General features: G+C 66.5%; 52 protein-coding genes and 2 pseudogenes (2 of these 54 cut by a window edge). 34 read left to right on the top strand and 20 right to left on the bottom strand.

The genetic code is table 11. The features are described from left to right. From AC3A56_RS05545 to AC3A56_RS05525, 5 genes are all read left to right on the top strand, one after another. Positions 1–529, top strand: the 3' end of a protein-coding gene (locus AC3A56_RS05545) for a D-alanyl-D-alanine carboxypeptidase family protein (protein ID WP_487769608.1). It extends 725 nt beyond the left edge of the window; the window shows 529 of its 1254 coding nt (coding positions 726–1254); its start codon lies beyond the left edge, outside the window; its stop codon occupies positions 527–529. Beyond that, positions 529–819: a YbeD family protein gene (locus AC3A56_RS05540; protein ID WP_056715468.1), complete on the top strand. Its 291-nt coding sequence runs from the start codon at positions 529–531 to the stop codon at positions 817–819. The genes AC3A56_RS05545 and AC3A56_RS05540 overlap by 1 nt, the downstream gene beginning before the upstream one ends. A 164-nt stretch (positions 820–983) precedes the next feature. Next, positions 984–1652 (top strand): lipoyl(octanoyl) transferase LipB, encoded by a 669-nt coding sequence (lipB, locus tag AC3A56_RS05535; protein ID WP_487769607.1) that lies wholly within the window; start codon positions 984–986, stop codon positions 1650–1652. Between the two features lie 9 nt (positions 1653–1661). Further along, on the top strand, positions 1662–2672 hold the full coding sequence (gene lipA / locus AC3A56_RS05530; RefSeq protein WP_056715475.1) for a lipoyl synthase: 1011 nt from the start codon (positions 1662–1664) through the stop codon (positions 2670–2672). 8 nt (positions 2673–2680) lie between these two features. After that, the gene (locus tag AC3A56_RS05525) at positions 2681–4921 is read left to right on the top strand and encodes a carboxy terminal-processing peptidase (protein WP_487769606.1); all 2241 of its coding nucleotides are present in this window, start codon (positions 2681–2683) and stop codon (positions 4919–4921) included. A 63-nt stretch (positions 4922–4984) separates the two neighbouring features. Here the strand turns inward: AC3A56_RS05525 and AC3A56_RS05520 are convergent, their stop codons facing one another. The 8 genes from AC3A56_RS05520 to AC3A56_RS05485 all read right to left on the bottom strand — a co-directional run bounded on the left by AC3A56_RS05520 (position 4985) and on the right by AC3A56_RS05485 (position 18502). Beyond that, the gene (locus AC3A56_RS05520; RefSeq protein WP_487769605.1) at positions 4985–6844 is read right to left on the bottom strand and encodes a sulfotransferase family protein; all 1860 of its coding nucleotides are present in this window, start codon (positions 6842–6844) and stop codon (positions 4985–4987) included. Positions 6845–6955: 111 nt separating this feature from the next. Further along, positions 6956–9826 carry a TonB-dependent receptor domain-containing protein gene (locus tag AC3A56_RS05515; RefSeq protein ID WP_082585227.1) on the bottom strand — a complete coding sequence of 957 codons (2871 nt, stop codon included), beginning with the start codon at positions 9824–9826 and terminating at the stop codon, positions 6956–6958. A gap of 200 nt (positions 9827–10026) precedes the next feature. Continuing rightward, on the bottom strand, positions 10027–11364 hold the full coding sequence (locus AC3A56_RS05510) for an aspartyl/asparaginyl beta-hydroxylase domain-containing protein (RefSeq protein ID WP_487769604.1): 1338 nt from the start codon (positions 11362–11364) through the stop codon (positions 10027–10029). A gap of 72 nt (positions 11365–11436) precedes the next feature. Next, on the bottom strand, positions 11437–13173 hold the full coding sequence (locus AC3A56_RS05505; protein ID WP_487769603.1) for a M1 family metallopeptidase: 1737 nt from the start codon (positions 13171–13173) through the stop codon (positions 11437–11439). Positions 13174–13277: 104 nt separating this feature from the next. Beyond that, complete coding sequence (locus AC3A56_RS05500) at positions 13278–14657, bottom strand: leucyl aminopeptidase family protein (protein ID WP_487769602.1); 1380 nt, start codon at positions 14655–14657, stop codon at positions 13278–13280. A 155-nt stretch (positions 14658–14812) separates the two neighbouring features. Then, the gene (locus AC3A56_RS05495) at positions 14813–15517 is read right to left on the bottom strand and encodes an HAD family hydrolase (RefSeq protein WP_487769601.1); all 705 of its coding nucleotides are present in this window, start codon (positions 15515–15517) and stop codon (positions 14813–14815) included. 8 nt (positions 15518–15525) lie between these two features. Further along, on the bottom strand, positions 15526–16863 hold the full coding sequence (locus AC3A56_RS05490; protein ID WP_056715495.1) for a LysM peptidoglycan-binding domain-containing protein: 1338 nt from the start codon (positions 16861–16863) through the stop codon (positions 15526–15528). A gap of 223 nt (positions 16864–17086) precedes the next feature. Beyond that, positions 17087–18502: a Do family serine endopeptidase gene (locus AC3A56_RS05485; protein WP_487769600.1), complete on the bottom strand. Its 1416-nt coding sequence runs from the start codon at positions 18500–18502 to the stop codon at positions 17087–17089. Between the two features lie 351 nt (positions 18503–18853). Between AC3A56_RS05485 and AC3A56_RS05480 the strand changes: the two genes are divergently transcribed. The 17 genes from AC3A56_RS05480 to AC3A56_RS05400 all read left to right on the top strand — a co-directional run bounded on the left by AC3A56_RS05480 (position 18854) and on the right by AC3A56_RS05400 (position 33588). After that, a complete protein-coding gene (locus AC3A56_RS05480; RefSeq protein ID WP_056715498.1) occupies positions 18854–21016 on the top strand; it encodes an adenosylcobalamin-dependent ribonucleoside-diphosphate reductase in 2163 nt (720 codons plus the stop codon). A 105-nt stretch (positions 21017–21121) separates the two neighbouring features. Next, positions 21122–21808 carry a hypothetical protein gene (locus tag AC3A56_RS05475; protein WP_487769599.1) on the top strand — a complete coding sequence of 229 codons (687 nt, stop codon included), beginning with the start codon at positions 21122–21124 and terminating at the stop codon, positions 21806–21808. A gap of 105 nt (positions 21809–21913) precedes the next feature. Continuing rightward, complete coding sequence (locus AC3A56_RS05470) at positions 21914–22660, top strand: vitamin B12-dependent ribonucleotide reductase (protein ID WP_487769598.1); 747 nt, start codon at positions 21914–21916, stop codon at positions 22658–22660. Positions 22661–22726: 66 nt separating this feature from the next. After that, the gene (locus tag AC3A56_RS05465) at positions 22727–23182 is read left to right on the top strand and encodes a hypothetical protein (RefSeq protein WP_157599263.1); all 456 of its coding nucleotides are present in this window, start codon (positions 22727–22729) and stop codon (positions 23180–23182) included. Positions 23183–23200: 18 nt separating this feature from the next. Then, positions 23201–23698 (top strand): hypothetical protein, encoded by a 498-nt coding sequence (locus tag AC3A56_RS05460; RefSeq protein WP_082585332.1) that lies wholly within the window; start codon positions 23201–23203, stop codon positions 23696–23698. A gap of 267 nt (positions 23699–23965) precedes the next feature. Next, entirely contained in the window at positions 23966–24418 is a 453-nt protein-coding gene (locus AC3A56_RS05455) for a hypothetical protein (protein ID WP_056718171.1), read from the top strand. A gap of 405 nt (positions 24419–24823) precedes the next feature. Further along, positions 24824–25204, top strand: coding sequence for a hypothetical protein (locus AC3A56_RS05450; RefSeq protein WP_056718169.1), 381 nt, complete (start codon positions 24824–24826; stop codon positions 25202–25204). A gap of 465 nt (positions 25205–25669) precedes the next feature. Further along, entirely contained in the window at positions 25670–26845 is a 1176-nt protein-coding gene (locus AC3A56_RS05445; protein ID WP_487769597.1) for a hypothetical protein, read from the top strand. An 88-nt stretch (positions 26846–26933) separates the two neighbouring features. Beyond that, the gene (locus tag AC3A56_RS05440; RefSeq protein ID WP_487769596.1) at positions 26934–27422 is read left to right on the top strand and encodes a GNAT family N-acetyltransferase; all 489 of its coding nucleotides are present in this window, start codon (positions 26934–26936) and stop codon (positions 27420–27422) included. 67 nt (positions 27423–27489) lie between these two features. Then, positions 27490–28647 (top strand): threonine aldolase family protein, encoded by a 1158-nt coding sequence (locus AC3A56_RS05435; RefSeq protein ID WP_487769595.1) that lies wholly within the window; start codon positions 27490–27492, stop codon positions 28645–28647. A 328-nt stretch (positions 28648–28975) separates the two neighbouring features. Continuing rightward, positions 28976–29419 (top strand): hypothetical protein, encoded by a 444-nt coding sequence (locus tag AC3A56_RS05430; protein ID WP_487769594.1) that lies wholly within the window; start codon positions 28976–28978, stop codon positions 29417–29419. A gap of 247 nt (positions 29420–29666) precedes the next feature. Next, complete coding sequence (locus AC3A56_RS05425; protein ID WP_157598982.1) at positions 29667–30038, top strand: hypothetical protein; 372 nt, start codon at positions 29667–29669, stop codon at positions 30036–30038. A 61-nt stretch (positions 30039–30099) separates the two neighbouring features. Further along, positions 30100–30483 carry a hypothetical protein gene (locus AC3A56_RS05420; RefSeq protein ID WP_487769593.1) on the top strand — a complete coding sequence of 128 codons (384 nt, stop codon included), beginning with the start codon at positions 30100–30102 and terminating at the stop codon, positions 30481–30483. Positions 30484–30627: 144 nt separating this feature from the next. After that, positions 30628–30834, top strand: a complete 207-nt coding sequence (locus AC3A56_RS05415; RefSeq protein ID WP_487769592.1) for a DUF2695 domain-containing protein — start codon at positions 30628–30630, stop codon at positions 30832–30834. A 147-nt stretch (positions 30835–30981) separates the two neighbouring features. Next, the gene (locus AC3A56_RS05410; protein ID WP_487769636.1) at positions 30982–31407 is read left to right on the top strand and encodes a GFA family protein; all 426 of its coding nucleotides are present in this window, start codon (positions 30982–30984) and stop codon (positions 31405–31407) included. 90 nt (positions 31408–31497) lie between these two features. Continuing rightward, positions 31498–31860: a UBP-type zinc finger domain-containing protein gene (locus AC3A56_RS05405; RefSeq protein WP_487769591.1), complete on the top strand. Its 363-nt coding sequence runs from the start codon at positions 31498–31500 to the stop codon at positions 31858–31860. Between the two features lie 105 nt (positions 31861–31965). Then, positions 31966–33588, top strand: coding sequence for an FAD-dependent oxidoreductase (locus tag AC3A56_RS05400; RefSeq protein ID WP_487769590.1), 1623 nt, complete (start codon positions 31966–31968; stop codon positions 33586–33588). A 19-nt stretch (positions 33589–33607) separates the two neighbouring features. Here the strand turns inward: AC3A56_RS05400 and AC3A56_RS05395 are convergent, their stop codons facing one another. From AC3A56_RS05395 to AC3A56_RS05380, 4 genes and pseudogenes are all read right to left on the bottom strand, one after another. Beyond that, entirely contained in the window at positions 33608–34915 is a 1308-nt protein-coding gene (locus AC3A56_RS05395; RefSeq protein ID WP_487769589.1) for a glycoside hydrolase family 2, read from the bottom strand. A 10-nt stretch (positions 34916–34925) separates the two neighbouring features. Beyond that, positions 34926–35342: a VOC family protein gene (locus tag AC3A56_RS05390; RefSeq protein ID WP_056766541.1), complete on the bottom strand. Its 417-nt coding sequence runs from the start codon at positions 35340–35342 to the stop codon at positions 34926–34928. A gap of 125 nt (positions 35343–35467) precedes the next feature. Continuing rightward, a pseudogene (locus AC3A56_RS05385) lies at positions 35468–35623 on the bottom strand (HupB); the annotation flags it as partial. 102 nt (positions 35624–35725) lie between these two features. Further along, on the bottom strand, positions 35726–36949 hold the full coding sequence (locus AC3A56_RS05380; RefSeq protein ID WP_487769588.1) for a serine hydrolase domain-containing protein: 1224 nt from the start codon (positions 36947–36949) through the stop codon (positions 35726–35728). A 98-nt stretch (positions 36950–37047) separates the two neighbouring features. Here AC3A56_RS05380 and ggt point away from each other — a divergent pair, with 98 nt between their 5' ends. From ggt to AC3A56_RS05365, 3 genes are all read left to right on the top strand, one after another. Beyond that, positions 37048–38862: a gamma-glutamyltransferase gene (ggt, locus tag AC3A56_RS05375; protein ID WP_487769587.1), complete on the top strand. Its 1815-nt coding sequence runs from the start codon at positions 37048–37050 to the stop codon at positions 38860–38862. 126 nt (positions 38863–38988) lie between these two features. Then, entirely contained in the window at positions 38989–40281 is a 1293-nt protein-coding gene (locus tag AC3A56_RS05370) for a phospholipase D-like domain-containing protein (RefSeq protein WP_487769586.1), read from the top strand. Positions 40282–40329: 48 nt separating this feature from the next. Next, positions 40330–40530, top strand: coding sequence for a hypothetical protein (locus tag AC3A56_RS05365; protein ID WP_487769585.1), 201 nt, complete (start codon positions 40330–40332; stop codon positions 40528–40530). 137 nt (positions 40531–40667) lie between these two features. On the opposite strand, the gene AC3A56_RS05360 is transcribed toward AC3A56_RS05365, so the two are convergent. Beyond that, positions 40668–41216 (bottom strand): YggN family protein, encoded by a 549-nt coding sequence (locus AC3A56_RS05360; protein ID WP_056766546.1) that lies wholly within the window; start codon positions 41214–41216, stop codon positions 40668–40670. 344 nt (positions 41217–41560) lie between these two features. Here AC3A56_RS05360 and AC3A56_RS05355 point away from each other — a divergent pair, with 344 nt between their 5' ends. Further along, positions 41561–42280 (top strand): SGNH/GDSL hydrolase family protein, encoded by a 720-nt coding sequence (locus tag AC3A56_RS05355; protein ID WP_487769584.1) that lies wholly within the window; start codon positions 41561–41563, stop codon positions 42278–42280. 72 nt (positions 42281–42352) lie between these two features. Further along, positions 42353–42892, top strand: coding sequence for a DinB family protein (locus AC3A56_RS05350; RefSeq protein ID WP_487769583.1), 540 nt, complete (start codon positions 42353–42355; stop codon positions 42890–42892). A gap of 39 nt (positions 42893–42931) precedes the next feature. On the opposite strand, the pseudogene AC3A56_RS05345 reads toward AC3A56_RS05350, so the two are convergent. Beyond that, a pseudogene (locus AC3A56_RS05345) lies at positions 42932–43272 on the bottom strand (cupin domain-containing protein). A gap of 77 nt (positions 43273–43349) precedes the next feature. Then, entirely contained in the window at positions 43350–45335 is a 1986-nt protein-coding gene (locus AC3A56_RS05340) for a catalase (RefSeq protein WP_487769635.1), read from the bottom strand. Positions 45336–45627: 292 nt separating this feature from the next. Here AC3A56_RS05340 and AC3A56_RS05335 point away from each other — a divergent pair, with 292 nt between their 5' ends. Beyond that, positions 45628–46617, top strand: a complete 990-nt coding sequence (locus tag AC3A56_RS05335) for a mechanosensitive ion channel family protein (protein WP_487769582.1) — start codon at positions 45628–45630, stop codon at positions 46615–46617. A gap of 9 nt (positions 46618–46626) precedes the next feature. Here the strand turns inward: AC3A56_RS05335 and AC3A56_RS05330 are convergent, their stop codons facing one another. From AC3A56_RS05330 to AC3A56_RS05320, 3 genes are all read right to left on the bottom strand, one after another. Further along, positions 46627–46971 (bottom strand): ArsR/SmtB family transcription factor, encoded by a 345-nt coding sequence (locus tag AC3A56_RS05330; protein WP_235577802.1) that lies wholly within the window; start codon positions 46969–46971, stop codon positions 46627–46629. Continuing rightward, a complete protein-coding gene (locus tag AC3A56_RS05325; RefSeq protein ID WP_487769581.1) occupies positions 46961–47452 on the bottom strand; it encodes an SRPBCC family protein in 492 nt (163 codons plus the stop codon). The genes AC3A56_RS05330 and AC3A56_RS05325 overlap by 11 nt, the downstream gene beginning before the upstream one ends. 102 nt (positions 47453–47554) lie before the next feature. Then, complete coding sequence (locus tag AC3A56_RS05320; RefSeq protein WP_487769580.1) at positions 47555–48949, bottom strand: Hsp70 family protein; 1395 nt, start codon at positions 48947–48949, stop codon at positions 47555–47557. A 170-nt stretch (positions 48950–49119) separates the two neighbouring features. Here AC3A56_RS05320 and AC3A56_RS05315 point away from each other — a divergent pair, with 170 nt between their 5' ends. Next, positions 49120–50139, top strand: a complete 1020-nt coding sequence (locus AC3A56_RS05315; RefSeq protein WP_487769579.1) for a hypothetical protein — start codon at positions 49120–49122, stop codon at positions 50137–50139. Positions 50140–50191: 52 nt separating this feature from the next. On the opposite strand, the gene AC3A56_RS05310 is transcribed toward AC3A56_RS05315, so the two are convergent. Next, entirely contained in the window at positions 50192–50632 is a 441-nt protein-coding gene (locus AC3A56_RS05310; protein WP_487769578.1) for a CHRD domain-containing protein, read from the bottom strand. 246 nt (positions 50633–50878) lie between these two features. Here AC3A56_RS05310 and AC3A56_RS05305 point away from each other — a divergent pair, with 246 nt between their 5' ends. From AC3A56_RS05305 to AC3A56_RS05295, 3 genes are all read left to right on the top strand, one after another. After that, positions 50879–52642 carry a sensor domain-containing diguanylate cyclase gene (locus AC3A56_RS05305; protein WP_487769577.1) on the top strand — a complete coding sequence of 588 codons (1764 nt, stop codon included), beginning with the start codon at positions 50879–50881 and terminating at the stop codon, positions 52640–52642. Between the two features lie 157 nt (positions 52643–52799). Continuing rightward, positions 52800–53315, top strand: a complete 516-nt coding sequence (locus AC3A56_RS05300; protein WP_487769576.1) for a DUF3016 domain-containing protein — start codon at positions 52800–52802, stop codon at positions 53313–53315. Between the two features lie 57 nt (positions 53316–53372). Continuing rightward, positions 53373–54296 carry a M14 family metallopeptidase gene (locus AC3A56_RS05295; protein WP_487769575.1) on the top strand — a complete coding sequence of 308 codons (924 nt, stop codon included), beginning with the start codon at positions 53373–53375 and terminating at the stop codon, positions 54294–54296. A gap of 38 nt (positions 54297–54334) precedes the next feature. Here AC3A56_RS05295 and AC3A56_RS05290 read toward each other — a convergent pair whose 3' ends face one another. After that, the gene (locus tag AC3A56_RS05290) at positions 54335–54739 is read right to left on the bottom strand and encodes a DUF4087 domain-containing protein (protein ID WP_487769574.1); all 405 of its coding nucleotides are present in this window, start codon (positions 54737–54739) and stop codon (positions 54335–54337) included. A gap of 250 nt (positions 54740–54989) precedes the next feature. Between AC3A56_RS05290 and AC3A56_RS05285 the strand changes: the two genes are divergently transcribed. Further along, entirely contained in the window at positions 54990–55184 is a 195-nt protein-coding gene (locus AC3A56_RS05285; protein ID WP_204109706.1) for a hypothetical protein, read from the top strand. A gap of 142 nt (positions 55185–55326) precedes the next feature. Continuing rightward, positions 55327–56627: the 5' portion of a M3 family metallopeptidase gene (locus tag AC3A56_RS05280; protein WP_487769573.1), read on the top strand. Its footprint extends 892 nt past the window's final position; 1301 of the gene's 2193 nt are visible here — the first part of the coding sequence; the start codon lies at positions 55327–55329; its stop codon lies off the right edge, out of view.

The raw sequence follows: 56627 nt of genomic DNA, 5'->3' as shown, positions 1-56627 counted from the left end.
CATCAAGACCGGCCACACCGCCGCCGCCGGCTACTGCCTGGCCGCCTCGGCCAAGCAGGGCGAGTCGCGGATGATCGCGATCGTGATGGGTGCAAGCAGCGAGAAGGCGCGCGCCGATTCGGCGATGGCCCTGCTCAACTACGGCTTCCGTTTCTACGAGACCCACAAGCTGTATGAAGCCGGCAAGCCGCTGGCTACGCCGAAGCTGTGGAAGGGTGCGTCCAACCAGTTGCCGCTGGGCGTCAACGAGAGCGTGCAGGTCACCGTCAAGCGCGGCCAGTACGACCAGCTGAAGGCCACCATGGACATCCCCGCCACCCTGATCGCCCCGTTCACCAAGGGTCAGCAGGTGGGCACGCTGCACATCACGCTGGACGGCAAGCCGGTGCAGAACGTGCCGCTGGTGGCGTTGGCCGATGCACCGCAGGGCGGCTTCTTCTCGCGCCTGTGGGACAGCATCATGTTGTGGTTCCACAGCGACAAGAAGGCCGACGCCGAGGTGCCGGCCAAGAGCACGGACGCGAAGTAATGCAGCCGATCGACTTCACCAAGGCGAAAGAGGAAGGCAAGGGTTTCGAATTCCCCGGCGAGTTCGAGATCACCGCGGTGGGCAATTCCAGCGCCAACCTGCCCAGCCACGTGCCGCAGCTGCTGGAGCGCGCCGGCCTGCGCGTGCTGCATGAAACCGTGCGGCACCGGCACTCCGGCGCCGGCAACTATGTCTCGGTCACGGTCAGCTTCCATTGCGAAAACCGCGAGCAGTACGAAGCAGCGCATCACGCGCTGCGCGCCGATCCGGACATCCGCTACACGCATTGAAGGGCGGGATCGGGGAACGGAGTGGGGCGCACAATTTTCGTGCCGCCCCGCGTTGATCGGCTCGGTTTTGCCATGCGTCCTTGACTCTCTGTGCAACGCCTCCAACTTTCCCGTTTCCCGTTTCCCGTTTCCCGTTTCCCGTTTCCCGTTTCCCAAGGTTCCCCATGTCGTTGCCGCTGAAAATCCGTCGCCTCGGTCGCCAGCCCTACGCGGCGACCTGGCGGGCGATGAGTGCGTTCACCGACAACCGCACCGCGGACACGCCCGACGAACTGTGGCTGCTGGAGCATGACCCGGTGTTCACCCTGGGCCAGGCCGGCAAGATGGAGCACGTGCTGGCACCGGGCGACATCCCGGTGATTCCGGTCGATCGCGGCGGCCAGGTGACCTATCACGGCCCGGGTCAGATTGTCGGCTATCCGCTGATCGACCTGCGCCGGGTCGGGGTGGGCGTGCGCGAGCTGGTCCACCGGATCGAGCAGTCGCTGATCGATACGCTGGCGCACTGGAACGTCAGCGCCGCGCGCCGCGAAGGCGCGCCGGGTGTCTACGTGGGCGAGGCCAAGGTTGCTGCACTGGGTCTGCGCGTGCGCCGCGGCTGCAGCTTCCACGGGCTGGCCTTCAACGTGGCCATGGACCTGGAGCCGTTTCACCGCATCAACCCTTGCGGTTACAAGGATCTGGCGGTCACGCAACTGCTAGACTTGGGCGGCCCTTCAAGCCTGGCCACGGTCGAGGACGTGCTGGTGGCGCAGTTCTGTCGCCAGTTCGGTTTCGTCGCCGAGCCTGCAGCTTCCCTATTACCCGAACTCCCCGCGCGCGCGGCGGTCTGAGCTTTCTACATGAGCGAATCACCCACATCGTCGACCCGGGTCATCCCGATCACCGTGGTCGGCAACGCCCCGGCCGGTGAAAAGCAGCTGGGCAACGACAAGATCGCGCTGAACCGCGCCGGCTTCGACACTGCCGTGCCAACCCTGCGCAAACCGTCGTGGATCCGGGTGCGCCTGCCCCAGGGCAACGCGGTGCAGCAGCTGAAGGCGCGCCTGCGCGAGAACTCGCTGGTCACCGTGTGCGAGGAAGCGTCCTGCCCGAACATCCACGAATGCTTCAGCAAGGGCACCGCCACGTTCATGATCCTGGGCGAGGTGTGCACCCGGCGCTGCTCGTTCTGCGACGTGGCGCATGGCCGCCCGCTGCCGCCAGACACGCTGGAACCGGCGCGACTGGCCGAGACCATCCGCGACATGCGCCTGAAGTACGTGGTGATCACCTCGGTCGATCGTGACGACCTGCGCGACGGTGGCGCCGAACATTTCGCCGCCTGCATCCGCGCCACGCGCCACGCCAGCCCGAACATCCGGATCGAGATCCTCACCCCCGACTTCCGCGGCAAGGGCCGCATGGAACGGGCGCTGGAAGTGCTCAAGGATTTCCCGCCGGATGTGTTCAACCACAACCTGGAAACCGTGCCGCACCTGTACCGCGAGGTGCGCCCGGGCGCCGACTACCAGTGGTCGCTGGACCTGCTCAAGCGCTTCAAGGCGCAGCATCCCGACGTGCCGACCAAGTCCGGCATCATGCTCGGCCTGGGCGAGACGTATGACCAGGTGATCGAGACGCTGCGCGATTTACGCGCCCATGACGTCGAGATGATCACCATCGGCCAGTACCTGCAGCCCACGCCCCACCATCATCCGGTGGTGCGCTACTGGACCCCCGAAGAATTCGACATGCTGCGCGAAGCCGGTGAGGCGATGGGCTTCCATCACGTCGCCTCCGGCCCGCTGGTACGTTCGTCCTACCACGCCGACCTGCAGGCCCATGCAGCCGGTGTCACCGAGACAGCCTGAGAGCCTCCATGAAATTTCGTCCCGCGCTGTTCCTGCTGCTAGCCCTTGCCGCCACCGGCGCCCAGGCACAGTCCGCCGCCGACATGGGCGCGGGCAAGCCGCGCAAGGCAGCCACCTGGCCGCTGACTTCGACGCCGGAGGAAGCGCAGGCCGCGCAGCTGTCGGCGCGCTTCCTGACCCGCTTCCACTACGACGCGCAGCCGCTCGATGACGCGATGTCGGCGCGCATCTACAACGCCTACTTCAAGTTGCTGGACAGCGAGAAGGTGTTCTTCACCCAGGCCGACATGGCCAAGTTCGCACCCAGCAAGACCAAGCTGGACGACGCGATCTGGAACCAGGACCTGTCCGCGCCGTTCGCCATCTTCAACGCCTACGTGCAGCGCGCCGTGGAGCGGATGACCTACGCCCGCGGCCTGCTCAAGCAGGGCTTCGACTTCTCCGCCGAGCAGAGCTACACCTTCGACCGCGAACACGCCGACTGGCCGAAGGACCAGGCCGAGCTGGACGAGCTGTGGCGCAAGCGCACCATGAACGACTGGTTGCGCCTGAAGCTGGCCGGCCAGGACGACGCGGACATCCGCAAGACGCTGGACAAGCGTTACGCCGCCTACATCGAACGGATCAAGCAGCTCGACGGTCAGGACGCGTTCCAGACCTTCATGACCGCGTACGCCGAAACCACCGACCCGCACACCGATTACCTCGGCCCGCGCGCGGCCGAGAACTTCGACATCTCGATGAAGCTGTCGCTGGAAGGCATCGGCGCGGTGCTGCAGGCGCGTGACGACTACACCCAGATCCGCGAGCTGGTGCCCGCCGGTCCGGCCGGCAAGTCCGGCAAGGTCCAGGTCGGCGATCGCATCGTCGGCGTCGGCCAAGGCGACAACGGCCCGATCGTCGACGTGATCGGCTGGCGCCTCGACGACGTGGTCAACCGCATCCGCGGCAAGAAGGACACCGTGGTGCGGCTGGAAATCCTGCCCGCCGACGCGGGCGTGGACGGCAAGCACGAGATCGTCACCCTGGTGCGCAAGAAGGTCAGCATCGAGGAGCAGGCAGCGAAGAAGAAGGTCGTCGAGATCAAGGACGGCGGCGTCACCCGCAAGATCGGCGTGATCGACCTGCCCACCTTCTATTCCGACTTCGGTGCACGCAGCGCCGGCGACAAGAACTTCAAGAGCGCCACCCGCGACGTGGCCCGCCTGCTCGGCGAGCTGAAGCAGGAAGGCGTGCAGGGCGTGGTGGTCGACCTGCGCAACAACGGCGGCGGCTCGCTGGCCGAGGCCAATTCGCTGACCGGCCTGTTCATCGACAAGGGCCCGGTGGTGCAGGTGCGCGACTCCAAGGGCCAGGTCGAGCAGCAGGGCGACGACGACCCGGGCATGGTGTGGAGCGGCCCGCTGGCGGTGCTGGTCAACCGCGGCACCGCGTCCGCCTCGGAAATCTTCTCCGCGGCGATCCAGGACTACCACCGTGGCCTGATCATCGGCGAGCCCACCTTCGGCAAGGGCACCGTGCAGAACCTGGTCGACCTGGACCGCTTCGCCCAGAGCGACGACGAGAAGCCGCAGCTGGGCGAGCTGAAGATGACCATCCAGGAATTCTTCCGCATCAACGGCGGTTCCACCCAGCTGAAGGGCGTCACCCCCGACATCGCGTTCCCGAAGAACGGCGACGAGAAGGACTTCGGCGAGTCGACCTACGAGAACGCGCTGAAGTGGACCCAGATCGCGCCGGCCGACTACCAGGTGGTGGCGAATTTCGCCGACTACCTGCCGCGGCTGGAGAAGCTGCACGCCGACCGTGTGGCGCAGTCGCCCGCGTGGAAGCTGATGCTGGACGAACTGGCCCAGTACCGCACGATGCGGGCGAAGACCTCGATCTCGCTGAACCTGGCCACCCGCGAAGCCGAGCGCAAGAAGCTGGAGGCGATCCAGGCCGACTTCCGCGCGCGGCACAAGGCCATCGACGGCACCGACGCCTCGCTCGCCGACGAGGCCAGCAGCCTGGACGATGGCCTGAACGCGAACGAGCGCAGCCTGAAGAGCGAGCTGAAGCAGGAGAAGGACGCCAAGAAGGCCAAGGACGTGCAGCTCAACGAAACGGCGCACATCCTGTTCGACGCGATCGGCATGATCAAGGCCGATCCGAAACTGGCCAGCGAAGTGCTGCCTTACGGCGGCAAGTCGGGCGTCAGCGTGGTGAATGCCCAGCCGGACACGTCCGGCGTGCTGCAGCAGCACTGAGTCGATCCGCGCGGCAACAGCGGCAAGCCTGAAAGGAGGCGGTGCATGGCACCGCCTCCTTTTTCATGGGCGATAGCCCAGCCGCTCAATCCATGGCTGCAGCACGGGCAGCACCGGCTCGAACTGCTGGCGATAGTTCTGCCAGCGCCCCACCGCCCGCCGATGGACGCCCTCGGTCACCTGCGCATAACTGGGCGTGCTGATGAAGCGCTTGCTCCGTGCATGTTCGGCGAAGCGGACCATCGCCGCGGTGTCCGTTGTTTCGAGGAAGTCCCCCAGCCGGGCGAGTTGCTCGTCCAGCCCGCTGACCACCGATTCGTAGCGCCACTCCAGCACGGCGGGCGCGAATACCTCGGCGTCGGCAAACCATTGCTCGAACGCGTGGGCGTAACCCTGCGCCAGTCGCGGCAGTGACGAGCACAGCATCATGAAGGCCGGCGAACGGAACGACTGCATGTAGCAGCTGAGCAGCACGTCGCAGGGATGGCGCAGGCACAGGATGATGCGCGCGTGCGGAAACAGCCGCATGATCATCGGCAGGCACAGCATGTTGAGCGGATTCTTGTCGACCAGGCGCCGCTCGCCCAGATCGGGTGCGACCCGTCGCGCCTGCCGCCAGTACACGCCGCGCAGTTGATCCGCATCCTGCTGGCTCAGTTCCGCCAGGTCCGCCGGATAGCGCTGGCCGACCAGCTGCATCGCCTCGATCAGGTCATGCACGTGGGCGCGCTCGTCCATCGAGCGGAAGTCCGGATGGGCGTCGAGCATCTGTTCCAGCAAGGTGGTGCCCGAGCGGGGGAAGCCGACCACGAAGACCGGGCTGTGCCGGCTGTCGGGGGCGGCCAGCGGGCGCCAGCGTGCGTTCTCTTCGCGGCCGACCCGCTCGGCGCTGACCTGCAGCGGCCGGCTGTCCGCCGGCAGCAGTTCCGGCACCACGTGGCGGGCAATCTCGCGCTGGGCGCTGTGCGCCTGCTGCAAGGCTTGCCACGCTTCGGCGTAGCGACCTTGTCGATCAAGCGCGGAGGCCAGCCCGAAGGCGGCGCCGGCCCGGCTCTCGTCGTCGCTCGCGCTGGCCAGCGCGCGGGTCTGCAGCGTCGCCGCCACGGCCGCCTCGCCTGCGCGCATCGCCATCGCGGCGTGCGCACGCCAGCCTTCGGCGCGCGCCTGTTCCGCCTGCGCGGGCAGGGCGTCGAGCGCATCGATGGGCAACTGCTGCAATGCTTCCCGCGCTGCGTCGAGCAGGTTGTTCCGTTCATGCAGCAGCACCCGCTGCGCCGCGATGCGCAGGCGCATGATCGTGGCCGCCGGTTCGGTCGGCAGTTGCGCCTGGGCCAGCGTGCGCAGCGCAGTGTCCAGTTCGCCCTGGACGGAAAGCATCGCCGACAGCAGCAGGGCATGCTCGGCCGTTTGCGGCGGCCAGTCGCCGGCGCCGTCCAGCAGCGCTTCCTGTTGGGTGTTGTCGCCGCAGACGTGGCAGGCGTGGGCTGCCTGCAGGCGGGCCTCGATGAAATGCGGCGACAGCTGCACGGCGTCCAGCAGGCTCTGCCGGGCGGCCAGCCACTGCCGCTGCTGGATGCGCAGCAGGCCGAGGTTGTAGTGCACTTCGGCATCGTCGGGTGCCAGCGGCAGCGCCGTCAGCAAGGCCTGTTCGGCCTCGGCCAGCTCGCCTGCTTCGCGGCAGACCACGGCGAGGTTGTTCCAGTGTGCGGAAACCTCCGGTTGCAGCTGCGCCAGCCGGCGGAAGCTTGTCGCGGCCTGCTGCACGTGGCCGCAGGCCTGTTGCGCCAGGCCGAGCAGCGACAGCACGGCTTCGTCATCCCGCCATGACGGCGCGGTCTGCCCGGCGAGGGCGATGACCCGCTCCGGTTCGCCGGCGTTCCAGGCCGCGGCCATCGCCCTGGCCAGATCCGTCGCAGTGGACATGCGTGCTCCGTCGGTCATCCCAGTACGCATTATGCAAGAGGGCCGCGACGGATCGCGGCCCTCCTGGGTAGGCGCTGCGGAACTTCCGCAGCGCCCGGTTGCAGCGGGACCTCAGAACTTGATCGTGGCGCGCACCCAGTAGTAGCGGCCGAGCACATCGTAGGTGGCGGTGTCGACGTTGTAGTTTCCGCCGTTCTGGTAGATCAGCGGCGGCAGCTTGTTGCTGAGGTTGTCCACGCCCACGTCGAAGCGGGTGTGGATCGACGGCACCGCATAGCCCAGCTGGATCGAGTGGTACAGCACTGAAGCCATCGGGATGTTCACCCCGGCGACCGCCGCGTCACCGTTGAGCGCGGTCAGCCGGTGCACGTAGCGCGACTGCCACTGGGCATTCCAGTTGCCCTTGTCCCAGTTGAGCGTGAGCGTGCCGCGCCAGCGCGAGATGTTGCCGAACTGCGGGGTGAACGTGCCGGCGTAGTTGACCGTTTTCGCGCCGGGCTCGCCGGGCGTGGCGTTGACGTTGTAGGTCGAGGTATAGCTGGTGTTGAGGCCGGCGCGGAAGTTGCCGGGATCCATCCCGCCCAGGTCGAAGTGCGGGATCTTGTAGCGCAGGGTGTAGTCGATGCCGCTGGTGCTGGTGTTGCCCAGGTTGACCACCGGCGTGTTGATCAGGAACACCTGGCCCGGTTGCCGGCTGGTGTTGTCCTCGCGCTGGATGAACGAGCAATACGGGCTGCTGGCGTTGTTGTAGCAGGAGCTGACCACGGTGTCGGCCTGGATCGCGGTCAGCGTGTCGGACAGGTAGATGTGCCAGAAATCGAGGCTGGTCGACAGGCCGGGGATCCAGTCCGGGTCGTAGACCAGGCCGATATTGACCGACTTGCCCTTTTCGGGCTTCAGCTTCGCTCCCACCGTGTTGGCGCCGGAGTAGAACGTGTTGACCTGCGCCGGCGAGTTGCCGGCCCAGTTCACCGGCACGTACTGGCAGGCGGCCGCGTGTGCCGCCAGCTCGTCCGCGGTGCGACCCACGCAGGGGTCGTTGAGGTTCGGCTGGACCAGGGTGCGGCCGTCGTAGAGCTCGTTGAGGTTCGGCGCGCGGAACACCTGCGAGATCGTGCCGCGCAACAGCAACTGGGCGGTGGGGCGCCACTCGATCGCGACCTTGCCGTTGGTGGTCGTGCCGGTGGTGCTGTAGTTCGAGCTGCGGATGCCCAGGTCGAGGTTCAGCGAGTGCGCCCAGGGCTGGTCGGCCAGCAGCGGGATCAGCGTTTCCGCGTAGACCTCCTTGACGTCGAAGTCGCCGCGCCCGGGCGAGCCGCAGGCTTCCTGCAGGATCTGGCAGGTGGTGGTCACCGGGTCCAGCACGGCAAAGTCGCTGACCGTGTAGTTCATCATCTGCTTGCGGTACAGCGCGCCGGCGGAGAGCTGCATCGCGCCGGCCGGCAGGTCCCACAGCTCGCCGCTGGCGTTGAACTGGGCCTGCTTGGTGGACTGGGTGAATACGTAGATGGGCGTCTTGACGCCCTTGCTCAGCTGGTCGCCGACGCTGGCCTGGTCGAAGATGTTCGCACCGGCGTCGACGGCGGCCTGCAGCGACGGGATGTCCACCTCGTTGGTGTCGCGCTGGTCGCGCTTGGTGTGGCTGTAGTTGATCGAGGCGTCCCAGATCCAGCTGCTGTCCTGGCCGAAGTTGCCACGCAGGCCCGTGTTGATCTGGGCGGTGTTGGTCTTGTAGCTGTGCACGCGGGTGCCGGCGCCGGTCAGGCGGGTCTGGAAGCTGTAGCCGCTGTCCGGGTCGCCGGGCACGGCGCCGTGGCTGAAGGTCACGCCGAACGGATTGATCGGATTGTCCGACGAGATGATCAGGCCGTCACCGGTGCCCACCGGCGAGGGCGCGTCCTGTCCGCTGGATTCCGTGCGGTTGTAGAACGCGTCGACGAAACCGGTGAGGCTGTCGGTGAAGTTGTAGCTGCCCAGCACGAAGCCGTTGGTGCGCTTCTGCGCGGTCTGGATGTAGTTGAGCGCGGCGTAGTTGTAGGTGTCCGAGCCGAGCCGGCAACGGTAGTCGGCCTGGCTGGAGCCGTCGCCCTGGGCCAGCGTCACCATGGCGGTGTCGGTCGCCGGATCGATGTCGCAGCCGTACTGCGCGGCGATGGCGGAGGGCACCTGGATGCGGCCGGTCGGGATCGAGCTGGAACCGGCGGCCACCACGGAGCCACCGGACAGGTACAACTGCTGCCTGGAGAACTTGCGCCGGGAGGCGAGCGTCTCGTCGTACTTGTTGTAGTCGAGGCCGGCGGCGATGCTGAACTTGTCACCGGTGGCGCCGGCGGTCAGGTTGAAGCCCCGGCGCTGGGAGTCGCCGTGGCTGGAGATGCCGTCGTTCAGGCTGATCTGGGCGCCCTGGAAATCCTTGCGCAGGATGAAATTGACCACGCCGCCGATGGCGTCCGAGCCGTACACGGTGGAGGCGCCCTCGGCCAGCACGTCGACCCGATCGATCATCTCCGGCGGGATCAGGTTGATGTCCGGGTTGGACATGCGCTGGCCGTTGACCAGCACCAGGGTGCGGTTGATGCCCAGGCCGCGCAGCGAGACGCGCGAGGCGCCATCGCCGGCTTCCAGCAGGGGGCTGGCCACGCCGCCGCCGTTGCTGTTGTTCGCCGGGTTGGTGGCATTGCCGGAGATGCTCGGCATCTGCTGCAGCACGTCGCCCAGAACCGGCTTGCCGGAGTTGGTCAGCGTGGCGCGATCCAGCGTCACCACCGGGCTGGCCGTCTCGACTTCCACGCGGCGGATCAGCGAGCCGGTCACCACGACCGACTGCAGGGTCTTGGCCTTGTTCTTGGACGGTGGCGTGTTCTGGTCCGTCGAGGACGGTGTATCGGCCGGTGGTGTCTGCGTTTGCGCCTGGGCCAGGCCGGCGATCGTCAGCGCGCCGGCGGTCAGGGCCAGGCGCACCGCCAGTGACAGGTGGTTCATGCCGTATTTCATTTGGTCTCCCCAGTGGTTGTTGGTAGTCCGTTCCCAGCCTTCGATCTTTGTCGAGTCCCCCCCCGGGCACACGTCGCGCGATGTGGCGTTGTTCGTCAACGTCGCGCAACCGTCCGAAGATTACTCCGAGATCCGCTTCCGCGCGCAACCGGCGAGACGGGTTTGGCCGCCTTTTCGCCAGCAGCCGATCAGGCCTGCGTCGAAGGCGCCGCCGCCGGCTGGCCGGCGCGGTTGAAATCGCCGATGGCAGCGACCAGGTCGGCCACCGCCGCCTGCTCCGCCTCGCTGAGGTCGGGGTTCCAGCTGTCCAGGATCAACACCACGCGGTCGCGGTCGCTGTGGTTCCACGCCTCGTGTTCGAAGGTGTCGTCGAAGGTGACGCAGCGGCCTTCCTGCCAGACGTGCGTCTCGCCGCCCACGCGCAAGGCGCAGTCCGCCGGCACGATCAGCGGCAGATGGGTGACCAGGCGGGTGTTGGTGACCCCGCGGTGGGGCAGGATATGCGTGCCGGGGCGCAGCACCGAGTACAGCGTTTCCGGCGCGTGCTCGCGAATCCGCACCAGCGGCAGCGAGTCCAGCAGCGCACTGGTCTGTGGGCAGCGCAGGCAGTGCGCGTCGTGGCGCACGCCATGCCGCTGGAAGAAGAACGCGTCCCACGCCGCGTCCTGCGGACCGGAGGCGGCCAGCAGCTCGGCCGCCACGGCCGCGCTCGAAGGCGCGCCGAGGAACGGCACCAGGGTGTCCGCCGCATGCGCCAGCACCGCGCGCAATTCCTCGCGGATCGTGTCGCAGGCCGCCTCCAGCCGCGCATGTGCCGGAAAGCGTTCGGGCGGATAGAAGGTCTGGCCGGGGATGCCCGGGAAGTACAGGAATTTCGGCCGCTGCCGCGGGTCCGGCAGGTTGGCCGCCTGCTCGCCGAGATAGATCGCCAGGCACTGGTCGACGCGGGCCAGCTCGGAGCGTCCGTAGCGCTGCCGCAGCGGTTCGATGATCGCGTCGAACAGTTCGCGCCGAGCGGCCGCCACGAAGCGCGTGGCGTGCTTCACCGCGTCGCGCAGGCCGGGCGCCGTGGTGTCGTCGCTGAGCCAGCGCCCCTGCGCCTGCGCGGTGTCGATCGCGCCGAGATAGGCCAGCATCGCGGCATGCCGGCTGCCTTGGCGCTCGAGCGCCACGCCCAGGCGCAGCCCCGCCACGAACAGGCCGGGCGCGAGCTGCAGGGCCTTGCCCAGGCTGTCGACAGCGTCGGGCCATGCGCCGGCCAGCATCTGCAGCTCGCCCAGCCGATGCAGCACGCCGGCGTCCTGCGGCTCGGCGCGATGCGCCGCCTGCAGCAGCTCGAGGGCACCCGCCGCGTTGCCCGCCGCCCACTGGCGGTCGGCCAGGAACTGCAAGGCCTCGGCATCGTGGGGCTGGCGTTCGAGCAAACGCCGGAAAGCAACCTCGGCTGCGGCCAGGTCGCCGCGCTGCCACGCGGCGAGCGCCTGCTCGCGGCAGCTCGCGGAGGTGGCATCGGGTGGCTGGTTCATCGGCAGGCTCGCTGTGGCGGCTCGCCGATGATCACGGGAACGCGGGCCGAGCGCCAGCGCCCCGCGCAGCCGCTATTTCTTCGCCGCCTGCTGCTTCGCCCGCTGCTGCTTCATCCATTGCTGGTACTCCCCGACGTAAGGCGCCTCGCGCAGCACCTTCGAACGCGGGTCGATCACCAGCAGGCTGCCCGCCGGCACCTGCAGCTGGCCGCTGCCGTCGCTCATCGGCACGGCGTGCACGGTGTCGCCCACCTGCACCTCGATCGGCATCGGGAACGGCTTGCCGTGCTCGGTGACCCAGCGCAGCTTCAAGGTGTCGCCCACGCGCTGCTCGTCCAGGCGCGGCAACGCGGCGTCACGCAGGTAGACGTCGAAGAACCAGTCGAGCTTGCGCCCGGTGATCCTGTCGACGATCGCCACGTAGTCCCGGGTGCTCGAATAGCGCGGCCGGAAGTTGCCCGGCTTCGGGTCGGGGCGGCCGTAGACCAGGCTGCGGATGCTCGCGAAGAAGTCCTTGTCGCCGATCAGCTGCCGCAACGTGTGCAGCATCAGCGAACCCTTGTAGTAGATGTCGTTGCCCGGGCCGTGCTCGGCGTCGTACACCTCGTGTTCGTCCTGGCTGTGGCCGGAAACGACCGGGTACTTGTTGCGCAACGACATGCGCTCGGTGTGCAGCATCGCGAAATACGCCATGTCGCCGTGCAGGTACTGTCCGTACAGCGGCTGCATGTAGGTGCCGAAACCCTCGTGCAGCCACATGTCGTCCCAGTCGGCATTGGTCACCTGGTTGCCGAACCATTCGTGCGAGAACTCGTGCTGCAGCAGCCAGTCGAAGCCGTACTCGCTGCGCGGATAGCCGTTGCCGTAGGCGTTGATGGTCTGGTGCTCCATGCCCAGGTGCGGGGTTTCCACCACGCCCATCTTCTCGTCGCCGAACGGGTAGGGGCCGATCTGCTGCTCGAAGAAATCCAGCATGCGCGGGAACTCGCCGAACAGCCGCTGCGCGCCTTCCGCATGCTCGGGCAAGTACCACAGCTCCAGCGGGATGGTGTTGCCGTAGCGGCTGGCGTAATCGCCCTTGAGCAGCTTGAACGGGCCCACGTTGATCGAGATCGCGTAGGTGTCCGGGTGCTTGGCGCGCCAGTGATAGGTGTGCTGGTCGCCGTGGTCGGTGATGCCGATCAGCACGCCGTTGCCGGGCGCGGCCAGCGTCTTCGGCACGGTGATCCAGGTGTCGACCAGGTCGGGTTCGCCCTGTGGCTGGTCGATGCACGGCCAGAACAGGTCGCAGCCTTCGCCTTCGACCGCGCTGGCCACCCACGGCTGGCCGTCGGCGGTGTGGCTCCACACGAAGCCACCGTCCCACGGCGCGTGTTTGGCCACGTGCGGCTTGCCGCCGTAGCGCACGGTGACGCTGACCTTGCCGCCGGCCGCGAGCGCGGCCGGCAGCTGCACGCGCAGGCGGCCGTCGGGGTTGCTCCAGCGGCTGGCGGCCAGCGGCTTGCCGTCGAGCTCGATGCCGCTGATCGGCAGGTTGCGATCGAGGTCCAGCAGCAGCACGTCGGTGGCCGACTTCGCGGTGAAGCTCAGCGTGGCGCTGGCGTCGATGCGCTGTTTTGCGGCGTCGACGGTGAAGTGCAGGTCGGCATGATCGAAATGCACGCGCGCCTGTTCGGCCGGCATCACGCCGCCGGAATTCATGGTCAGCGCGGTCAGCGCCGGCTGGGTGGCGGTGTCGGCCGCGGCGCTGCCGAAACTGGCAAGGCCGAGTGCGACGCCGAGAGCAAGCAGATGCAGGCGAGCGGACATGGGATGGCTTCCGGGGAGGGTATCTCCCGCAGCATGCAATCTTTCAGCGGCGGGCGACAACGCCAGAAGTCATGGCCGGACGTGATGCCTCCGCGCCGGTTCGCTCAGCCGGCGTAGCGCTGCTGCAGGTAGGCGAACATCGCGCGCACGCCCATCGCCTCGCCGCCGCGGGGACGGCCGGGTCGGTCCGCGTCGTTCCAGGCGTAGGTGTCCAGGTGCAGCCACGGCGTGCCGTCCGGCACGAAACGCTCCAGGTACAGCGCCGCGGTGATCGCGCCGGCATGACGCGACGGGCCGGCATTGGCGAAGTCGGCCAGGTACGAGTCGAGCATCTTGCGGTACGGCCGCCACAACGGCATCTGCCACAGCGGATCGTCGACCGCGCGACCGGCGGCCAGCAGCGCGGCGGCCGCGGCATCGTCGTTGGCGAACAGCGCGGGCAGGTCCGGGCCCAGCGCCACGCGGGCGGCACCGGTCAGCGTGGCGAAGTCGAGCAGCAGGTCGGGCTGCTGCTCGGCGCCGTAGGCCAGCGCATCGCACAGCACCAGGCGGCCCTCGGCGTCGGTGTTGTCGACTTCCACCGTGTGGCCGGCGCGGGTGGTGATCACCTCGCCCGGGCGCATCGCGTTGCCGGCCACCGCGTTCTCCACCGCGGGCACCAGCAGGGTCAGCCGCACCGGCAGGTTGGCCTGCATCACCAGCCCGGCCAGCGCGATCGCATGGGCGGCGCCGCCCATGTCCTTCTTCATCCAGCGCATGCCGTCGGACGATTTCAGGTCGAGCCCGCCGGTGTCGAAGCACACGCCCTTGCCGACCACGACCAGTCGCGGGTGCTCCTTGCGACCCCAGCCCAGTTCGACCAGCCGCGGTTCGCGATGGCTGGCGCGGCCCACCGCGTGGATGGTCGGGAAGTTTGCCTTGAGCAGCTCGTCGCCGACCCAGTCGCGCACCTTGGCCTTGTGCGTCTTGCCGAGCCGGCGGATGGCGTCGCTCAACTGCTCCGGACCCATGTCCTCGGTCGGCGTGTTGACCAGGTCGCGGACCAGCGCGGTGGCCTCGACCAGCGGCGCCAGCGCCTGCCGCTCGGCGGTGCTCACCGCGAGTTGCGCCGGCGCCCGCTTCGGCTGGCGATAGCGATCGAACTGGTACGCGCCCAGGGCCCAGCCCAGCGCCGCCTGGCTGCGATCGTCCAGCACGCCTTCGTCGGCGAGGTGGTAGGTGGCCTCGGGCAGGCCGAACGGCAGCGCGGCCAGCGCCGCCAGCGGCTGCCGCGGCTCCACCCCGACCAGCACGCGCACCAGCTTGCCGGCCGCATCGGACAACAGCGCGAACGTGCCCGGCGCCGCCGCGAAACCGCTGTCGCCCAGCCAGCGCTTCTGCGCGGCGGTGAGCCGCCGCTTGCTCGCGGCGTAGTGCGCGGCGTCGGTGGTTTCGATGGCGATGCTGTGACGGTTGCCGGACTGGCGTTCGATCAGGGCGGACATGCGGGTTCCTTCGGACTTGCGCCGGCAATGCTGCCGGACTCGACGAATGGCTTTCGGCGACGGGGCCAAAACGCCAATGATGCGCGCAATCGCCGCCGCTTGCCTACACGCCGCTGCCGGGAGATCTACGGGCGGGAGATTTACGGGCGGGAGATCTACGGGATGGGGTGCTGCGCTTCGAGCCAGTCGGCCAGCGCGGTCATGTCGCGCAGGTCCAGTTCGGGCGGCTCGCCCATGTCGTCGGGCCAGCGGACGCCTTCGCGATTGAGCCAAGCGGTGCGCAGCCCGGCGTCGCGGGCGCCGGCCACGTCCATCGACGGATCGTCGCCCACGTGCAGGATCTGCTGCACCGGCACGCCCAGCCGTTCGGCGGCGGCCAGGAAGATCCGCGCATCCGGTTTGGCCATGCCGCTGTCGCGGGCGCAGATGTGATGGGCGAAATGCGCGTGGATGCCGATGCGCTGCAGGTCGGCGTTACCGTTGGTCAGGCTGGCCAGCGGCCAGCGCGCGGTGATCCGCTGCAGCGCGGGCAGGCTGTCCGGATACAGCTCGACGCTGTTGCGGGCGGCGAAATAGATTTCCCACAGCGCGTCGATCGGCGCGTCGGCCACCCCGCAGCTGGCGAACGCATGCTGCAGGGTGAGCTGGCGCTGGGTGGTGAAGTCGTGCGCCAGGTCGAGCCGTTCGGCGGCGACCCGGGCGCGCAGCTCGCGCATCGCGGCGATCGGCCACGCCTGCGCCACCTCGGGATGGTGCTGCCGCAGCCAGGCGTCCACCGCCTGGTCGGCGCGTTCCAGGGCCGGCAGCACCGGCCACAAGGTGTCGTCCAGGTCCAGCGTCAGCGCGAGTATCGGCGCCACGCCGGCGCTCAGAGCTTGCTGATGCGCAGCACCTGGCCCAGCTTGATCTGGTCGCCCTTCAGGTGGTTCCACTCGCGCAGCTGGGCCACGTCGACCGAGTGGCGCTTGGCGATCGTCGACAGCGTGTCGCCCTTGACCACCTTGTACGTCGTCGTGGTCTGGCTGGTGCTGGCGCTGACCTTGCCGAAATTCGCGCTGTCGTTGCGGCTGACCGTGGTGGCGCTGCCGCTGGCGTGTGCCGTGCTGGTCACGCTGACGTCGCTGACGCTGCCCTGGATCTTGCTCAGGCGCGCGTTCTGCTTCTTGTCGTCCTCGCGCTTTTCCACCGCCATGCGCGCGGCCAGCGTATCGGCCGAGGTCGGCGCGATGGCGGCGCGTGCCGCGTAAGTGGCGCCCGGCGCCGACACCGGCGTGCCATGGGGAACGCGGGCGCCGACCTCGGCCAGGATCCTGCTGCGGCGCGAGCTGTCCAGCGCGACGAGTGCGCCGCCGTCCTGGTACGGCAGCACCGCGTGCTTGCGCAGCGCGGCCTTGCCCGGCTCGCTCTGCACGAAGTCGACGAAGGCCTGCGCCTGGCTCGCCTTCGGGCTGCTCGGGTTGGTCACCAGGTACAGCGGGATGAACAGCGGATAGCTGCCGTCGGCGATGTTGGCCACGGTGGCCCGCTTGCCGTTGACCGGAATCGCCTTCAGCTTCGCGTTGCCGCTGATGCCGGACAGCGTGGCCACGCCAAAGCCGTTCGGGTTCAGCGCGATGCCTTCTTCCAGCTTGCGCGTGTTGACGTACAGCCGCGGCGCGGCCACCGGCTGGTTGCCGCGACCGAACAGCAGGGTGCGCAGGCTGTATTCCACGCCGTCGCCGGGGCTGGCCACCGCGTACACGTCGATCGGCGCGTTGCGGCCGCCGACTTCGCTCCAGTTGTGGATCTTGCCGTAGTAGATGTCGTGCACCTGCTTCAGCGTGAGTCCGCTGATCGGGTTCGACGATTGGGTGACGATCACCAGGCCGTCCCACGCCACCGGGGTGAAGGTGAGGCGGGCGTTCTGCGCGCTGTTGTCGGACGGGCGTGCGCTGCCGGCCAGGTCGGCGGTGCCGCTGGCCACCGCGTCGATGCCCGAGGCGGTGTTGAACGGCTGCAGTTCGATGCGGCCATGGCCGCTCTTCTCCCACGCCTTGGCCACTTCGCCGACCACGCCGTTGGCCGTCGCCACGTCACCACGCCAGACCAGGCTGCTCTTGGCCGGTGCACTCGCCTTTGCCTTGGGATGGCTCTTGGCGACGGCGGGAGTGGTGAGGCAGGCCCCGATCAGGGCGACGGACAGCAGGCGGACAAGACGAACGGACATGGTGGCGGAGAACCCCGGCGTGATGATGGTTGGATGTTTTTGACGCGAGTATGGCGCCTCGCGGGCGCACGCAGGCTGAAGCGATGCGGGTATTTCATCGGCCCGGGTGCGGAACATCAAGCACTTTCATGCATTTGCGCTCCCTCGGCGGTCCGGCCTGTGCGCCGGAACACGCGCAGGGAGCGATCCCCGCCACGCTTTTGGCTGAACGGGCCGGCCCCGTTCAGTTGATCACCACGTAGCGGGTGCCGTCGTCGCCGGCCACCACCAGCACCAGCTGGCGCGGCTTCACCCCGGCCAGCCCGCGCAACACGTGCAGGCTGGTGATGCGCTGGCTGCCCACGCCGATCACCACGTCGTCGGTGCTCAGGCCCGCGCGCGCGGCGCGACTGCCCGGCTGCACCGCGCTGACCGCCACGCCGTACCAGCCCTGGTTGCGCTGCTCCTGGCTCAGCTCGCTGAAGCGCACGCCGGCCAGCCGCGGATCGAGATCGCCGCCCTCGGCGGTGGCCAGCTTCTCTGCGGTGAGCGTGGCGCTGACCTCGCTGAGCTTGCCCCCGCGCAACACGCCCAGCCGCAGCGTGCTGCCCAGCGGCAGCAGGCCCTCGGCATTGTTCAGTTCCTGCACGGTGTGCAGCGGCTTGCCGTTCAGCGTGGTCAGCACGTCGCCCGCCTGCAGGCCGGCGCGCTCGGCAGCCGAGCCATCGCGCACGCCGGTGACCAGCACGCCATCACGGTCCTTCAGCTGCAGCGCGCTGGCGATGCGCGGCGTGATCAGCTGGGTCTGCACGCCCAGGCTGCCGCGCTGCACCTTGCCGTGCGCCAGCAGCTGCGCCATCACCTCGCTGGTGAGGTTGCTGGGGATCGCGAAACCGATGCCGACGTTGCCGCCCGAGGGCGAGAAGATCATCGTGTTGATGCCGACCAGCTCGCCGCGCAGGTTGACCAGGGCGCCGCCGGAATTGCCCGGGTTGATCGAGGCATCGGTCTGGATGAAGTTCTGGTAGCCGCCCATGCCCGAAAAATTCCGGCCCGACGCATTGCTGCCCAGCCCGGAGCGGCCCAGCGCCGAGACGATGCCGGCGGTGACCGTCTGGCCCAGCCCGAACGGGTCGCCCACCGCCACCACGTAGTCGCCCACCTGCAGGCGCGAGGAATCGGCCAGCGGCAGCGCCTGCAGCTTCTGGGCCGGGATCTGCACCACCGCCACGTCAGTGGCGGCGTCGGTGCCGATCAGCTTGCCCTTGAACGTGCGCCCGTCCTGCAGCGTCACGCTGATGTCGTCGGCGCCGCCGACCACGTGGTTGTTGGTCAGCACGTAGCCTTTGGCCGCGTCCACGATCACGCCCGAGCCCAGGCTCTGCTCGACCCGCTCGCGCGGCGTGCTGGGCAGGCCGAAGAAGCGCCGCATCATCGGGTCGTCGAAATATGCGTCACGCACCGGCACCCGCGTGGTGGTGGAGATGTTCACCACGGCCGGGGTCACCCGGGTCAGCATCGGCGCCAGCGAGGGCATCGGCTGGCCGTCGACCGCGGCGGGCAGGCTGGCGGCGTGGCCGGGCAGCGGGGCCAGCGCCACGAACAGCGCGGCCAGCGCAGCGCCAAGCCAGCGCGCCGGGTGTGCGGATGAGTGCGACATGGGTCCTCCTTGGGCATCGATGACGGCGCTGCTTCGACCGGAACACCGCGCCACGGTTCCGCAACGCCGATGGCTGTCGTGGGACTTTACATCGGTCGACGTCGGGGTTAACTTGCCTACCCGGTAGCAACCACAACATCTTGTGTTGAGAACTTGGTGCTTTAACTAGCGCTGGTGTCGAACATCGCACTCTTGAGGGGGAGTCGTTGTTGTCGGAAAAGCGCTGGCAGCGCGGGCCGGAGGGCAATCCTCACGGGCTTGCGCCGCCATCGAAACAGTCACGCGCGGCCGTGCCGCCACACATAAAAACAACGCCGGCCGGAAGGCCGCAGCGAGAGGTCCCAGAAGCCGATGAGCACAGTGAGTGCCCCAGCCGCCAGTTCCGCCACCGGTCGTGATGCCGTCGTGGAAATCCCCCTGCAACCCGCGTCCTGGGACATCTGGGACAAGAAGTACCGGCTGAAGGCGAAATCCGGCGAGCCGGTCGACGCCACCATCGACGAGACCTACCAGCGCGTGGCGCGCGCCCTGTCCGACGTGGAAGCCACCGACGAGCTGCGCGCCCACTGGTACGAAAAGTTCCTGTGGGCGCTGCGCCGCGGCGCGATCCCGGCCGGCCGCATCACCTCCAACGCGGGCGCGCTGGCGCACAAACCGGCCACCAGCACGATCAACTGCACCGTGTCGGGCACCATCCACGATTCGATGGACGACATCCTGGAGAAAGTCCACGAAGCGGGCCTCACCCTGAAGGCCGGCTGCGGCATCGGCTACGAGTTCAGCACCCTGCGTCCGCGCAACGCCTACGTCTCCGGCGCCGGCGCGTACACCAGCGGCCCGCTGTCGTTCATGGATATCTACGACAAGATGTGCTTCACCGTGTCGTCCGCCGGCGGTCGCCGTGGCGCGCAGATGGGCACGTTCGACATCAGCCATCCCGACGCCAAGGAATTCATCCGCGCCAAGCGCGAGGACGGCCGCCTGCGCCAGTTCAACCTGAGCCTGCTGATCACCGACGGCTTCATGCAGGCGGTCGAGCACGACCAGGACTGGCCGCTGGTGTTCCCGGTGCACGTCAAGGAAAAGGGCGAGGTCGACGTCAATGACCCGGCCCAGGTGGTGTGGCGCGAGTGGCCCACCCACGAGAACTACGTGGACCGCGAGGACGGCCTGGTCGCCTGCAAGATCTACGGCCACATCCGGGCGCGGCACCTGTGGGACATGATCATGGTGTCCACCTACGACTATGCCGAGCCGGGCTTCATCCTGATCGACAAGGTCAACGAGATGAACAACAACTGGTGGTGCGAGCACATCCGCGCCACCAACCCCTGCGGCGAACAGCCGCTGCCGCCCTACGGCTCCTGCCTGCTCGGCTCGGTCAACCTGACCAAGTTCGTGCGCGACCCGTTCGGTCCCAAGGCCAGCTTCGACTGGAACGAATACCGCGAAGTGGTGAAGGTGTTCACCCGCATGCTCGACAACGTGGTCGAGATCAACGGCCTGCCGCTGGAACAGCAGCGCAACGAGATCATGGGCAAGCGCCGCCACGGCATGGGCTTCCTGGGCCTGGGCAGCACCGTGACCATGCTCAAGCACAGCTACGGCAGCGCCGAGGCAGTCGCCTTCACCGAGGAAGTCTCGCGCGAGATGGCGGTGGCCGGCTGGGAAGTGGCGCTGGAACTGGCCAGGGAAAAGGGCGCCGCCCCGGTGCTGCTGCGTGACTTCACCGTCACCGGCGACATGCTGCGCAAGCGTCCGGAAATGGTCGCCGACGGCTACAAGGTCGGCGACGCCATCCCCGGCCGCGTGCTCCACGCGAAATACAGCCGCTACATGCAGCGCATCGCCACCGTGGCGCCGAACCTGGTCGAGCAGCTGGCCGAAACCGGCGCGCGCTTCACCCACCACACCTCGATCGCGCCCACCGGCACGATCAGCCTGAGCCTGGCCAACAACGCCAGCAACGGCATCGAGCCCAGCTTCGCGCACAGCTACTCGCGCAACGTGATCCGCGAAGGCAAGAAGTCCAAGGAAAAGGTCGAGGTGCTCAGCTTCGAGCTGCTGGCCTACCGCGCGCTGATCAATGCCGACGCCAAGCCGTATACCGAAGAGGCCGGCAACAAGCTGCCGGACTACTTCGTGGCGGCCGACGACATCAGCCCGAAGCAGCACGTCGACATCCAGGCCGCCTCGCAGAAGTGGATCGACTCGTCGATCTCCAAGACCGCGAACGTGCCCACCGACTACCCCTACGAAGACTTCAAGGACATCTACTTCTACGCCTACAAGCAGGGCCTGAAGGGATGCACCACGTTCCGCTTCAACCCGGCGGCATTCCAGGGCGTGCTGGTCAAGGATTCCGATCTTGAAAACACCCTCTACCGCTTCGAGCTGGACGACGGTAGTGTTGTCGAACTGAAAGGCAATGAGCAGGTGGAATACGACGGCGAGATGCATTCGGCCGCCAACCTCTTCGATGCCTTGAAGGAAGGGTATTACGGCAAGTTCTAGGCAGCACACGCACCTCGCACCGAGGTGTGCGGTGTTCCCCCAGGAGGCGTCGATTCCCGAAAGGCCGCGTCACGTACTGACATCAATTCGGAGGGGAACACCAGCATGTCCATCGATAACGAAGTTGAAGCAAGCAGCACACCCGTTGCCGTCGAAGCACCGGCCGTCGCCCTCCCGGTCCTGCCGGACGTGCCCGCGGCCGCTCCGGTCGCCGCACCGGTGGCGGTGAAGAAGACCGCCGCCAGGAAGAAGGCCGCGCCGAAGAAGGCGGCTGCAAAGAAGGCGGCTCCGAAGAAGGCTGCGGCGAAGAAGGCCGCTCCCAAGAAGGCGGCCGCAAAGAAGGCGGCTCCGAAAAAGGCCGCCAAGAAGGCAGCTGCCAAGAAAGCGGTGAAGAAGACCGCGAAGAAAGCCGTGAAGAAGGCGGCGCCGAAGAATGCGGCAGCGAAAAAGGCTGCAACGAAGAAAGCCGTGAAAAAGGCCGCCGCGAAAAAGGCGGCTCCCAGGAAGGCCGTGAAGAAGGCTGCCGCGAAGAAGGCGGCGCCGAAAAAGGCCGCAAGGAAAGTCGCCAAGGTGGTGAAGAAGAAAGCCGCCAAGGTCGCAAGGAAGGTCAGCAGCAAGAAGTCGGCCAGCAAGAAGGCCGCACCGAAAAAGGCGGCAGTCAAGAAGTCCGCCAGCAAGAAAGCCGTCGCCAAGACGGCAAAGAGGTCCACTGCCAGCAAGAAGGCGAGCGTCAAGTCGGCACGCCCGGTGAAAAAGGCTGCCGGCAAGAAGGCCGCTGCAAAACGCAAGTAAGCAACACCCCATCCGGCCCGGCCCCAGCGCCGGGCCGGATGATCTCCCGTTACACGCCGTGAGCAGCCCGGCACCCACCACTCAAGAAGCAACGAAGCGAACATCATGGCAATCAAGATCGACAAGAAGATCACCGGCTACAACGTGGTCAAGCCCGAAGACAAGGTTGCCGCCCCGGCCGCCGCGAAAGACGCGCGAGTCAGTGACAAAGTCGGCGAGCCCAAGCAGGCCGAAGTGATCCAGATGCACGAAAGTGTCGAGCGGCCGGAAACCCTGGTCGGCTCCACCTTCAAGATCAAGTCGCCGCTGTTCGAACATGCCCTGTACGTCACCATCAACGACATCGTGCTCAACGCCGGCACCAAACACGAACAGCGCCGCCCGTTCGAGATCTTCATCAACTCGAAGAACATGGACCACTTCCAGTGGATCGTGGCGCTCACCCGGCTGATGTCCGCCGTGTTCCGCAAGGGCGGCGACGTCACCTTCGTGGTCGAGGAACTGAAAGCCGTGTTCGACCCGCGCGGCGGCTACTTCAAGGCCGGCGGCGTCTACATGTCCAGCATCGTCGCCGAGATCGGTTCGGTGGTGGAGCAGCACATGAAGAACATCGGGCTGATCCACGATCCGGAGATGGACGCGGCCACCCGCCAGCTGATCGCCGACAAGCGGAAAGCCTACGAGGCCGCCAGCGCAAAGACCGACGCCAGCGCCACCACCGGTACGGCCGCCACCGACGCGCTGACGTTTCCGCCGGGCTCGATGATGTGCGACAAGTGCAACACCAAGGCCTTGGTGCTGATGGACAACTGCCAGACTTGCTTGAATTGTGGGTATTCGAAGTGCGGGTAATGTGGTGGAGAGAATGAAAAGGGCGGCCTGTGCCGCCCTTTTTTGCTTCTTGGCATATATATCACCATGATCTACAGTGATCGCCTGCAAGAAATTGCAGCGACTACAGGGGGCGATATGAATTGGATTAATGGGGTTGGATTCGCACTATTCGTGGTGCTCGGTTCGGGCTGTGTTCAAACCAACACAAAACCTGTAACTACTCGTAACGGTGAGCTGACGCACGGCAACGTACAGCTGAACGTGAAGGTTGGTCAGACGTCAAAAGCTGATGTGTTGGAGCATTTTGGTGCGCCAAACATCACGACCATAGATGGGTCTGGCCAAGAGGTTTGGTCTTATCAGCGTCAAGCAACGGTGACCCAATCTAGCTCCAGTAGCAATTACTGGACCGTGATCCTTGCTGGGGGCGGAAATTCTGCTTCGGGATTTGAGCAGACTCAGCGAACCATGACATTGATCATCAAGTTCGGGAAGGATAATCTGGTTTCAGATTTCAGAAGTCGCTCGAGCGAATTTTAAACGCAGGGGGAACAGGGGATGAAAAAGTTTATCGTTGCGGGTTGCCTTGTGGTGGCCGCTCTAGCTGGTTGCGCAACTTCGCCAAATCCGGCGCCAACGTCGTTGCAGATTCAGTCCTTTCAGACAAAGGAATTTGAAACGACCAAGACGATCGCATTTGGATCGGTTTTGAGCGTCTTTCAAGACTTAGGGTACATCGTTCAGAGTGCTGACAAGGACACGGGCTTTATAACTGCAGCAAGCCCAACAACCAATAAGACAGGCTTTTGGCAGGCGATGGGCGGCGTGGCATCAAGCGGCCAGACTAAAGCAACGGCTTTTGTCGAGGAAATGAGACCTGGTTATGTGCGTGTGCGCTTGAATTTTGTAAATACTCGCAGCAATTCAAGCGCGTATGGGCAGAGTCGAAACGAGGACACCCCCATTTTGGATCCAAAAGCATACCAAGTGGCGTTCGAAAAAATCGACGACGCCGTTTTTGTCAGGAAGGGCGCTGCGACTACTGGCCAGAATTAAATAGAAGTATAAAATAATGCAGAAGAAGGGCCAAGTTCATTAACCCTCGTGGGTAAATGAACTTGGCTTTTTCTATTTTCATAAACAAGGGTTCGAGTAAAGTTTAATACGCGGCAATAACGGGGTCACGAATAAATGGGTGGAGTTAATTAAGCTAACGTAATTAACTTCGTTTCCGTTGATTCGGATGAGGAAAGCGGTTTCCACATTTGAATCAACGAAGCAGCATGCGATGCCAACGGCGCAAGAAGGACAAGGGGGCGGTCCATGACACTGAACGAAACAGCGCGGGAATGGCGTTTGAACAGCGCCAGCGCTTCAGCGCTGCTGCCCGTCGTCATCCCGTTGTTGATGCTGGCGTTCGGCTTGGTGGTGCTGATTGCTTCAGCCCTCCGAAGAGTCCAGGTTACCGATTTCAATTTCGGTTTTCTGGTCGTGTGGATCTGCGTGGTGCTGTGGGTGACATACAGCACCCTTTCCATGCCTCGCCGCATCGCCATCGAACCCGGTGGGTGGCTCAGCTTCCGCAGCCCGCTCGGCGAAACGCGCATGCGCGTGCAGGATGTCGTCTCCATCAGCCCCGGACGCGGCCAGCTTGGCTATTTGCAGCTGGAGTACCGAGGCGGAACGCTGCGCTTCATCGCCCAGTTCGATGACTTCCATACCTTCCTCAATCGCCTGACCGAATTGAATCCTGCGGTCGTCCTTGAAGGTTGTTAACCGGTGGCCTGGCCACCGGCGGCCAGTTTCGCTGGGTTCAGATGAAGATCCAGGACCTATCCTTGTTTGTGCTGCCGGGCAGTTGCTTGCCGAGTGCGATGATCGTGTTGTACCTGCGCTGGTGCGGCGACAGCGCGTCTTCGTATGGGTGGTATGGCCTTCCGCTGGCAGCGACGGCGCTGTACCTGGCTTATCTGAATTTCCTGGTCCGTCAGTCGAGGCGAGGTCAGTAACGCGATGCAGCCAAAGAGATCAGTGACATTGCCTGACTGGTGACAAAGGTTTTCACTGATGGTCGGGCGTGACTCCGGTGGCGACGATGGGGTTCTGTGAGGGTTCTGGAGGTGGTGAACAACATCTCCGGCGCCTGGTTCTTTCTCTCGCCTGCCTTGTCGGATGACTCCCATGCTGCGCTTTCTGTTGGTCTTTTTCGCGCTGGAAGTGCTTGGCTCTGGCGCCGCAGTATGGCTGTTCAAGGCCGGCAGATTGCCTGTGGCGATGGGGGAATTCTTAAGCCTGCACAAGCTTCTCACGCCCGTCATCGTGGCTCTGGTCGCTCCCTTCGTTGCCTTGGCTTTCGCCGCGTTCTGGCCGGCACTCGGGGCTGCGATCGTCCTGAGTTGGCTCTACCTGTATTTCGCGGTGGCCACTGGATGCGCGCTCATCCCCAAGGGAAGCGATGGTGCGGTGGTCTATTTGGCCACTGCTCTGTGGGGAGCCTTGGCTCCAGTCGTGTCCGCTGCTTCAGTCGTGCTTGTCCACTTGTTGATCTTGATATTCCGCTGAATCCAGTGCCATTCGGAACGGACGCATTTGAACGGGTTCGTTGATCTTGGTCGCTCACATGAGTGGCGGGCAGCATTGTTCATGGCCCTTGTCACGATCAGCGGAACCTCAGGGGAAGGAGGTCAAGTCTCGAGGTGGGGGCCCGATCCTCGGCGAATGCAGGTGCGGGATGGCGAAGGTCAGGTGAGTGGCTGGTATGTGTGCGCTTCTGTACCGCCTGGCTTGGCGCGACCCTGGAACTCCCCTGGCCGTCGGTCGAGTCGCAGAGAGTTGCACAAGAGATGCGGGTTGCCGGCGGCATGCCGTCTCGGCGCCCCGGGGATCGACACGCTCCCGCGGCGTGACTGCGATACCGCCGGGCGAGTAATGTTCTCTGTCTCTGAAAGCTTTGGTCACGGCAGATTGCGCCATCGCGGGCATCGCGCCGCTCGTCTCCACCGGTGATTCCTGTCCTGGAGCAAGTCGATGTCCGAGTTCCTCATCCGCAGCTTTGGCGACCCGCGCAGTTTCACGCCGCAGAATTTTCCGCAGGGGGTGCTGCCGCGCACGTCGGTGGAGAGTTACGTGCCCTGGGCGCTCACGGCCGACCGGCGGGTGGTGTACGCCAAGACCGGCGAGCACACCAGTTGGCGCGGCGGGTCGGCGGGTCTGCGGCCTTACGACAGCCTGGTCAGTCAGGATCGCCGTCGCCTCGCCGAGTCGGCGCTCGGCTTGATGGCGCTGGATCATCCGCAGTTCACGGCCGAAGGGGTCGGGCAGGTCAATCTGGCCATCCAGAAATACCTGGACCACCAGCTGGTGACCAATCGGGCCGCGCTGACGAGGGAGCTGTTCGCCATCGGCCAGTATTTCTACACCGGCGGCGGCAGCGGCTTCGGCCGCATCGATACGGTGGCCAAGACGGCGCTCGGGCCCGATGGCGTGCGCAAGGGCATCTTCAATGCGCTGGCGCGGGGACGGCTGGACCAGAAGATGTCGATCCATGACGCCGTCGGCCGCAAGGTGCTCCCCGCCCTGGGTGGCGAGCAGCTGGCGGCGTACAACCATTGGGGTCCGATCCTGCGTCAGGACTGGTTCGACGATGCCGCCAAGCGTGGCCGCAAGCCGGCCGCGCAGCGCGCGGGCGCCACCAGCGTCGGGGGAATCGTGAGGCCGGAGCAGGCCGGGGCGGTGGGCACCACGGCGATCGCGCGGGGTCGCGGCGTCGACATGTTCCAGCGCGACACCGCGCGCACGCGCCAGCCGGAAGCGGACGCCCATTACGATGACGTCGACGCGCGCAATCTGCTGTTCGGCGCCGGCATCTCGGGCACCACCGGCTCGCTGCTGCAATCGGCCTTCGCCTTCGCCGGCGTGTTTCGCGGGGAACCGCTCAAGCAGTACGTGCTCGCCATCGTGGGCTATCTCGTCGGCGGCGGCATGCACAGCTACCACGAGTCCATGGCGGTGGCGAGCAAGGCGGGCCTGCCCTACAACCCGGGCGCCTACGCATCCAGCCTGCCGCAGGCGTTCCTGGGCTCCATGCAATACGCGGCCTGGCGCACTGACTACTACGACATCGTGGAGCTGGGCGCGACGCACTGGCGCCACAATGCCGGCGCCTTGCCGTCACACTTGAACCGGCAGCTGACGCCGTCCTGAGTGGACGAACCCGCCAAACCGGATGGAGGAACGCGTTTGCCCGATGCAGGCGCGTCGCTTCCCGCGTGAATCCATGTAAGGTCGCCCGATGCTTCGAAACGCCCACCCTGCCGACTTCCCCGCGATCCTCGCCCTCAACGAGGCCTTCGTCGCCGTGCTCAGTCCGCTGGACGCAGGGCGCCTGGCGCAGTTGCATGCGCAGGCGGCCGTGCATCGGGTGGTCGAGCGGGATGGGCGGATCGAGGCTTTCCTGCTCGCCTTCCGCGAGGGCGCGGATTACGACGGCGCCAACTACCGCTGGTTCGCACAGCGCCATGTGCGCTTCCTGTACGTGGACCGCATCGTGGTCGCCGGTGGCGGGCAGGCCGGGGGTATCGGCAGTCGGCTCTATGCCGATGTCCGTGCGCTGGCTTCGGCGGACGCGGTGCCGCTGATAGCCTGCGAATTCGATATCGATCCGCCCAACCCGGCGTCCGCACGTTTTCATGCCAGGCAAGGCTTCCACGAAGTCGGGCAGCGACGGGTCGACGGCGGCAAGGTGGTGTCCATGCAGGTGCTCGACGTAGCTGCCCCGTGAGGTCGTGGATTGCGAGGAGCTGCTTCGTCCGAAACCCGTCGAATCATCGAAACCAGGGGATACGCACATGACGCTGAGCCGACGCACATTTCTTGCCGGGCTACCCGCGGCTGTCGGTGGCTTGGGCTTGATGCAGGCGGCACCCGCGCTGGTTGCCGCAAGTGTTGCGAAGAAGACGCCTGAACCGGTCAGCGCGCGGACGGTGGCGCTGCTGCGTGATGCGGCGCCGCTGAGTCCGCTGGAGGAGGCGCGGCGATTGGCCCATCTGGTCGAACGCTACCCGCTGGCGGAAGACAGATATCTGGAAGGCGGCGCCGTCGGCGAGCTGGAGAAATCCATGGCGGCCCTGCTGGGCAAGCCGGACGCGGCGTTCATGCCCACCGGCACGCTCGCCAACCAGCTGGCGCTGCGCCTGCTGTGCGGCGACAACCGCCACGCGCTCGCCCAGCATGACAGCCATGTCTACCTGGACGAGAGCGATGCCAGTCAGACGCTGAGCGGGATCAATCTGGTGCCGTTGTCAGCGGGCAAGGCGATACCGGATATGGATGAGCTCAAGGCGGCGATCGATGAAGCGGAGAGCAGCCACGCACCATTGAAGGTTGGCGCGATCTCGATCGAGAGTCCGGTGCGACGGCATCACGGGGCCAGCGTTCCGTTCGACCAGCTTGAGGGGATTGCTGCTCTGGCCAGGCAACATCGCATCGGCATGCACTGGGATGGGGCGCGCGCGATGCTGCTCTACGGCACACCTGGCTTTGACCTCAAGCGCACCAGCGCGCTGTTCGACACGGTATACGTGTCGCTCTACAAATACCTGGGTGCGCCGTACGGCGCGATCCTCGCCGGCAGCGGTGAAATGGTGGCCCGGGCGCGTGCACTGCGCCACCTGTTCGGCGGCCAGATCATGTCCGGCTGGCAGGCAGCACTGCCCGTCCTCGATACGCTGCCCGGCTTCGCCGAACGTTTCATCAAGGCACGCGAGCGCGGCGAGCAACTGCTGACGGCGTTGCAGGCCGCCGGTGGTTTCAGGCTGCAGCGGATACCCCACGCCAGCAACATCTGTCAGGTGTATATCGCGCCGGAGCGGCTGGTGGGCTTGGAGCAACGCCTCGCGGCGGCGGATATTCGTGTCCACCTCGAAGACGGCTACATGCCGTTCTTCATCAACGAGAGCATCCTGCGTCGCCCAGTCGACGAGTTGCTGAGGGCGTTCATCGGTTAGGGCGACGAAGTCGCCACAAGCAAATCCGAGGGGGCGGGGCAATCAAATGCGTGATCACGGGCCACATGCCAGGGCGAAGTGCGCGCGAACAGGAAGCGGCGTCGCCGCGATTGAACCGGTGTGGTCACCACCGCCGCTGTGACTGGGCAGGTTGTCGGCTTGTCGACAGGCAGATGGTCGCAGTGTCGTCGTGTGTACGGTCGCCGGTGCCGCCTCTACCATTGCTCATGGCCCAGGCGGTAGTTTCGCCGTGTCAACGGCGGCTGAGGCGGGTTGCTACGCCGCTGTCTGCGCTATGCAGTTCCATTTGGCTCGGGTGTCGGTTGTCATGTTGGTTGTCAACAAAAGAATCCACGTGGCATCCATCGCCAATGCACTATTCGTCATCTCGCTGGTCTTGCCGGCGTCCGTCTGGGATGACTACCCAACAGATCGATTCCTGTTCGGGTTTGAGATCCTGCTGAAAGGTTGGGCTGGCCCGCTGACCGGCGATTTCGCCTGGTATGCCAACCCCATTTTCCTTTATGTTTCCTGCAGCCTCTGGCGACACAAGAATATTCGCGCCCGCCGGTTTTGGGCGGCACTCCTTGTGGTGGCCGCTACTTCAGTGCTTGTTCCTGGACTGCATGCGTACTCCTGGCTCCTGTCTCAGTCACAAGTGGTACTTGTCGGCGCGTACGTGTGGGGCTGCAGCATGCTGCTTGCGGCAATTGCAGCTATTGCCTTGCCCCGGATTCCATCCAGGCCGACGCCGCGTCATGGCGAGGCATGATTTCAGTCGTCAAGCCACATCCATTCCGATGAGGTCGCGGAGCATGATGGTCGCTGTCGTGTGGGGATAGAGGTGACGAAGATAATTGAATCGACGCATTTAACTCCGCCCCGATGTCACCGCGCAGGGCGGGAGTGTATAAAGGTGAATTGGAATGTGTCACGCCTCGGCGTTCTCTGCATTTCAATGCCAAGCCTTTGCCAAGCGGATGTCGAAGAGAATCGCGTGAGCCAACAAGGAGATGGAAATGGCAGTGATCTGGGGCGAGAAGATAGGCGGAAAGCACGGTTCGATGACGGCGGAAGACATTGCCGCGTTCATCACTTCCAAGGTCGGTGGCGGATCGCCCGCCTGGAAGGCAAGTCTTCTGACGGCGGCAGGCAACGTGCTCGGCCACGACGGGCGCGGTAATGGCTCGGTCGTTCGGCACAACGGCAAAAGCATTCGGCATATCACCACGGGCAAGGGCGCCGGCCACGTCACCCTGTTCTTCACGCTCGAGCCTGGCGAGGTCGGCAGCGTGATCGGAGTGGGCTCGCACCACGACGAAAAGGGCGCCTCGTACGATATCGACTGGCATACGCCCGGATGGGTTGTCGGCAAGCGGGTGAATTTGTAGGCCGCGAGATCAGGGTCGCTTTTCCAGATAGTGGGCAGGTTCATCAGGCCGCATGCGGTCAATGAACCTGCCGTTTTTGCGCCGCCTGACGCCGGCTCCAGAATCGAGGTGCGACATGGATGTGATTTACGACCACGAGAGATTCTCGAGATACCAGGATCGTCTGGCCGACCTTCTTGTCGAGACCATACACGGCAGCCTTGTGGAGGCCGGATTGGTTGATCCGCGCCTCTTGAGTCGCGCGACACACATAACGGCGTTCAACGTTGCCGCGCTGATCGACGGTTGCACGAATACGTCCGAAGGGGCCGAGCCATTCACGCCATTTCTTGCATTCAAGGTGCCGGGTACGGAAGCAGCGCTTCACGGCGAAGGTTCCTGGATGCATGAGCGCCTCGATGAGGACGCGATCGATGCAATGTGCGGTTTGCCCGCAACGTCCTGATTCTTGCTCAAGGCGGACGGATACACCGCCGCTCAATTCCAGCCCGGGAAAGCGATAGCAATGCCGTCAAAATCTGAAGTCGAGCGACGCAAGGCACTCCTCCGCGACGTGGCGGGGCGTGAGCAGGCAAGTGCGGAAGCGCGCATGCCCATTTCGAAGGCGCAGCTGGCCCAGCTCTTCGATCACCTGGATGCGGCACTGGTGGATGGCTGCGATCATTCCTTGCGTTTCACCCTGGCCTTCCTGCACACCCGGGAGCTCGCTCCCACCTCGATCATTCCCTGGCTTGGCGAATATGGCGGGTTCTGCGATTGCGAGGTTCTCGCCAACGTGGAAGAGCGTTGGGGCTAGCCACGAGCCTGCCGCCCAGGATGTTCTGATGCGTCTCCCATCATAGGCATCATCGCGACGGCGACATCAAACGTTTCACTCGTGGCCTGATGGCGATTGCCCGTGACATCATTCGCCATCCACAACCCATGTGTTCAAGAGGCTCCCATGAAGGTTCCGTTCTCGGGCGGCTGCGCCTGCGGCAGCATCCGCTACGCGTGTTCCAGCGAGCCGCTGGCCATGCTGAACTGCCATTGCCGCGATTGTCAGCAATCGAGCGGCGCACCGTTTGCCTCGGGCGTGGTGGTGCCGAGGGCGTCCGTCGACATCACGGGCTCGCCGCAGGAATATTCGGTGAGCGTATCCAGTGGTCTCCTGGTCACGCGGAGCTTTTGTGCCCACTGCGGCAGCCCCTTGTTCACCATGGGTGAGGCGAGGCCGGATTTCATGTCCATCCGCTTCAGCAGCCTGGACGACACCAGTGGCTTCCAGCCGGCACTGGACATCTGGACGTCCAGCGCGCCATCTTGGGTTTGCCTGGATGAAGCGCTGCCGCATTTTGCGCAGTCGCCGTCCACGCAGAAGCAGGCGTAGCACGACCGCATTCACCGAACCGTTCTTCCGGACACGACCGCGTCGACTCTGCGACGTTTTCGGGGGGCGACCCGAGCCGAGGAATCCACCATGACGCATGATCCGCACGGCAGTGACGATATCGATCCCGCGGTGGCGCCTTCGGGCACCGGTTGCGTGGAATGTCTGCAGGCTGGCCAGTGGTGGTTTCATCTTCGTCGATGCGCCACGTGCGGACATGTCGGCTGTTGCGACACGTCGCCTAATCAGCATGCGACCGCGCATTTCCGCGAGACGGGCCACCCGATCATCACCAGCTTCGAGCCCGGCGAGGACTGGTTCTACGACTACCGCAGCGGTGCCACCTTCAACGGCCCGACGTTGCGCGCACCGCACATGCACCCGCTGGATCAGCCGGTGCCCGGTCCCGCAGGACAGGTGCCGCGGAACTGGATGGATCTGCTCAACGACTGACGCGAGCCATCGCCGGAGTTCGCCCGGATGGCATGATCCGCCGGACGTGACTTCCCGGAGCCACCCGCGCAGGGTGGCCGACCCGACCACCGCAAGGACAGAACCATGGAATCGATCGGCGCCAACCTGAGCGAGATGCAGCGCACGCCGCTGGCGCCCGCGCACGTGGCCGCATTGCGCGAGGCGGGCAGGCAGGTGAGCTACACGGCCGGCACGTACCTGGCGCGGCCCGGTCAGCTGGCCGATCGCTTCGTCTATGTGCTCGACGGCGAGATCGAGGTGGTCAACGCCTATACCGACGAGCGCCACCTGCCCTCGACGCTGGGGCCGACCCAGTTCATGGGCGAGATATCGTTCCTCAACGGCGGCAACGCCTCGATGGCGATGCGCGCCGTGCGCGATACCTCGGTGATCGAGGTGCCGCGCGCCACGATGCTGACCCTGATGTCGCGGATTCCCGAGATGTCGGATATCATCATCACGGTCTTTGCCGCGCGTCGCCGCCGGCAGATCGAGCAGCGGGACAGCACGCTGGTGCTGATCGGCGAGGAGCGCGACCGCGAGGTCCGCTGCATCGCCGAATTCGCCGACCGCAACCGCATTCCCTACACCTCGCATGCACTGGGCAGCGCCGAGGCGGATGCGCTGGCCGCCACCTGTTCGCTGGCGCCTGGCCGACCCGCGGTGATCTTCGGCCGCGACACGGTCATCGACGATCCCACGCCGGACAAGATCGCGCGCCTGCTCGGCCTCAACCTCGACCTGGTCGACGACGAGGATTTCGACGTGCTGATCGTGGGCGGCGGGCCGGCGGGCGTGGCCGCCGGTGTCTATGCCGGTGCCGAGGGCCTGTGCGCACTGGTGACCGAGGACGTCGCCATCGGCGGCCAGGCCGGCACGTCCAGCCGGATCGAGAACTACATGGGTTTTCCCACCGGCATCTCCGGTGCCGACCTGGTCTGGCGCGGCCAGATCCAGGCGATGAAGTTCGGCACGCGTTTCGCCATGCCCCGCCGCGTGGCCCGGCTCGAAGCGCTGCCCGAGGGCGGCTTCTGCGCCACCTTCGACAACGGCAAGCGGGTCCGGGGCAAGGCGGTGGTGGTGGCGACCGGCGTGCAGTATCGCCGCCTGCCGATTCCGCGGCTGACCGAACTCGAAGGCGCCGGCGTCTATTACGCCGCGACCGATATCGAGGCCCGCTACAGCAAGGGCACCGAGGCGATCATCATCGGCGGTGGCAATTCGGCCGGCCAGGCCGCGATGTTCCTCAGCCGCACGGCGAGCCGGGTGCGCCTGCTGGTGCGCGGCCAGTCACTGGCCGCGTCGATGTCGAGCTACCTGTCGAGCCGGCTCGAGGCCGAGCCCACGATCACCATCGAGTACGGCGCCGAAGTCGGCGCGCTGCATGGCGACGAGCAGCTCGAGGCAGTGACGATCCGCCATGCTGCCAGCGGCGACGAAGAGACGGTGCCGAGCCGGGCGCTGTTCGTGATGGTCGGCGCCGCTCCCAATACCGGCTGGCTGGCAGACCTGGTCAGGCTCGACCAGCATGGCTTCGTGCTCACCGGCGCGGCGGTCGGCGCCAGCTCGCTGTTCGAGACTTCGCGGCCCGGCATCTTTGCCGTGGGCGACGTGCGCAGCGGATCGGTGAAGCGCGTGGCCTCGGCCGTCGGCGAGGGCTCGGTGGTGATCTCCCGGGTCTGGGCCTTCGTCGACGCTGGCGGCTGAACCGACCAGTCGAAACAGGTCACCCGACCGAATCGCTCAGTCCCGGATCCCTGTCCGGGGCGAGAGTGCGCACGATCAGGATGGCCAGGAGCGGGATGGCGATCGCGTAGACGTATTGCGTGCGTGACACACCGATGCCGAACGGAAACCAGATGCCCGGCACGCCGATCGGATCGAGCAGCTCGCCGCCGAACAGCCCGGCCATGATCGAAGCCAGCGTGACCAGCGCCAGGATTCGCATCGGGCCGTGGCGCACCATGCGCGCCGCGATGACGACGAACAGCGCGATCGCCCCGAGCCGAGTGCCGCTGGTCCAGCTCGCCGATTGCGTCATGGCGCCGACCGTCCCGGCCATCGTCAGCACGATGGCCAGCATATCGATGCTTCGCCACGGGCGCAGGCACCAGCGGTTCCAGGCCAGCAACCAGGCGGCGATCGTCGGCACCCACATCACCGATGCCAGCCACGCATAGGTGGTCAGGTCCTGCAGGTCGGTCCATGAAACGATTGCATTGTTGAGGCGCCTGGCTGCGGCAAGCGCCAGCGCAATGCTGGCGAAGATCAGGAAGCCCCTGCGCCGGCTGCGCGACCCGCAGGCCAGCGCCAGGCCGATGAGCGCCAGCATGGCGATCGGTTCGATCACGTCGACGATATAGCCGGCAATGGTTCGCTGCCATTGCACGCGGTGGAGTGCGGCGGCGATCGGCCGCGGTGCAAGGATGGGCGCGCTGTGCATGCCGCCGCCGGTGGCGCTGATCGCGGAAGCGGGAAGCATGTAGGTGCGGACCGCGAGCACGCCGCGAGTGCCCGCCGCATCGGCGGGAAGGGCAAACCGCAGCGGCCGCGTGCCGACGACGCGCGGGTCGGCGCCGAGCTTTCCCGAGCCGCCCAGCCGCTGGCCGTTCCAATACAGTTCGTAGCCGTCCTCGACGAGGGTGGGACCGAGGATGTCCCACGCCGCGCTGCCTGCCGGCACCGTCACCGCGCGTCGATACCAGGCGTAGCCGCGATAGCCGGGATGGCCGTGCGCCATCCAGCCGTCGACGTAATCGGGCAGGCCCACGTCGCCGTCGTGGCTGCCGGGCGGGGCGGTCATGTCGATGACTTCCCACGCCGCATCGTCCGTATCGGGGTCGGCCCAGCGCGGATCGTCGCCGGTATGGAATCGCCAGCCGCCATCGAGCAGGGTCGCCGCTGCGCGCAGCGCCGGCGGATCAGGACGGCCACCGCTGGCCAGATCGGCGATCACCACGATGAGTGCCATCAGCGTCGTCACGATGATGGCGACGATCGGTCTGCGTTGGGTCGCGTCCAACCATGGCGCCATGGAGCGGGACTCAGCCCTGTTCGGCAGCACGCATTGCCGCCGGGTCCATCCACAGCGCCGCCCACATGTGGCCGTCGGGATCGGCGAGATCGCGCGTGTACATGAAGCCCATGTCCTCGGCCGGGTTCACGTCGGCCTTGCCGCCGTGGGCTGCTGCAGCTTCGTTCATCGCGTCCACCGCCTCGCGGCTGTCCAGCGCCAGCGAGAGCATCGAGTTGCAGCTTCCCGCCGGCGGGAACGGCCGATCGGTGAACGTGCGCCACTTGGCGTGGGTGATCACCATCACCTGGATCGCCTCGCTCCACACCATGCAGGCGCCGCTGTCGTCACTGAACTGCAGGTTCTGTTCGAACCCCAGCGCACGGTAGAAGTCGACCGAGGCCTTGAGGTCGGCGATCGGCAGGCTGATGAAGAGCTTCTTTGTCATGGCGGCATTCCCCGGGTGGCACGAAGTGTGGAGACTCTACGCTCGTGGAGCGTCGACTGTACGACGAACGACCCGCGGCCGAATCGACAAGCTCCGCGATGCGGCCAGGCATGCCCGGCGGCTCAGGACTTCTTGCCGCCGCCGTCCTGCTTGTTGACCGTGGCCCACGCGATGCGCTCGGCGGTCTTTTCCGACTTGCCCTCCTTCTTCTCGCTCTGCTTGATGTGCGCGGCTTCGCGTTTCTGCTTGTCGGTGTACGACGACTTGTCGCCCTTGGACATGACGCTGCTCCTTCACGGGATGGAGCAAAGCACGCTAGGCGGCGCCGGGTTAACGCGAGGTGGTCGATCGACGACGATGGCGTCAAGGCGTCGACGGAGGGTTCAGTGCGCGAGCGCCTCCTCCACCGCGCTGAACGCCGACTTCCCGCCGGTGCGCTCGTCCGGCATGCCGGTGGCGAACCACACCACGCCGGTGCCGCTCTTGCGATCGACCCACAGCCCGGCCTGCAGTCCGTAGGCGGAACCGGAGTGGCCGATGCGCGCCACGCCGTCGCCGAACGGGTCGTCACGGCAGCCCTGCACGGGCGTGGCCAGGGTCTGCACGGCCAGGCCGTAGCGACAGAAGAAGCCGGCGTCGGCATCGCCGGTATCTTCTTCGTAGGTCAGGCCGTTGCCGGCACGGTAGCGCCATTGCGGGGTGATCATCGCCTGCACGGAGGCGGGCTTGAGCAGGCGCCGGCCGTCGATGCTGCCGTTGCCCAGCAGCAGGCGGCCGATGCGGGCCAGGCCGTTGGCGGAAATGCGCAGGCCGCCCTGCGGCGAGAACAGCGCGCCGTTGTCGCCGGCCCGCCATTGCGACAGGTCGCAGCTGCCGTCGGCGGCCGGCGTCACCGGGCAATCGGGTTTGCGGCCGTGGTTGTCGTCTTTCACCGGCTTGCCGTCCGCGTCGTACAGCACCACGGCGCGCGCCGCGGTCGCCGCGTCACAGCGATCCCAGTTGAAACAGCCGTGGATGCCCAGCGGCTGCAGCACCAGGCGCTCCATCAGCTGGTCGAAGCGCTCGCCGGTGGCGCGCTCCATGATCTGCGCCACCAGCGGAAAGTTGAGGTTGGTGTAGCGGAAGTACGTGCCCGGCGCATGGCGGGTGTCCCACGCGCGCGGGTCCTCGACGATGTCGCGCAGCTGGCCGCCCAGCGGCGTCTGCCAGTAGCCGGCCGCGTCGGTCAGGCTGGAGTGGTGCGACAGCAGGAGGCGCAGGGTGATCGGCGCCTCCGGAAAAGCCGGATTGCGCAGGCGCCAGCCCAGCAGGTCGGAGGCGTCCGCATCCAGGTCGAGCTTGCCGGCCTCCACCAGCCGCATCACGCCCAGCGTGGTGACCAGCTTGGAGATCGAGGCGATGCGCACGGGATCGTCCGCGCTGAGCTTGCGGCCGGTGGCCTTGTCGGCCAGTCCATGCACCCGCGTGGCGGTGATGCCGTCGCGATCGAACGCCACGCGCACGCTGGCCACGGGTTCGCTGGATGCGGGCCCGCCGGTCACAGGCCTGCCCGCGCGGGCATCGGCGCAGAGAAGAAGCAACAGGCAAACGATCCAGCGCATCGCCATGATTCACTCCAGTCGGGGAACTAGCGAAAGATACTGCGGCTTTTCATGATGCGGGCGGGTGGGGCTATGCTGGATCGATCACTGCCGAGGATGAACCCATGCCCGATACGAACACGCCGCGCATCGATTGCAGCCCAGCCACCGCCGCCGGGGCGTTCCATCATCGCCGCTGGCCACGTCGCGCCCTGCTGGTGGCGATGCTGACGGCGTTCATCGCCCCGGCGCTGGCCCAGCAGGTCAATCCCGACGAGACCGGGCATGAGCCGGACAACACGCGCGAGGCCTTGCAGCACGCGAAGCCGGTGACCGCGAAGCATGCGATGGTGGTCAGCGCCCAGCACCTGGCCACGATGGTGGGCGTGGACATCCTCAAGCGCGGCGGCAATGCGGTGGACGCCGCGGTGGCGGTGGGTTTTGCCGAGGCCGTGGTGCATCCGTGCTGCGGCAACATCGGCGGCGGCGGCTTCATGACCATCCACCTGAAGGATGGTCGCAACCTGTTCCTCAACTTCCGCGAGAAGGCGCCGGCGAAGGCCACGCCCACGATGTTCCAGGATGCCGCAGGCAACGTGGTCGAAGGCCGCAGCACCGACACCTATCTCGGCGTGGGCGTGCCCGGCACGGTGATGGGTTTCGACACCGCGTTGAAGGCCTACGGCACGATGTCGCTGAAGCAGGTCATCGCGCCGGCCATCAAGCTGGCCCGCGAGGGCTACATCCTCCAGCAGGGCGACGTCGACAGCCTGCGTTCCGGCAACGACGGCTTCGCGAAGCATGCCAACGTGGCGGCGATCTTCCTCAACCACGGCAAGCCGTTCAAGGTCGGCGAGCGGCTGGTGCAGAAGGACCTGGCGCATACGCTGGAGCTGATCGCGAACGGCGGCAGCAGGGCGTTCTACGAAGGGCCGATCGCCCGCGCCGTGGTCAAGGGCAGTGACGCCAACGGCGGCATCCTGTCGTTGCGCGACTTCGCCGATTACACCGCGCAGTGGGAAAAGCCGATCCAGTGCGAATACCACGGCTACACCGTGGTGTCGGCGCCACCGCCCAGCTCGGGCGGCACCACGCTGTGCCTGATCCTGCAGATCGTCAAGCCGTACCCGCTGGCCAAGTGGGGCTACGGTTCGGTGAACAGCGTGCACTACCTGGTCGAAGCCGAGCGTCGCGCGTTCGCCGATCGCAACACCTACCTCGGTGATCCGGCCTTCGTGCAGAACCCGATCGACACGCTGCTCTCGGACGCGCACGCGGCCAGGCTTCGCGCGACCATCAAACCGGACAAGGCCACGCCATCGTCCGAGATCACGGGCAGCCTCGGCGCACCCGAAGGCAACCACACCACGCACTATTCGGTGGTCGACAAGGACGGCAACGCCGTCTCCACCACGTACACCGTCAACTTCCTGTTCGGCAACAAGCAGATCGCCGGCGACACCGGTTTCTTCCTCAACGACGAGATGGACGACTTCACCGGCAAGCCGGGCGTGGCCAATGGCGCCGGCCTGGTGCAGGGCGTGATCAACCAGGTGGAACCGGGCAAGCGGCCGTTGAGCTCGATGACGCCGACCATCGTGCTGCGCGACGGCAAGCCGTTCATGCTTACCGGCAGCCCCGGCAGCGCCACCATCATCTCCTCGGTGCTGGGCAGCTTCCTCAACGTGGTCGACTTCGGCATGAACATGCAGCAGGCCGTCAACGCACCGCGCCTGCACCAGCAGTGGTATCCCGACGTGGTCTACGCGGGACAGGGCCTGCTCACGCCCGAATCGCAGCAGACGCTGGAATCGATGGGCTACACGTTCAAGCAGTTCGGCGGCGGTGCGGTCGAGGCGATCCTGCTCAATCCGAAGACCGGCCTGCTGGAAGGCGCCAATGATCCGCGTCGGCCGGCGGGGCTGGCGGCGGGTTATTAGTGGATTCGGCGATGCCTGAAACGATGCCCCGGCCCCGCTCGCGCTGAGCGTGGTCCACGCGCCTGCATCACGCTCCCGTTGCATCCTCGAAGGCAGGCTGGTGCCACTGCCGAATGAGGAGTCACGATGGTTTCAGCGGTGCGATGGCGGCGGCGTCTGCTGTGGCTGGGTCTGGGCGTGCTTGCCGCGTGTCTGGTGGGCATCGTGCTGCTCAACCTGTGGCCGCACACGCGCGGCCTGCAGCAGCGCACAGGCCACGTCAGTGCGGTGGAGAGCGTGCAGTTCCGGCGCGAGCTGGGTGCGCAGCTGGGCACCAGCGTCAGCGCGGGCAATGCGGTGCAGGACTTCCAGAATGGCGCGGAGATCTTCCCCGCGATGCTCGCCTCGATCCACGCGGCCCGGCACAGCATCAATCTGGAAACCTACATCTACTGGTCCGGCAACGTTTCGAAGGAGTTCGTTGCCGCGCTGACGGAACGGGCACGTGCGGGCGTGAAGGTGCGCGTGCTGGCCGACTGGGTCGGCTCCACCCGCATGAAGCAGGAGGTGATCGACGCGCTGCGCGCCGGCGGGGTGCGCTTCGAATACTTCCATCCATTGAGCTGGTACGCGATCGACCGCGTCAACAACCGCACCCACCGCAAGCTGATGGTGGTCGACGGAAAGGTGGCGTTCAACGGCGGCGTCGGCATCGCCGACGCATGGGACGGCGACGGCACCCAGCCCGATCACTGGCGCGACATGCAGTTCCGCGTGGAGGGCCCGGCGGCCGCGCAGATGCAGGCGATCTTCGGCAGCAACTGGCTCGCCACCACCGGCGAGGTCCTGCTTGGTCCGGACTACTACCCCGACATTTCCGCTGGCGGCGACCTCGACGTGCAGGCTTACGCCAGCTCGCCCCAAGGTGGCAGCCAGAACATGCAGCTGATGTACCTGATGGCGATCAACGGCGCGCGGCGCAGCATCGACCTGGAATGCGCCTACTTCGTGCCCGACGAGCTCACCCTGACCGCGCTGCGCGACGCGCTGGCCAGGGGCGTGCGCGTGCGCCTGGTGGTGCCCGGACCCCACGTGGACAGCACGGTGGTGCGCGACGCCTCGCAGGCAAAATGGGGCAGCATGCTGCAGGCCGGCGCGCGGATGTACCGCTACCAGCCGTCGCTGTTCCACAACAAGCTGATGGTGGTGGACGGCTATCTGACCATCGCCGGATCGGCCAACTTCGACAACCGTTCGTTCCAGCTCAACGACGAATCCAACATCGCCATCTACGACCATGCGTTTGCCGCGCACATGATCGACGTGATCGAGCAGGACCTGACCCGCTCGCACGAACTGACCCTGCCGCAGTGGCGCGCACGGCCGTGGCGCCAGCGCGCCACGGATTGGCTGTCCTCGACCATGTCCGCGCAGCTGTAGCATCGATTGCCAGGGCGAGATCGAAACCACGACCCGGAGAACATGCCCATGCCGACGCAACCTGGTCCACGCGATTACGAGAACCTGGCCCGGGTGGCGCAGGGGCAGGCTGCCACCGTGGACAAGGCCGCCGCGGAACGGTTGATCGCGGCGGGTCTGGTCCTGCAGATGGAAACGAGCGAAGTCGCCCCGGCCTCCTTGCAGCTGACCCCCGCGGGCCTGGCGCTGATCCGTTCCAGCGATCAATGAGCCGGCAGCACCCGCCGCGGAAGAGTCGGTGGATCGGGCGCGGCCAGGCGGATGAGACAGGACGCGACAACGAATGCATCGCGGTCGGTCCGCAACTTTTCGCAGCGCCCGCATGCGCCGCCGCCGCCTCGCGCTGGCTAGATGCCGGCCTCGTAGGGCTTTCCGGCCCGGCAATTCTCGACCGCGCGTGCATCGATCTTCGCGTAGGGCCGCAGCGTCACCACCGACTGCACCATGCGGTCCTGGTTCTGCTGCACCTTGTCCAGCAGCTGGCAGAACTGCGGCGAGTGGACCATGGCTTCGGCCTGCCTGCCGACCTTTTCCCCCGCCTCGTCGCCCCGGCCGATCAGCGATGCAAGGAGCACCCGGCTCATGGCGTGATCGGTGATCCGCGCAGTGCCGGACAGGGTCAGGTCAACCAGTTCGATCACGGCGGCGCGGTAGTCGCGGGTCAGCGCGCGTTGCCCGTCGGTCAGCGGCAGCTGATCCGTGCCGACCTTCACCGCGCCGGAAGCGTCGATGTGCGCTTCCGGCAGATTCTTCGCGTTCATGCTGACCGGGTCGCGCTGCAGCGCAGCGCGCTCGGCTTCGATATCCCGGGTGGCCACGCCGGAGCAGCCCGCGACGAGCAGGGCAAGCGCGGCCAGGGCAACGCCCGACGGGTGGAATCTTTTCGGTCGGTTCATCGGTGCATTCCTTCGACTGTCGGCCAGGCGGCTGTCCGCCGTTGATGAGGGAGTGACGCGGTACCAGAAGCGCGTGTCGAAGCATTTACTCTAATCACGGCGTTCAATCGTGCACACCCGACTCTTGGCACACGGGCGGCGCGTCGTGCCTGGTGGCCGTGACGGCACGCTTTTTGGTGGCTTCCCCCGAACGCTTCGGAAGCTTCTGCGATACTGCGCTTCGCATGTGCGTTCGACGACCCTGCAAGCGTCGCCGGGCCGCCTGCTTTCGACATCGTCGCAGGTCATCGGCCTGGTGGAAGAAGATGTGGAAGGCTCAGCTCCTCTGCTCGGGAAACATCGCCATGAAAATCGCGTTCATCGTCTGGCTTGGCGCCTTCGTCTGCTGCGGCTTCCCTGCCGACGCCAGCGCGACGCCTGCCGGCTCGGCCGCGCCTGCGCGACAGACGGTCCGGATCGCGATGTACGGCGACAGCACGATGCTGGGCACGACCCGGAAGAACGGCACGTACACGGTCACGCCCCGCAATGCGGTCAGCCAGCTCGATGCGATGCTGACGGCGGCCGGCTACAAGGTGAAGCTTTCCAATCACGGGGTGAACATGATCATCACCGACGACCTGCTCGATGGCACCCATGGCGTGCCGCGTTCGTGGGTCGCCGAGATGAAGTCGAGCAAGGCCGACATCGTGGTGATCAACACCGGATTGAACGACGCCGCGCTTGCCCGCACCGGATGGGACGACATGGCCCATGTGAAAACACGCTGGACGCAACTGGTGAAGATTGCCATCGCGCACGGAAAGACGGTCTTCGTCGAGACTCCCAACCCCTGCGCCGACGGCACCACCGACGCCATCGTCGCCCGGATCGCGGATACGCAGGCGGCGCTCGTGAGAGAGAATCCGGGTACCCACCTGATCGATCAGTACCACGAAATCCGGCGCGGCATGCCGACCTGGGCAGCCCACCTGCCGGATGGAATACACCCGGACGACACGCTTTACACGTTCAAGGCCGCGGTCGAGGCCCGGGCGCTGATTCCCGTGCTGCCTCCGCTTTAGCCACCCGGTGAATCAACGGATCCGCCCGAACAGCTACCCTCGTCTCCCCGTCCGCTTGTCACGAAGAAAACGATGTCCCTGAAATCCGATTTCGAACTGATGGCCCGCTACAACCAGTGGATGAATGCGCGCCTGTATGCGGCGGCCGCGAACCTGGACGAGGCGGAACTGCGGGCGGATCGGGGCGCCTTCTTCGGCTCGATCCTGGCCACGCTGGCACACATCCTGGCTGCCGACATGCACTGGCTGAAACGCTTCGCCGGGGCGATGCCCGGACTCGCCTCGCTGGACCTCGTGCGCGCCGCGCCGCTGCCGGCGCTGGTCCGTGGCATCACGTTTCCCGACTTCGCCGCGCTGCGCGCCGATCGCGAGGCACTGGACGAGGCCATCATCGCCTTCACCGCCGAAGCCACCGACGAGCTCTACGCGCAGCCGCTGAGCTATGCCAACAGCGCTGGCGAAAGGCACGTCAAGACCGGCGCCCTGGTGCTGCGCCATGTGTTCAACCACCAGACCCATCATCGGGGCCAGGTCACCACCTTGTTCAGCCAGCTCGGCATCGACGTCGGCGTGACCGACCTCTCCGCGCTGATTCCGGAGTGCGCGGCCTGAGCCGGACAGCGTCACGGGACGCGAACAGCCCGCGTGACGTCAGGCCTCGCCCGCCGGCAGCGGATCGCCGTTGTCGGCATAGGCTGCGGGCGAATAGAAATTGACGGTGGACAGCGGCTGGTCTCCGGTAGCGCGGATCTCGTGGGCCTCGCCACGCTCGATCACCAGCAACGTGCCGGCTCGCAGCGAATGCTGCTGGCCCTCTACGATGGCCGCGCCGCTCCCGGAAACCACGTAGAGCCACTGGTCAGCCCGGCATGGCGGTTGCCGGGGCCGCCGGTGCTGCTTCCCGGTGCCAGCACCATCTGTGCGCCCTGCACCTCACGTACGGTGCCCGCCACCTCGAACCCGTCCTGCAGGGTCAGTCTCTTCAACTGCATAACGCACCTCTTCGAAGCATCGCGAAACCCGGACGCCAAGATCCGGCGTCGTGACCGGAACATGGTCGTTCACCGGCTCAGGGAAGCATGCGTACCTTCGGTTCGCGCGCCCATTGCCGGGTTCTGGCCAGGACGACGAAGTCGCGGGCGTTGGCCGCATCCACCACGCCGGCGTCGCGTTTCACGCTACTGGCCTTCAGCAGCAACTGTGCGCCGGCGTCGGCCGCGATGGCCTTCAGGTGCACAAAGGCGTCGCTGACAAAATCCCGCGCTGCGGACTCGGTGGTGAGCTGCCTGGCGGCGGCTTCACTCAACACGATCGCCACGGCGTCGAAAAAGACCGAAGGCGTACCGGCGAGCTGGCCATCGGCAGGCATCTTCCTGCCGTCGGACAGCGTGGCGCCGCCGACTTTCGGAGCCACGATCCTGACCGCCGCGCCGGCGGCAATGACGGCCTTGCGCAAGGCCTTGACGGTGGCAGCGTCGGAGCCGTCGTGGATCAGGATGCCGACCAGCCGCCCCTTCAGGGTGTCCTTCATCTTGCCGATGGTTTGCAGCGCCGGCGACAGGGGGAGGTCGACCGGCGCCACCCTGGCCGGCGGGGCGGGCGGCATCGGCGACAGCGCCAAGCCCGCGGCGACGCGGGCAGCGAGGTCTTCGTCGACGTGACGCAGGTGGCCGACCACGGCGGCCCGCACGTGCGGGGTCTCCACTCGGGACAGTTCGAACACGAAGGCACTGGCGACATGCGCCTGCTCGGGCTGGCTCTGCGAGCGATAGAAGCGCCGCGCCTGGCTGTAGTGGTCGGCAAACGACTCGGCGCGGATGCGCCCCTTGCGGCCAGGCTCGGTCGGTTCGGCCGCGTGCGGAAACCCTCGGGGTGTTTCGCGGGGGCTGCTGTCGGAGAGCGAATTGGGTTCGTAGCTCACGCGGCCGGGCGGCGACTGCATCTGCATCTGCGCATCGCGCTGCAGGTTGGCGAACGGGCACTTCGGCGCGTTGATCGGCAGCTGATGGAAGTTGGGCGTGCCCAGCCGCGACAGTTGCGTGTCAAGGTAGGAGAACAGCCGGCCCTGCAGCAGCGGGTCATCGGAGAAATCGATGCCGGGCACCAGGTGCGATGGACAGAACGCTACCTGCTCGGTCTCGGCGAAGAAGTTGTCCGGCCAGCGATCCAGCACCATGCGGCCGATGACGGTCAGCGGCACCAGTTCTTCCGGAATCAGCTTGGTGGCATCGAGATGGTCGAACGGGAAGGTGTCGGCCTGCTCCTGGGTGAACAGCTGCACCGCCAGTTCCCACTCGGGGAAGTCGCCGCGCTGGATGGCCTCGAACAGGTCGCGCCGGTGGTAGTCCGGATCGGCGCCGGTGATCTTGACGGTTTCGTCCCACACCGTGGACTGCACGCCCAGCTTCGGCCGCCAGTGGAACTTCACGAAGCTGCTGCTGCCGTCGGCGGCCAGCAGGCGGAAGCTGTGGATCATGAAACCCTCGATCATGCGCAACGAGCGCGGGATGCCGCGATCGGACATCAGCCACGTCACGGCGTGCAACGTTTCGGGCGTCAGCGAGACGAAATCCCAGAAGGTGTCATGCGCGCTGGCCGCCTGCGGATAGCCGCGATCCGGCTCCATCTTCAGCGCGTGTACCAGGTCCGGAAACTTCATCGCGTCCTGGATGAAGAACGGCGCGAAATTGATCCCGACCAGATCCCAGTTGCCCTCGCTGGTGTAGATTTTCGTCGCGATGCCACGCGCGTCGCGTGGCGTGTCGATCGAGCCGGCGCCGCCGGCCACGGTGGAGAAGCGGGTAAACAGCGGCGTCTTTCTGCCCATTTCGGTGAGGATCTTCGCAGTGGTGTACCTGCCCAGCGACCGGGTCAGTTCGAAGTAGCCATGCGCCGCCGAGCCGCGCGCGTGCACGATGCGTTCGGGGATGCGTTCGTGATCGAAGTGGGTGATCTTCTCGCGCAGGATGAAGTCTTCCAGCAGGGTCGGACCACGCGGTGAAGGGCGCAGCGAGTTCTGGTCGTCGCTGACCGGCACGCCCTGGTTGGTGGTCATGGGCGGATGCGCAGCGCCGGCAAGCTGGTGCAATTCGTCGGCGTTGCCACGCGCTTCGCTGGCGATGGTCGCGGACGCCGGGATGCGTGAGCGCGAGGCGGGTTTTGCCCTGGTGGCCATGGCGTACTCCGGTGCGGGGAAGGCCCCAGCCTGTGCCGGACGCAGTGAAGTGGTGGTGAGGCAGTCGGCCTCGCTCTCGCTGCCGCAGGTTGCCGCGGCGCCGTGCGACACGCTCGTCGACGCCGCGCATACGCATGCAGTGGCAGCGTGTGGCGGAGATCGGAAGGTACGCATGGGCAACGACGCCAGTAAGAAATACGCGGCCGCAAGTCGCGGCCATGCGCTGTGGCTGGGCGCGTACGCGATCCTCCTGCTGGTGCTGGCGGCGATCTACTACGTGCTTCGGCTCGACCTGGTGCCACTGGCGCCGCGCTATCTTCCTCCGCTGCGCCGGATCGTGGTCGGCTTGATGGCGATCGTGCTGATCCTGGCGGTGGCGCGACTGATCCGCGCCAGGGCGATCGACCGGATCGAGAATGCGGTGACCCGCTACAACCTGCAGCGGATCGCGGGACTGGTAGTGTTCGTGCTGATCGCGCTGATCGTCGTTTCGATGCTGTTCGCGAATTGGTACGCGGCGGTGGCGTCACTGGGGCTGATATCGCTGGTGCTGGGTTTTGCACTGCAGACGCCGATCACCAGCTTCATCGGCTGGATCTACATCCTGGCGCGTCGGCCGTATCGGGTGGGCGATCGCATCAGCATCGGCGAAGCCACCGGCGACGTGATCGAGGTGACCTATCTGGACACCACGCTGTGGGAGGTGGGTGGGCCGTACGTGTCCAGCAGCCACCCCAGCGGACGGCTGGTCAAGTTTCCCAATGCCAACGTGCTGACCAGCGCCGTCTACAACTTTTCGTGGAAAATGTTTCCCTACATCTGGGACGAGATATCGTTTCAGATCGCCTACGACAGCGACCTCGCCTTTGTCAGCGAGGTGATGCAGCAGGCGGCCGAAAGGGAACTGGGCGAGGCGATGATCCGGCGCGTGCGCACGTATCGCGACATCCTGGCCAGGACGCCGGTAGACGAGGTGGAGGTGAAGGAGCGGCCCACGGTGCTGTTCAGGGTCAATGCCAATACCTGGATCGACGCCCGGGTGCGCTACGTGGTGGATCCGAAACACGCCGGCAGCGTCAAGTCGCGCCTGCTGCTGGTGATGTTGCAGCAACTCAATACCCAGCCGGACCGCGTGCGCTTTCCCAGGGGCGACAACCGCTGAGCCGAGTCTTCAGTGCTCCACGAAGCGCTGCAGCCGCGACAGCGCGCCGGCCCATTCGGCGTTGATCGCGTCCAGCGCCTTGCGCGCCTCGTCCAGCCGCGACGGTTCGAACGCCCACAGGCGCTCGCGACCGCGCCACAGGTCGTGGACCAGGCCGGCCTCGGCCAGCACGGTCAGGTGCCTGGTGACGGCCTGGCGGGTGATGGTGGTGCCGACGGTGAGCTGGGCGATCGACATCGCGCTGCCGGCGCACAGCGTCGCAACCAGGCGCAGCCGCGTGGCATCGCCCAGCGCGGCGAAGATCGGCGCGCTCCTGGCCAGCGCCGCGGCTCGGCGGGCGCGGTCAGTGCGCATCGACATAGCGGGCGATGTTGCTCATCTGCATGGTCCAGCCACCCTCGTTTGCGCGCAGCGCGTCGGCGCGTCGTGCCGCCGGCAATCGGTCGAAACCCGACTCGGTGAGTCGCAGCGAGGTGCCGTGCTCGACGACTTCAAGCTCGAAGGTGACCAGCGTGGTCGGCTCCTGCTCGTAGTCGGTGTCGTGGTCAACGGCGTAGGGATGCCAGCGCCAGGCGAACGCCCGCATCGGCTCGATGCGCTCGATCAGGAGCCTGAATGGCGTGCCGGCGTAGGGTTCCTGCAGCCTGGCCACCTCGGGGTCGACCTGGGTCGGCAGGATCCTGCCGGTCACCGGCTGGCCCGCCACGAACGGCCCGTCGAAGGCCATGCCGAACCAGGCGCCGAGCGCGCCCGGGTCGACCAGCGCGTGCCACACGCGTTCCAGCGGTGCGTGCAGCAGGATCTGTTGCTCGATGCGATCGGTCGATGTGTTCATGGAACTGCCTCGATATCATGCAACACGGTAGTTGCATGATGATCCGCCGCTTTCACACATGCAACAACCAGGTTGCATGTTGGCAGGCCCGGATCGGCGCGGCTACCCGCCGAACTCGCTGGCCGCCACGGCCAGACCCGAGACCACGCCCAGCGACGGGTCGCCATGTACCAGCGGAATCTCCGGGAAGCAGGCCTGCACGCGGGTGCTGATCTGCGGCGAGCGCGAGGTGCCGCCGGTGAGGAAGATGCTGGCGGGCAGTTCGGTCAGGTCGCCACGCACGCGTTCCAGCGTGCGTTCGAGCTGGCCCAGGAAGGGTTCGATGGCTGCGTCGAAATCCTCCCGGCCGGCATCGACCGCAAGACCGGGTTCGACGAAGTCCAGCTCGACACGATGGCCGGGCGTCCTGCTCAGGACGATCTTGGTGCGTTCGGCCAGCTGGTTGAGGCGCGTGGTGGCGCCGAGCTCCTGCAGGGCGCGCAGGCGCGCGCCGTAAGGCTCGTCCACCAGGCGATAGTCCTGCCGGCGGAACTCGCGCTGCTTGGGCAGGTTGTGCACGCTGGCCGCCTCGACGAACTGGTGCTGCGGGATGCGCACGCTGTCCTTGCCCAGCAGCGGCATGAAGCTGTGCAGGCTAAGGCTCACGTCGAGGTCGGTGCCGCCCTTGGGCAGGCCCCAGCTGCGCGCGATGCGCGGCGTCGCGCCGCCGCCGAGTTCGGCATGCGCCACGTCGGTGGTGCCGCCGCCGATGTCGACGATCAGTGCGTGCTGTCGCGCGTCGAGGCTCCGGTGATAGTGCATGGCTGCCGCGGCAGGCTCTTCCAGGAAGCTCACCTCGTCGAAGCCGGCCACGCCGGCCGCTTCGCGCAGGATCTCGATCGCCTGCTGCGAACCTTGCGCACCCATCGAACTGCGGAACTCCACCGGACGGCCGATCACCGCGCCGCGCACCGGCACGCCGAACTGGCGGCTGGCGCATAGCCTGATGTGTTCGAGGATGTGCGTGGCGATGTGCACGATCACCTTGCGCACCTGCGGGTCCAGTCGATAGCCGAACATCGACTTGGGCGACTCGATCAGGTTGCCGCCGCCGCTGTCCAGGTAGCCTTCCACCGCCTCTTCGCCGAACAGCGCGTGCTGGAAGCTGGCGACCGAGGCGGTGGCCTCGCGGGTCTGCTGCTCCATCCACTGCCGGCGCACCACGCGCAAGGCCTCGCGCTGCAGGTCGCCTTCGCCGCGCACCACCGGGGTCTGCCCGCGCGCGGCGGCAGCCGACGCCATCTCGCGCTGGCGGGTGCGCGCCAGGCGCAGCTCCACTTCCAGCTGCGCCTGCAGTTCGGGCGTCAGCTGGAAGTCCGCCGGGTCGGGCACCAGCTCGGGGAAATACACCGCGGTGCGGAACTGCTCGGTGTCGCCGAAGCGCACCAGCTGCAGTTCGCCGGCGATGATGGCGCCGGCCGCCGAATAGCTGGTGCCGAAGTCGATACCGATAAGCATGGAAGTCACGGGATGTCTGATCGCAACCGCGCAGTATGAGGCCGGCCGGTCGAAACCCAAACAGCGAACGTTGCGTGGACGGGGTCACGGCTTCCCGCCTTCCCGCTTGCCGGTGGGTGCTGCGCCTCGCCACAATGGCCGTCTCGCCATGGAGCGGTGCAGGTCACGCGATGTTGCAGCTGGTCAATCTTTTTCTGGTGATTTTCGGCGTGATCGCCGTGGGCAGCGGCCTTGTCTTGTGGCGCAGCCAGCCGACGTTGGCGCTGTTGCTGCTGGTGTTCGGTCTTGCGCTGATCGCCCTGGCGTATTTCAGTGACCGTGGACGCGAGCGGCGCGCGGAGCAGCGCAAGCGCGCCGCGATCCAGCAGCGCATCGACGAGTTCGCGCGCAGGCCGGCCGGTTCGTCGCAGACGCTGCAGGTGCATGGCGGACTCCGCTACGTCCTCGCCGGCTTGTTGCTGGCCCTGCTCGGCGTGGCGGTCGTGATCATGGCGTCGGCCGACGTCAGGCACGACGTGATCCCGCTGATGCTCGGCGTGTTGCTGGTGCCCATGGGCCTGCTGCTCCTGCTGCGTGCCCTGGCGGGCGTGGGACAGCCGGCGCTGGAACTGGACGGCGTCGGCTTTGCCACCCCGCTGACCGGGCGCATTCCCTGGCGCGAAGTGTCCGGCATCTGCCTGCGCACGGTGACGCAGCGCAACGGCAGTGAAAGCTTCTTCCTGATGTTTCGCGTGCAGCGGTTCGCGCGCGTGGCGCCGCGCATCCACTGGAGCGACCGTCTGCTCGCGGTGTTCCATCTCGGAGCCCTGGCCAGGGGTGTGGTCAACGTGAGCCTGCCGTCGAAAAAAGACCCGCCGGCGGCGGTGTACGCACTGGCCCGGCAGTTGTGGAAGCAGTCGACGGGCAACGACTACGAATGGAGCCCGTTGCAGTCGGACGCCTACAACGAGGCGATGAAGCGGGCCGGTGCCCTTGCCGCACGCCTGGACGAGCCGGGTGCGATGGAGGCCACGCTGGCCCATCCGGAGCAGATGGAACAGGCGATGGCGCAGATGAGTGCCGACATGGCCCTGATCGCCGCCGAGCACAGGCGCCAGGCGAAGAAGCAGCGCTGGATGCTGGCGCTGTTCCTGCCGCTGATCGTGTTGCTGATGGCGTGGCCGTGGATCATGCGCCTGTGGGCGCGCTAGGCCAGGCCAGCTGATTGCCGGGTCTCGCCCCGGCAATCACGGGTCCTGATGCCTACATCCCCGGCGACGGACTGACCGTCATCTGCGCGCGCGCCTCGCCTTTCGGGTGTGCCTTGGTGTGCAGGTTCACGTAGGTCAGTCCGTTGAGCAGGGCGGACTGGGTCGCGGCATCGATGGTCACGCTGTTGCTCATGCCGCTCTGGTACGGGCCGGGAATCAGCTTCATCACGCCCGCGGCCACGTCCGGACCGGCCGGACCGTGGAAGTGCGCGATGGTGACCGGTCCACTCAGACCCTGGTAGTCGATCGTGTACTTGAGCTGGTGGGTCACCGTGTCCAGGGTGGCACTGACGTGCCCGCTGGGCTGGTTGGTGGCACCGTTCTCGCCGGCGAAATCGCCGCTGAGCGAGACGTCCTTCGCGGCGGCGGCGGTGGAGAACGCCAGCAGTGCGGCGGCGGCCAATGGCAGGATCTTGCGCAGTGTCTGATGCATGATCGGTTCCTCCGGTAGTCGATGGTACGGACTGTGCCCGGCAAGGCCGCCGGGCGGCTTGAGGCGATGTCTTCCATGGCGGTCGAAGCGCCGCCCACTGTGGTCCGCGGCGTGTGTACGTGGCGACAACGGATGGGCGACCGGGCCGGGTCGGTCGTGCGCAAGCCACGCTGTACAGGCGAACGAATCACGGAACCTTGCTCTGCTCCGGTCGATACTCGCGCCAGGCCTTTTGAGAGAGATGGCATGCCCGCTCCGGTTCCTGCCGAAGAAGCGCAACGACTGGCCCGCCTGCACGCACTGTCCGTGCTGGATTCCGGGACCGAACCGCTGTTCGACGCACTGACCCGCAGCGCGGCCCTGGTCACCGGGGCGCCGATGGCGTTGCTTGCCCTGGTAGACGGGGAGCGGCCGTGGTTCAAGTCCCGCGTGGGGCTTGCCGGACTGGACAAGACGCCGCGCGCCAGCGACTTCAGCGAATACGCGATGCTGGCCGAGGGGCTGATGGAAGTGGTCGATGCGCGGGCCGATCCGCGCTTTGCCGACAATCCGCTGGTCACCAGCAGCCCGCACGTGCGCTTCCTTGCCGGTGCGCCACTGCAGCTCGGCGACGGCCTGCGGGTGGGCGCGTTGTGCGTGTTCGGTCGCGAACCGCGCTCGCTCGATGAAACACAGCGCCAGGCCTTGCTGTCACTGGCGCTGGTCGCGAGCGAGGCGCTGGAGCTTCGCATGCTGGCGCTGGAGCGCCATCCCGCCGTGACCGGGTCTGCCCCGCCGGGCAGCGACGAGGCTGCCCGGCTTGCCCAGAAACTGCGCGCCAGCGAGGCCTTCCTCGATCGCACCGGTCGTCTTGCCGGAGTGGGTGGATGGCAGGTCGATCTGGGCACCGATGAAGTGCAGTGGACCGACGAGACCTGCCGCATCCACGAAGTGCCGGCCGGCTATCGACCCACCGTGCAGGAGGCGCTGGCGTTCTACCCGCCGAAGGCGCGCGAGGTGATTTTCGCGGCGATGACCAAGGGCACCGCCGATCGCACGGGCTGGGACCTGGAACTGCCGCTGGTGACCGCGACCGGCCGCAAGATCTGGGTGCGCACGATCGGCAGCATCGTGTTCGACGACGACGGCAAGCCGGTGCGTCTGGTCGGTGCCATCCAGGACGTGAGCATTCGCCGGCGCGTGGTCACCGCGCTGGAAGCCAGTGATCGCCGTTTCCGCAAACTGTTCGAGTACAGCCTGGGGTTGATCTGCACGCATGACTACGAAGGCGTGCTGTTGTCGGTGAATCCCGCTGCCGCGCGTTCGCTGGGCTACTCGATCGGCGAACTGCTGGGTCGCCCGTTGACCGACTTCATGCGGCCGGAGCGCCATGCGGCATTCCGTGCCTACCTGCTGCGCCTGTTCCGCAACGATCGCGACGAAGGCGTGTTGGAACTGGTGGCGAAGGACGGCACGCTGCGCATCTGGCAGTACCAGAACATGCTGGACGATGAGGACGAGGATCCCTACGTGCTGGGCCACGCCCAGGACATCACCGAACAGTATCAACAGGCGTTGAACCTGCACGAGATGTCGGTGCGCGACCCGCTGACCGGCTGCTACAACCGGCGCTTCCTCGACGATGTCGGCAGACGAAGCGCGCAGGGCCGCTGGGGTTGCGTCGTCATCGATCTGGATCACTTCAAGCAGGTCAACGACACCTACGGCCATCAGCGCGGCGACGAGGTGCTGGTGGCGATGGCGCATTTCCTGTCACGCCACGTCCGGCCCGGCGATGCCGTGATCAGGCTGGGCGGCGACGAGTTCATGGTGCTGCTGGGCGATGCCGCCGATGGTGCGGTCGAAGGCGTGGTGTCGCGCATCGAGCACGATCGCGCCGACGCGCCGATCGCGTTCACCCTGGGCTGGTCCACCTTCGGCCACGAGGTCACGCTGGATCAGGGCATGGCCGAGGCCGACCACCAGCTGTACCGCAAGCGCGAGGCGCGGGGGAGGGCGGGGCGGAACTGATCACTCTTCGACAAGCGCATCCGCCACGCCGCGGTATTGTGGAATCGACGGCTGTGTTCGTACTCTGCAGCAGTCGGCTGCGGTGAGTCCATGTCGCGCGGATCTATACTGCCAACCGATCGTCGGCCATCGCCTGGCCAGCCTCCGGAGAATCGCCATGAGGTTCTTTTCGTTGTCGCGCCTGTCGTGCCTTGTCCTGCTTGCCCTGTCCGCGATGGCCGCGCAGGCGGCGCAGCCACCGGACAACGTCAGCGTGCATTACCGCGACCCCGCGCACTTCACCGAGGCGAAGCGCAGCTTCGGAGTGAATGCGAACGATGCCGATGCGTACCTGAAGCCGCTCAAGGCTTACATCGCGCAGCGTGCGGCCCGCATCCTGGCGCCCGGCCAGCGGCTGGACGTCGAGGTGACCGACGTCGATCTTGCCGGAGAGTACGAGGCCTGGCGGGGGCCGGACTTCAACAACGTGCGCATCGTCAAGGACATCTACCCGCCGCGCATCGATCTGGACTTCACCCTGTACGGTGCCGACGGCAAGGTGCTGCGCAGCGGCAGCCGCAGCCTGCGTGACCTGGCCTTCCTGGCCCGCGCGAGCGCTGTCGACCAGGACAGCTTGCGCTACGAGAAGGCGCTGATCGACCGCTGGCTGCGCAAGGGCGCGGCGGGGCTCTGATTCCGGGCTGGTGATAAAGTGCCGGGGATCTCGACAGCCAGCGGAGCAAGCAGCGCGATGAACCATCCGACCTCCCATCCGATCGGCACCCCCGGCGTGCGCTGGGGCGCTGCCGAGGTCGCGCAGTGGCGCGAGAGCCAGGCGGTGAAGCGCGGCTATCAGGCCGAAGTCGTCAGCGTCATCGACAGGCTGCGCCCGCGTTTCGACGTGGCGGAGTACGGCCGGCTGGAGTATCCGCCGGCCAGCTATCCGCTGTTCGTCGTGCGCAGTCGCGACTGGAACGATGCGCTGCCCACCATGCTGGTGACCGGCGGCGTGCATGGTTACGAAACCAGCGGCGTGCATGGCGCCCTGCTTTTCCTCGACCGTCACGCGGCGGATTACGCCGGGCGGGCCAACCTGGTGGTGGCGCCTTGCGTGAGCCCGTGGGCGTACGAGCGCATCCACCGCTGGAATCCCGCTGCACTGGACCCGAACCGTTCGTTCCGCGAGGACAGCCCGGCGCCGGAATCGGCCGCGCTGATGTCCATGGTGGCGCCGCTGCGCGATCGCGTGCTGATGCATATCGACCTGCACGAAACCACCGACAGCGACGAGTCCGAATTCCGCCCCGCGCTGGCCGCGCGCGACGGCTTGCCGCACGAGCCGGGCGAAATCCCCGACGGCTTCTACCTGGTCGACGATACGGCGCATCCGCAGCCCGCCTTCCAGCGCTCGATCATCGAGGCGGTGGCGAAGGTCACGCATATCGCGCCGGCCGACGAACACGGCGAGATCATCGGTTCACCGGTGGTCGCCGAAGGCGTCATCCAGTACGCGCTGCGCGAGCTGGGGCTGTGCGCAGGCATCACCGAGGCGACCTACAAGACCACCACCGAGGTCTATCCGGACAGCCCGCGGGCAACGCCTGAACAATGCAACGCCGCGCAGGCGGCGGCGGTTTGCGCCGCGATCGATTTCGCCCTGGCGCACCCGCGCTGAAAGCGTTGCGCTGATCGACGATCGGCGCCTGCTCGACCTCAGTTTTCGTCGTCCAGCTCGTGCACGGGTTCGTGCAGGTGGCGGTCGCTTCGGCACACGGCCAGTGGCCTGGCCGTGGCCTTGCTGATCGACGACACGGTGTGCCCCTGGTCATCGTCGATCACGGTCATGCACGCGCAGCCGTAGCCATGGTGACCGTTGGTCTCGACCCATTGCGCATCACTGAACCGGGGCCAGTCGCCGTCGGCCTGGTGGCCGCCCTGGCTGGCGATTTCCCATTCGCCATCGCGATCGGTCAGCGTGGCATTGCCCGGAGTGGGATTCTCGAACCAGCCGCAGCGCCGCACGCCCGCCTGGTCCGTGGCCAGCGCCGGCGTCAGCATCCATCCGCACAGCGCCGCGGCCAGCATCACGCGGAGCAGTCCTGTCGATGACACGCGCATGCCGACTCCCGGTGCCAGATCTGGCGGCAGGATAGCGTGGCGCCTGCGGGCGATCTGCGATGGGCCAGTCATTTCGCGAGGCGTGGCTGTCCGGAATCGGGGTGGACGATGTCCGCGGACAACCCCGCTGATCGGCGACCGATCCTCAAGTGCCATTTAAAACAATGGCTTGTGCGAAATTTTCGGGTTGGCACGGCGATTGCTCTGGATACACCACAAGGCACTCTCGCCTGATGATCGGAGCCGTCCCATGAAATTCGAATCGATGATCCTCGCCAGCCTGTTCGTCGCCTGCTTCGCCCTGTGCACCCTGGTGATGGGCGCGATGCTGACGGCCTCGCCCCGCACGGTGACACTGGCCGGCGCGCAGCATTCCGCGATCCAGTCGGCCACGACGCCGGGCTGCGCCAAGGCGACGAGTGCGACAACTTGTCCCGATGCCTGAGACGAATGGCGTGGTGGCTGCTTCCATCAGGATCCACGCCGCTGCCGGCACGCGGCTTGCCCCGTGTCCATAACTTTAGTCATGGGTGATGGCAGCGGCCTTCGATTAGGATCGGGTGTCCACCATCAACGGGACACCATCCATGAAGCATCCCATCGCGCTGGCCCTGGCCATTGCCCTGTCAGGCTCCATGGCCGGCTGCAGCGACGCCGGCAGCGGCAAGGGCGAAACCGCCAGCACCCAGGCGCACACCGACACGGTGGCGACTGACGCCGGCAACCCGTTCTTCAGCGAAAGCCCGCTGCCGCTGCACTATCCGCAGTTCGACAAGATCAGGGATGCCGACTTCGGCCCGGCGTTCGACCGCGGCATGGCCGAGCACCTCAAGGAGATCGACGCGATCGCCGGCAACGCCGCGGCACCCACGTTCGACAACACCATCGTCGCGCTGGAAAAGTCCGGACAGATCCTCGACCGCACCTCGACCGTGTTCTTCAGCCTGGTCGGCGCCGACACCAATGACGCGCGCAAGGCGATCCAGGCCGACTACGCGCCGAAGCTGGCGGCGCATCGCGATGCGGTCTCGCTGAACCCGGCGTTGTTCGCGCGCATCCAGAAGCTGTACGACACGCGCGACCAGCTGGGCCTGGACGCCGAGGGCGCGCGCCTGGTCGAGCGTTACCACACCGACTTCGTGCGCGCGGGCGCCAAGCTGTCCGATGCCGACAAGGCGCACCTGAAACAGATCAATGGCGAGCTGGCCAGGCTGGGCACCAAGTTCAGCCAGAACGTGCTGGCCGAGGTGAACGATTCGGCGGTGACGGTCGATACGAAGGAGGAACTGGCCGGCCTCACCGACGAGCAGATCGGCGCCGCCGCGGCCGCCGCCAAGGCGAAGGGGCTGGACGGCAAGTACGTGATCGCCCTGCTCAACACCACCGGCCAGCCGCCGCTGGCGCAGCTGCAGAACCGCGCGTTGCGGCAGCGCATCTTCGAGGCGTCGGTGGCCCGTGGCAGCCGCGGCAATGCGTATGACAACACCGCGATCGTGTCGCAGGTGCTGAAGCTGCGGGCGGAAAAGTCGCAGATGCTGGGCTATCCCACCTACGCCGCCTACGTGCTGGCCGACGAGACGGCGCAGACGCCCGAGGCGGTCAATGCGATGCTGACCAAGCTGGCGCCGCCGGCGGTGGCCAATGCGAAGCGCGAGGGCGCGGCGCTGCAGGCGATGATCGACAAGGAGCAGAAGGCCAGGGGTGAGCCGACCTTCCAGCTCGCCGCATGGGACTGGGCGTACTACACCGAGAAAGTGCGCGCCGAGAAGTACAACTTCGACGAGAGCCAGCTGAAGCCGTACCTGGAGATGAAGAACGTGCTGGAGAACGGCGTGTTCTACGCCGCCGGCCAGCTCTACGGACTCAGCTTCAAGCAGCGCACCGACCT

The sequence above is a fragment of the Rhodanobacter sp. Soil_C_14 genome, from assembly GCF_057657335.1.
Note: the sequence above shows the minus strand (reverse complement) of the source record. Positions and strands in the feature narration are given on the sequence as shown.

Coding starts and splice junctions, on each gene's coding strand:
- AC3A56_RS05285 (WP_204109706.1), top strand. CDS start 54,990: ATGAAATTCGAATCGATGATCCTCGCCAGCCTGTTCGTCGCCTGCTTC.
- AC3A56_RS05330 (WP_235577802.1), bottom strand. CDS start 46,971: ATGCGCACTGACCGCGCCCGCCGAGCCGCGGCGCTGGCCAGGAGCGCG.
- AC3A56_RS05350 (WP_487769583.1), top strand. CDS start 42,353: ATGTCCCTGAAATCCGATTTCGAACTGATGGCCCGCTACAACCAGTGG.
- AC3A56_RS05395 (WP_487769589.1), bottom strand. CDS start 34,915: ATGGCGCCATGGTTGGACGCGACCCAACGCAGACCGATCGTCGCCATC.
- AC3A56_RS05430 (WP_487769594.1), top strand. CDS start 28,976: ATGTTGGTTGTCAACAAAAGAATCCACGTGGCATCCATCGCCAATGCA.
- AC3A56_RS05390 (WP_056766541.1), bottom strand. CDS start 35,342: ATGACAAAGAAGCTCTTCATCAGCCTGCCGATCGCCGACCTCAAGGCC.
- AC3A56_RS05470 (WP_487769598.1), top strand. CDS start 21,914: ATGGCAATCAAGATCGACAAGAAGATCACCGGCTACAACGTGGTCAAG.
- AC3A56_RS05480 (WP_056715498.1), top strand. CDS start 18,854: ATGAGCACAGTGAGTGCCCCAGCCGCCAGTTCCGCCACCGGTCGTGAT.
- AC3A56_RS05445 (WP_487769597.1), top strand. CDS start 25,670: ATGTCCGAGTTCCTCATCCGCAGCTTTGGCGACCCGCGCAGTTTCACG.
- AC3A56_RS05425 (WP_157598982.1), top strand. CDS start 29,667: ATGGCAGTGATCTGGGGCGAGAAGATAGGCGGAAAGCACGGTTCGATG.
- AC3A56_RS05340 (WP_487769635.1), bottom strand. CDS start 45,335: ATGACCACCAACCAGGGCGTGCCGGTCAGCGACGACCAGAACTCGCTG.
- AC3A56_RS05510 (WP_487769604.1), bottom strand. CDS start 11,364: ATGAACCAGCCACCCGATGCCACCTCCGCGAGCTGCCGCGAGCAGGCG.
- lipB (WP_487769607.1), top strand. CDS start 984: ATGTCGTTGCCGCTGAAAATCCGTCGCCTCGGTCGCCAGCCCTACGCG.
- ggt (WP_487769587.1), top strand. CDS start 37,048: ATGCCCGATACGAACACGCCGCGCATCGATTGCAGCCCAGCCACCGCC.
- AC3A56_RS05305 (WP_487769577.1), top strand. CDS start 50,879: ATGCCCGCTCCGGTTCCTGCCGAAGAAGCGCAACGACTGGCCCGCCTG.
- AC3A56_RS05490 (WP_056715495.1), bottom strand. CDS start 16,863: ATGTCCGTTCGTCTTGTCCGCCTGCTGTCCGTCGCCCTGATCGGGGCC.
- AC3A56_RS05410 (WP_487769636.1), top strand. CDS start 30,982: ATGAAGGTTCCGTTCTCGGGCGGCTGCGCCTGCGGCAGCATCCGCTAC.
- AC3A56_RS05380 (WP_487769588.1), bottom strand. CDS start 36,949: ATGGCGATGCGCTGGATCGTTTGCCTGTTGCTTCTTCTCTGCGCCGAT.
- lipA (WP_056715475.1), top strand. CDS start 1,662: ATGAGCGAATCACCCACATCGTCGACCCGGGTCATCCCGATCACCGTG.
- AC3A56_RS05465 (WP_157599263.1), top strand. CDS start 22,727: ATGATCTACAGTGATCGCCTGCAAGAAATTGCAGCGACTACAGGGGGC.
- AC3A56_RS05520 (WP_487769605.1), bottom strand. CDS start 6,844: ATGTCCACTGCGACGGATCTGGCCAGGGCGATGGCCGCGGCCTGGAAC.
- AC3A56_RS05440 (WP_487769596.1), top strand. CDS start 26,934: ATGCTTCGAAACGCCCACCCTGCCGACTTCCCCGCGATCCTCGCCCTC.
- AC3A56_RS05505 (WP_487769603.1), bottom strand. CDS start 13,173: ATGTCCGCTCGCCTGCATCTGCTTGCTCTCGGCGTCGCACTCGGCCTT.
- AC3A56_RS05540 (WP_056715468.1), top strand. CDS start 529: ATGCAGCCGATCGACTTCACCAAGGCGAAAGAGGAAGGCAAGGGTTTC.
- AC3A56_RS05460 (WP_082585332.1), top strand. CDS start 23,201: ATGAAAAAGTTTATCGTTGCGGGTTGCCTTGTGGTGGCCGCTCTAGCT.
- AC3A56_RS05525 (WP_487769606.1), top strand. CDS start 2,681: ATGAAATTTCGTCCCGCGCTGTTCCTGCTGCTAGCCCTTGCCGCCACC.
- AC3A56_RS05325 (WP_487769581.1), bottom strand. CDS start 47,452: ATGAACACATCGACCGATCGCATCGAGCAACAGATCCTGCTGCACGCA.
- AC3A56_RS05320 (WP_487769580.1), bottom strand. CDS start 48,949: ATGCTTATCGGTATCGACTTCGGCACCAGCTATTCGGCGGCCGGCGCC.
- AC3A56_RS05485 (WP_487769600.1), bottom strand. CDS start 18,502: ATGTCGCACTCATCCGCACACCCGGCGCGCTGGCTTGGCGCTGCGCTG.
- AC3A56_RS05315 (WP_487769579.1), top strand. CDS start 49,120: ATGTTGCAGCTGGTCAATCTTTTTCTGGTGATTTTCGGCGTGATCGCC.
- AC3A56_RS05365 (WP_487769585.1), top strand. CDS start 40,330: ATGCCGACGCAACCTGGTCCACGCGATTACGAGAACCTGGCCCGGGTG.
- AC3A56_RS05335 (WP_487769582.1), top strand. CDS start 45,628: ATGGGCAACGACGCCAGTAAGAAATACGCGGCCGCAAGTCGCGGCCAT.
- AC3A56_RS05500 (WP_487769602.1), bottom strand. CDS start 14,657: ATGTCCGCCCTGATCGAACGCCAGTCCGGCAACCGTCACAGCATCGCC.
- AC3A56_RS05415 (WP_487769592.1), top strand. CDS start 30,628: ATGCCCATTTCGAAGGCGCAGCTGGCCCAGCTCTTCGATCACCTGGAT.
- AC3A56_RS05400 (WP_487769590.1), top strand. CDS start 31,966: ATGGAATCGATCGGCGCCAACCTGAGCGAGATGCAGCGCACGCCGCTG.
- AC3A56_RS05370 (WP_487769586.1), top strand. CDS start 38,989: ATGGTTTCAGCGGTGCGATGGCGGCGGCGTCTGCTGTGGCTGGGTCTG.
- AC3A56_RS05355 (WP_487769584.1), top strand. CDS start 41,561: ATGAAAATCGCGTTCATCGTCTGGCTTGGCGCCTTCGTCTGCTGCGGC.
- AC3A56_RS05290 (WP_487769574.1), bottom strand. CDS start 54,739: ATGCGCGTGTCATCGACAGGACTGCTCCGCGTGATGCTGGCCGCGGCG.
- AC3A56_RS05360 (WP_056766546.1), bottom strand. CDS start 41,216: ATGAACCGACCGAAAAGATTCCACCCGTCGGGCGTTGCCCTGGCCGCG.
- AC3A56_RS05405 (WP_487769591.1), top strand. CDS start 31,498: ATGACGCATGATCCGCACGGCAGTGACGATATCGATCCCGCGGTGGCG.
- AC3A56_RS05310 (WP_487769578.1), bottom strand. CDS start 50,632: ATGCATCAGACACTGCGCAAGATCCTGCCATTGGCCGCCGCCGCACTG.
- AC3A56_RS05435 (WP_487769595.1), top strand. CDS start 27,490: ATGACGCTGAGCCGACGCACATTTCTTGCCGGGCTACCCGCGGCTGTC.
- AC3A56_RS05475 (WP_487769599.1), top strand. CDS start 21,122: ATGTCCATCGATAACGAAGTTGAAGCAAGCAGCACACCCGTTGCCGTC.
- AC3A56_RS05420 (WP_487769593.1), top strand. CDS start 30,100: ATGAACCTGCCGTTTTTGCGCCGCCTGACGCCGGCTCCAGAATCGAGG.
- AC3A56_RS05450 (WP_056718169.1), top strand. CDS start 24,824: ATGCTGCGCTTTCTGTTGGTCTTTTTCGCGCTGGAAGTGCTTGGCTCT.
- AC3A56_RS05295 (WP_487769575.1), top strand. CDS start 53,373: ATGAACCATCCGACCTCCCATCCGATCGGCACCCCCGGCGTGCGCTGG.
- AC3A56_RS05300 (WP_487769576.1), top strand. CDS start 52,800: ATGAGGTTCTTTTCGTTGTCGCGCCTGTCGTGCCTTGTCCTGCTTGCC.
- AC3A56_RS05455 (WP_056718171.1), top strand. CDS start 23,966: ATGACACTGAACGAAACAGCGCGGGAATGGCGTTTGAACAGCGCCAGC.
- AC3A56_RS05515 (WP_082585227.1), bottom strand. CDS start 9,826: ATGAACCACCTGTCACTGGCGGTGCGCCTGGCCCTGACCGCCGGCGCG.